This window comes from Buttiauxella ferragutiae, from assembly GCF_022637515.1.
Taxonomy (GTDB): Bacteria; Pseudomonadota; Gammaproteobacteria; order Enterobacterales; family Enterobacteriaceae; genus Buttiauxella; species Buttiauxella ferragutiae.
Genome location: NZ_CP093332.1, coordinates 5185552 through 5241436, shown reverse-complemented (window position 1 = coordinate 5241436; position 55885 = coordinate 5185552). Strand labels below are relative to the sequence as shown.

The window sequence follows — 55885 nt, the reverse complement described above, 5'->3', positions numbered from 1 at the left end:
GGGGCAACATTCGGCAGCATGCCCATCGCCCAGGCCAGCGCATAACCCACTGCCATGGCGATAACCAGAGAAGCCACGCGCAAGTAAGCGTTGCGCTGGCGGTTTAGCAGAATGATGACCAGCAGCACAGCACCTGCCAGCAGCAGGTTTTTCGGTGCGCCAAAGGTATGGTCGCTCATCGCGGCATAGCCACCGCCGATAGACGTCAGGCCAACCTGAATAAGAGAAAGGCCGATAATCATCACCACCACACCTGAAACCAGCGGGGTGATGATGCGGCGAGCCAGATGCAGGAAGCGCGATAACAGCATTTCGGTGCAGCTTGCGAGCATTAATGTGCCAAACAGGGCGGCCATCATGGTCGGAACATCGGCCCCGCCATTTTTCAATGCCATACCGCCCATAATTAACGGTGAAACAAAGTTAAAACTGGTGCCCTGAATAGACAGAAGCCCAGAACCCACCGGGCCCCAGGCTTTAATCTGAATAATCGATGCCACGCCGGAGGCGAACAACGACATACTGATAATATGTTGGGTATCTTCGGCTGGAAGTCCCAGAGCCTGGCAAATCAACATCGCCGGTGTGATCACCGCAACAAACATCGCTAATAAGTGCTGACCGGCAGCAAAAAGAGTCTGTGGGAGAGGGGGTCTGTCCTCGAGGCGGTAAATCAATTCACTGGAACGAGCCTGAGCAACCGATTGCGCACCTTCAGACTCAACAGCATTAACAGACATCAGAAATTATCCCTTGCCGAAAAAACGGTGATTTTAACGGACTGGATGGTAAAAGCAAACGTTTGCTAACAATGTTTCTTAAGATAAAAATCACATATACCGAGCTTTTTATATAACTTTCGACTCTTTTTTGGTTAAAATCCGGCTACTGATTTTTCTAGAACCTGAAATTCCAGTGAAGGATAAATTAAAGCGTCTGTGAGAAATATGCGCAAACAGGAGCAATTCTATGTTTTATCTCGACACCCTTTCTACCCTTGTTGCTGCGACTCTCGTGTTGTTACTGGGCCGAAAAATGGTCCATACCATACCGCTATTAAAAAAATACACTATCCCTGAACCTGTAGCGGGTGGGTTGTTAATCGCCCTGGCCTTACTGGTGCTCAAAAAAAGCGTCGGCTGGGAATTTGAATTTGATATGAGTCTGAAAGACCCATTGATGCTGGCTTTCTTTGCCACCATCGGTCTGAATGCCAACCTTTCCAGCTTGCGTGCAGGCGGCAAAGTTGTCGGTATTTTCCTGATCGTGGTAGTAGGTTTGCTGGTGATGCAAAACGCCATCGGTATTGGTATGGCGAGCCTGTTAGGTCTTGACCCGTTAATGGGCTTACTGGCAGGTTCCATTACCCTGTCTGGTGGCCACGGTACCGGTGCGGCGTGGAGTAAATTATTTAGCGAGCGTTATGGTTTCCAGAACGCCACCGAAGTTGCGATGGCTTGCGCAACATTTGGTTTGGTACTGGGTGGTTTGATTGGCGGGCCGGTGGCGCGTTACCTGGTCAAACACTCATCCACACCTGATGGCACGCCAGAAGATAGCGTAGATCCAACGGCCTTCGAAAAACCTGCGGTTGGGCGCATGATCACCTCTATGGTGCTGATTGAAACTATCGCGATGATTGCTATCTGCCTTACTACTGGCAAGTTTGTAGCGCATCTTATTCAAGGCACCAGCTTTGAATTACCGACGTTCGTTTGTGTGCTATTTATTGGGGTTATCCTAAGCAATACACTCTCACTGCTCGGCTTCTATCGGGTATTTGAACGCGCGGTTTCCGTGCTGGGGAACGTTTGTTTGTCTCTGTTCCTCGCTATGGCGCTGATGAGCCTGAAGCTGTGGGAACTGGCGTCACTGGCGTTGCCAATGTTGGCAATTCTGACGGTGCAAACCATCTTTATGGCGCTATATGCGATTTTCGTGACGTATCGCTTGATGGGTAAAAACTATGATGCAGCGGTACTTGCCGCGGGCCATTGTGGTTTTGGCCTTGGGGCAACACCAACGGCTATCGCCAATATGCAGGCGATTACCGAGCGTTTTGGCCCGTCACACATGGCGTTTCTGGTGGTTCCGATGGTTGGCGCGTTCTTTATTGATATCGTCAACGCGATAGTCATCAAGCTGTACCTGATGCTGCCAATCTTTGGCTAAGCAATCAGGCGTTTGAATAGCGTTCCGTTTCAGGCATCCAGCGTTCGATGAGCGCGGTTGCCTGTTGCGGATAGCGTTCATGGATATGGCGTGCAAGGCGCTGCACTTCAGGAATCATCGCCTGGTCGCGCAGTAAATCTGCCACTTTAAACTCGGCATTCCCTGTCTGACGCGTACCGAGTAATTCCCCCGGCCCACGAATTTCCAAATCTTTTTGTGCAATCACAAAACCATCGTTGCTGTCGCGCAGCACCTGTAAACGCAGTTGCGCAGTTTTTGACAGCGGCGATTTGTACAGCAACACACAATGGGATGCAACGGCCCCACGTCCCACACGGCCGCGCAGTTGGTGGAGTTGTGCAAGCCCGAGGCGCTCAGGGTTTTCGATAATCATCAGGCTGGCATTTGGGACATCAACGCCCACTTCAATGACCGTTGTAGCGACTAAAAGATGAATCGACCCTTCTTTGAAAGCCTGCATAACGGCCTGCTTTTCTTGCGGCTTCATGCGCCCATGGACCAGGCCAATATTCAGATTCGGCAGGGCAGTTTTTAGCTCGTCCCATGTCACTTCTGCAGCCTGTGCTTCCAGTAATTCCGACTCTTCAATCAGCGTACAAACCCAGTATGCCTGTCGGCCTTCATCACTACATGCCCCACGTACACGGTCGATAATATCGTTGCGGCGCGAGTCAGGAATGGCAACCGTGGTGACTGGCGTACGGCCTGGTGGCAGTTCGTCGATTGTCGACGTGTCCAGATCGGCATAGGCTGTCATCGCGAGAGTTCGTGGGATTGGTGTCGCAGTCATAATGAGTTGATGCGGATGGAATCCCTGGATCTGGCCTTTTTCCCACAGCGCCAGGCGCTGATGGACGCCAAAGCGATGCTGTTCATCAATGATGACCAGTGCGAGTTGAGAGAATTGCACCTGTTCCTGGAAAATTGCATGCGTTCCCACCACCATCGACACTTGTCCGCTGGCGATGGCATCTTGTTGGGCGATTCGTGCTTTACCTTTTTGCTTACCGGCAAGCCAGCCCACCTCAATACCCAATGGCGCAAACCACAGGCGGAAATTATTGGCGTGCTGCTCGGCGAGCAATTCCGTTGGTGCCATCAAGCCAACTTGTTTGCCATGCGCAATCGCCCGCAATGCGACAAGTGCTGCAACCAGCGTTTTGCCCGAACCCACATCGCCTTGCACCAGACGCATCATCGGCACATCCAGCGCCATATCATGTTCAATTTCTGCCACCACTCGTTCTTGCGCACCCGTTGGTTTAAACGGAAGGGCAGCCAGCAGTTGGTTTTTTAATTCATCATGATTATGCAGGGGCAATGCATGATAACGCTGAGCACCCGCACGGAGTGCGAGCATGCTGAGGTTATGCGCCAGTAATTCTTCAAGGATTAAGCGCTGCTGAGCAGGGTGCTTCCCGGTTTCCAGATCGGCTAACTGCATGGTCGGTGGCGGGCGATGCAAAGTACGCAATGCTTCCGGGAGGCTCATCATCCCCTTGCTCAAATCCGCCGGGAGTAATTCGGTGATAGCGCAGGTATCCAGCAACTCCAGTGCCTGGTCGGTCAGTTTGCGCAGAGTCGCCTGGCGAATGCCTTCCGTCGTGGGGTAAACCGGCGTCAGAGTTTCCTGCAATTCAGGGGTACTGAGATCGCCCTGAACGCGGTATTCAGGATGAATCATCTCCGCGCCGTGCGTCCCGCGCTTTGCTTCGCCATAAGCGAGCACACGTTTACCGGTTGCGAGGCTGTTTTTCATCGCTGCATTGAAGTTGAAAAACCGCATGGTCAGGATGCCGGTGCCGTCAGAAATCTGGCAGGTCATCATGCGGCGGCGACCAAAACTGATATTGCAGTTCAGCACTTCACCTTCCACCGTGGCATGAGTGCCCGGCATCAGGTCATTTATGGGGTAGAGATGCGTGCGGTCTTCGTAACGAAGCGGCAGGTGGAGCAGGAGATCTTGAATGGTGTACAGGCCAATTTTGGCCAGTTTGCCGCTCTGGCTGGCACCCACTCCGGCAAGCGTACTTAACGGTATGGCATCCAGCAAACGGCCTTTCATCCTGCTACTCCGCAGATTGCATTGTGGCCCACCATGCGGCATCAGCTTCTATCTCACCTTGCTGATTCACATGCGGGTAGGGCAAACCTTTACGGCGGGAAACGCGCGCCAGTACAGGATAGCCGCCTTCAAACAGCAGGCGCTGTTGTTCGGATTCTGGCAGCGTGCTGTTTTCGCGCTGATACATTCCGGCGTTCTGACGCTGGCGCTGCGCTTCATAAAGAATGAGCGCGGAGGCCACGGAAACGTTGAGCGATTGCACCATTCCGGTCATCGGAATAATGATGTCCTGGTCTGCCAACGCTAATGCTTCCTGAGTAATACCGGTTTTTTCCTGCCCCATCAAAATGCAGGTTGGGCGGGTGTAATCAATTTCACGGAAATCGACGGCTTTATCAGAAAGGTTGGTGGCGAGGATTTGCATTCCGCTGCTTTTTAGCTGGGCAACGGCATCGCCAATATTGCGGTGCGTTTTGACTTCAACCCAGGAGTTGCTTCCCGCGGCGGAAGAGGCCATGGTGCGCATGCGGTTACCCGGCCAGACCGCGTGAACTTCATGTACACCAACGGCATCAGCGGTGCGAATAATCGCCGAGACGTTATGAGGTTTATGGACCTGCTCCATGCAGACGGTCAGATCAGGCTGACGCCTGGCGAGCATCTCGCAAATACGCGCATAACGTTGAGGATTCATAACACTAGTTTCGGTTGCGGGTGACTTTAATCACATCCGGCATCACGCGGATTTTACGCATGAGATTTGCCAGATGGATACGGTCGCGTGCAGTCAGACGAATGAACGCACTGTATACGCGGCCATCTTTCTCTTCGGTGTTCAGGCTTTGAATATTGGAGCCTGCATTATTGAGCGCAGCCGTCAGGTTTGCCAGCGCACCCTGATGGTTAAACATATCCACCTTGATCTCGGTGGTAAACTCTTGTTCTGTCTCTTTATCCCATTCCACTGCCATAAATTTCTCTGGCTCTTTTTGATAGCCTCGGATGTTACGGCAAGATTCATGGTGGATAACCAGCCCTTTGCCTGGGCTTACGTGCGCAATAATTGGGTCACCAGGGATTGGACGGCAACACTTAGCAAAGGTAATCAGCACACCATCAGCGCCTTTAATCGGCAGATGACTGTGAGTCGTTGAGTGGCCTTGCTGTACCACTGACGATTCACCTTGCAGGTTCTTCGCGACAACCACACTCATGGCGTTACCAAGGCCGATTTCAGCCAGCAAATCATCAAGCGTAGCGAGCTTCATGCGCTCAAGCTCACGTTGAATATTTTCTGGTGGGACTTCGGCTAATTTACGGCTGCCACCTAAAGCGTGGTTTAGCAAACGGCGACCAAGACTAACGGAGTCGTCACGTTTGAGGTTTTTCAGCATCTGGCGGATTTTGGCACGGGCTTTAGAGCTCACGACAAAGTTCAGCCAAGCGGCGTTCGGGCGTGCACCTGGCGCCGTAATGATTTCGATAGTCTGGCCGCTGCTTAGCGACTGAGACAGCGGATAGGGTTGCCTGTCGACACGAGCACCGACGCAAGCATGGCCGATGTCGGTATGCACGGCATAGGCGAAATCGACAGGTGTCGCGCCCGCAGGCAATTCGACAATGCGCCCTTCCGGGGTGAAAACGTAAATCTCATCCGGGAACAGATCGGATTTTACGCTCTCGATAAATTCAAATGAGCTGCCCGCACTTTGCTGTAATTCCAGCAGGCTTTGCATCCAGCGCTGAGCGCGGATTTGTGCGGTTGTGCCACTTTCACCCTGCTCTTTATAAGCCCAGTGAGCGGCAACACCCATCTCTGCCATCTGATCCATATCTTCGGTACGGATTTGCACTTCAACCGGCACACCGTGTGGGCCAATCATTGAAGTATGCAGGGACTGATATCCGTTGGCCTTTGGAATGGCGATATAGTCCTTAACCCGCCCAGGACGCGGCTTGTAGAGGCTATGCATCTGCCCAAGAACGCGGTAACAGGTATCCATGTCATGGACGATTACGCGGAAAGCGTAGATATCCATAATCGAATGGAAACGCTGCTCTTTGAGCGTCATTTTGCAGTAGATGGAGTAAAGGTGTTTTTCGCGACCACTGACACGGCAAGGAATGCCTGCTTCTTGCAAACGCCCGTCGATTTCAGAGAGGATTTTTTGAATCATCTCTTTGCGGTTACCACGCGCCGCTTTTACCACTTCTTTAATCACGCGGTAGCGGTTCGGGTAAAGCGCTTCAAAGCCCAGCTCTTCTAACTCGGTTTTCAGGTGATGAATACCAAGACGGTGTGCCAGAGGGCTATAAATTTCGAGGGTTTCGCGAGCAATGCGGCGGCGCTTATCCGGGCGTAAAGACCCGAGCGTGCGCATGTTATGTGTGCGGTCGGCGAGTTTGATCAGAATGACGCGAATGTCTTGCACCATCGCCATGATCATTTTGCGGAAGTTTTCAGCCTGAGCTTCTTTCTTATCGCGGAATTTCAGTTTGTCTAGCTTAGATACCCCTTCCACCAGTTCGGCAACGCTTTTGCCAAACAGTTGTTCCATATCCTGGTAGGTGGCAGGGGTGTCTTCGATCACATCATGCAGTAGTGCTGCCATCAGTGTTTCATAGTCGAGTTTCATCTCGGCCAGAATGCAGGCAACCGCTACGGGATGGGTGATATAGGGTTCACCACTTGAACGTGCTTGTCCCTCGTGAGCATCACGCGCAACAAGGTATGCTTGCCGAAGTCGCTTTATCTGCTCCTCGGGCAAGTATTGTTGAATCAGTTGATTCAGGCTTTCAAACAGATACAAGGGCTACCCGCAGGCTAATTAACGACGACCTTCAGCAATAGCGGTTACGGCCTGCAGTTCTGCGGCTTCCTGCTCTTGCTGTTCCTGACGATCACGAACATCGAGAATCTGGTTGGTGATCAACCCTTCTTCGATTTCGCGCAGTGCGATTACAGTCGTTTTATCGTTTTCTTCAGGTACTAGTGGATCTTTACCACCAGTTTGCATCTGACGAGCGCGACGTGCGGCGACCAGAACCAGGTCAAAACGGTTACCAATTTTCTCAACAGCGTCCTGAACAGTTACGCGTGCCATAATTAAAATGCTCCACAGATGAAGAAATGACTGGGCATGATACTGAAACTGGGCTCAGTCTGCCAATAGTTTGCTGATTAAAGCGTCATGTCGCGCTTTTTGGCGACCCATTCGTAGACGCTCGGCACGAATGATAATTTTTAAATCTGACAGTGCAGTGTCGAAATCGTCGTTGACGATTAAATAGTCATACTCGGCATAATGGCTCATTTCTGCAACAGCCTGCTCCATTCGCTTCGTAATAACTTCTTCACTGTCTTGCCCACGGCCACGAAGGCGGCGGTCCAGTTCTACTTTTGATGGCGGCAGAATAAAAATACTGCGGGCTTGCGGCATTTTCTGACGAATCTGCTGCGCACCTTGCCAGTCAATATCCAGAAAAACATCCACGCCGGTTGCCAGAACTTGTTCAATGGCATGGCGTGAGGTGCCGTAGTAATTGCCAAACACTTCAGCGTGTTCCAGGAATGCGTCTTCAGCAATCATCTGCTTAAACTCTTCCTTTTCCACAAAGAAATAGTGCTCGCCGTGGTTCTCTCCCGGACGAATACCACGAGTGGTATGGGAAATAGAAACCTGCGTGTCGTACAGCGGTTGTGTCTTCAACAAAGCCTGGATGAGGCTGGATTTCCCCGCGCCACTTGGGGCGGAAACGATATAAAGCGTGCCTTGAGCCATGAGTTCTAACTTATCGGTAAGCATAAAAAGAAGTGCGTATACGGGCCTATTATACACGCCGTCTCCGTGTCTCGTAGAATTTGTCGTGTTCCCCGGCAAGATTTCTACCAATTTGCGTAATGTTTTCCAAAAAAACCCTCGTGTTACTGAAACAAGTTAAATATGTCTGAAATCTCCTCGCATCCTTTTTAGAACCTATTAGTACGGCTTGTTTCCTGGCGTTATATCTCTCTTTGCTTCTACACGGAGGGAATTATGAAGTGGATTACAAAATTTATCGGTTTTCTGGGACTGATGAGCGCAATGGCGTCGGCGACATGTCCGGCTTGGTCATCGGGGCAAGTCCAGCAGGAGATGTCTGGATTGAATGAAAAGCTTAGTCAGTGGGATCAATCTTATTACCAACAGGGCGTTAGTGAGGTCAGTGATGCGACATACGATGGTCTACGCAGGCAATACAATGAATGGCAGCGCTGCTTTCATCCCTCGGAAAAACCACAACCACCGCAGTTGGCGACACAGGGGAAAGCGTTGCACCCGGTTGCTCATACAGGCTTAAAAAAACTGCCAGATAGTGCAGCAGTTGCTCAATGGGCCAAAGGCAAAACCGATCTCTGGGTGCAACCTAAAGTCGATGGTGTGGCGGTGACCCTGGTTTATCAGCAAGGACGCCTGGCTAAACTCCTTAGCCGCGGGGACGGAGAGAAAGGGCAAGACTGGACAGAGAAGGCCAAAATGATTCCCGCTATCCCCGTAACCCTTTCAGGCCGGCTTGCTAATAGCGTGTTGCAAGGGGAGGTTTTCTGGAAAAGAGATAATCACATACAGAAAACGATGGGTGGCATAAATGCCAGAGGAAAAGTGGCTGGTGCCATGATGAGCCAAAGCGACTCAGCCTTGCTCAATGAATTGGGGATATTTATTTGGGCGTGGCCAGATGGGCCTGCTGATATGAATCTGAAATTAGACACGCTCGCACAGGCTGGTTTTCCGCTAACTAAAATTTGGTCAACGCCTGTTAGCTCACTGGAAACAATCGCGATGTTACGGGAGTCCTTGTTTACGACCCCTCTTCCCTTTGTGACCGACGGTATTGTGGTTCGTGAGGCAATAGAGCCTGCGGGGCAATATTGGCTACCAGGCAAAGCAACGTGGGTGATGGCATGGAAATTTCCACCAGCCCAGCAAATTGCAGAGGTAAAGGGCATTCAATTTACGGTCGGGCGCACAGGAAAAGTTGCTGTTGTTCTAAGACTCAATCCCCTGCAGATAGATGATAAACAGGTCAAACGAGTGAACATCGGTTCAGTCAAACGTTGGCAAGCTCTGGATATTGCTTTGGGTGATCAGGTGATGGTGAGTCTTGCAGGGCAGGGGATTCCGCGCGTCGATGAAGTGGTATGGCGGGTAAGCCAGCGCAATAAACCGCCGCTGCCAACAGATAAAATGGTTACTCCATTGAGCTGTCTGTTTTTTGAAGTTTGGTGTCGCGAGCAGTTTATTGCGCGGTTGGCCTGGATTAGCTCTCCAGAAGTATTGAACATCAATGGAGTGAGCGTACGCACCTGGCAGCAGATCCAACAGAATCTTAATCTGAGGCATATATTTTCTTGGGTAACCGTCAGTCAGGAAGAACTGTTGAAAATTAGCGGGATTTCTTCAGCCAGAGCGGCCCATCTTTGGCAGCAATTCTCGCAAGTCAGGCAACAGCCCTTTAAGCAGTGGTTAATCGCTTTTGGTTTACCGCTCCCCCGAGCTGTGTTTACCACTCTGCCCGATTCTCAATGGTCGCAGTTAGTTGCGCGAGATGAGCTTAGTTGGCAAAAACTGCCGGGCATTGGTGCTGGCCGGGCTAAAAAGTTGGTGGAGTTTGTCAATCATCCCCAAATTGCTGCATTAGTAGTTTTTCTTGCAGAGCAGGGAATCCTGGGATTTACCGGTCAGTGATCCGCGTGTTTGTAATGAAACACAGGTAATCCCAGGCGCAGTCGTAACGCGAGTAAGCGGGTGGTGAATCCGAACAGGAGCGTGGAAATAATCACCACATCCTGGTTCGAAACATAGTGTTCCAGAACGATGTAAAGCACCGCTGAGGCGAAAGCGATGCCAGCATAGAGCTCTTTCTGGAATACCAGCGGGATACGCTTACAAAACATATCACGTAAAACACCGCCAAATACGCCCGTTATAACGGCGGCAATGATAGCGATAATTGGCCCTTCGCCCATATCCAACGCTATTTGCGCACCGATGATAGAAAACACCACAAGTCCAAGGGCATCGAGCACTAAGAAAAGGCGGCGCAGATGAGGCATTACGGGGGCAAATACGGTGGTAAGCACAGCGGCGATGGCGACAATCACGACATATTCTGGATGTTTCACCCAACCTAATGGGTAGTGGCCAAGAAGGATATCGCGTACTGAACCACCACCAAGCGCTGTGGCTGTTGCAATGATTATCACACCGAAAGTATCCATGCGGCGGCGGCCTGCCGCTAACGCGCCAGTCATGGCTTCAGCAGTAATCCCGACCAAATAAAGAATATGTAGCAGCATTGGAACCCCCAGTGGAAACGCGGAGAGGGTAACGTTTTGTGAATGGTGTCACGATTGAGTTTTTCTAAGTCAAAATGATTTGGATTAGTTTTTTTAATGTTTAATTTTTTTCTAAGTACGATGTGTAAGGATTCTAATGGCAATGTTGTTTTATTAAGGATTAATTTATTTGGTGATAATTGAAAGGGGTCACAGTGATGAGTACTTCAATGATTTTGAGGGCTCTGGCAAACGGTGTTAACCCAGATACAGGAGAGTTACTGAATCGTTCCTCTTTCAATGACAACCAGTACGAAAAGGCCCGCAAAACACGGGCCTTAGAACACATGACGGACAATTACTCGATGTTCTGAATCTGTTCGCGCATTTGCTCAATCAGCACTTTCAATTCGATAGCTGAATTGGTGACATCTGAGTTAATAGATTTTGATGCCAGGGTATTCGACTCGCGGTTGAACTCCTGCATCATAAAGTCGAGACGACGGCCAACCGCTTCTTTTTTCTTCAGAATGTTGTATGTCTCTTTAACGTGAGCTTCCAGGCGATCCAGCTCTTCGGCAACATCAACACGTTGTGCCATTAGTACCAGTTCTTGCTCGAGGCGGTTATTTTCAAGCTGAACTTGTGCATCTTCGAGTTTGGCAACCAGGCGCTCACGTTGCCATTTCAGGACTTCCGGCATGTGCGCGCGGACTTTCACGACTTCGGCGCTGACACCTTCAAGGCGCTGTTCGAGCAGTAATTTCAATGCCTGGCCTTCGGTTTCACGGGCAACAATAAAGTCGTCCAGCGCACCATCAAGGGCGGCAAGAATTTCAGCTGTGATGGCATCAAGGTCTTGTTCCTGAGCAGACATCACACCAGGCCAGCGTAAAATATCAACTGGATTGATTTCGCCTTCGTCGCTCTGCATTTTTACCCAATTCGCTGCTTCAACCAGCTGTTTAGCCAGTTTTTCATTGAGCAGCAAAGAACTTTGAGCACGAGTATCAGGTTCGAAACGTAGGTTACATTCGATTTTCCCGCGAGTTAAGCGGGTGCGAATACGCTCGCGAGCCACAGGTTCGAGGCTACGGAACTGCTCTGGCATACGGATGTAGGTTTCAAGATAACGCTGGTTTACCGAACGTAACTCCCAGGTGGCGCTGCCCCATTCGCCTTTTACTTCACGTCGGGCATAGGCGGTCATACTGCGGATCATATTTCGTAACCGTATTCTGTAATAGATGTGGGGGATTATAGCCATGCCTGTCGTGGCAGGATAGGAATAAGCGAACGAAGTCCGTATAATGCGCAGCCACATTCGTTTTAGCCGGAGATAACCCCATGCGTCCATCAGGTCGTAGCGCCAATCAAGTGCGCCCAGTCACCCTGACCCGTAATTACACCAAACACGCAGAAGGCTCCGTGCTGGTCGAGTTCGGCGATACTAAAGTACTTTGTACCGCCACCGTTGAAGAAGGTGTTCCGCGCTTTCTGAAAGGCCAGGGCCAGGGTTGGATCACCGCTGAATATGGTATGTTGCCGCGTGCGACCCATAGCCGTAATGCTCGTGAAGCAGCAAAAGGTAAGCAGGGTGGCCGTACTCTTGAGATTCAGCGCCTGATTGCGCGTTCTCTGCGTGCAGCCGTTGATTTGAAAGTCCTTGGCGAATACACCATTACACTGGACTGCGATGTTCTGCAGGCAGACGGCGGCACTCGTACCGCATCTATTACTGGCGCATGTGTTGCGCTGGCGGATGCGCTGAACAAACTGGTCGCAGCCGGTAAGATGAAAACCAATCCAATGAAAGGGATGGTTGCGGCGGTATCTGTCGGTATCGTTAAAGGCGAGGCTCTGTGCGATCTTGAATATGTTGAAGATTCTGCCGCAGAAACTGACATGAACGTCGTGATGATGGAAGATGGCCGCATGATTGAGGTCCAGGGCACCGCGGAAGGCGAGCCGTTCACCCATGAAGAGTTGTTGGCGCTACTGGCGCTGGCACGAGGGGGAATTGAATCTATCGTAACGGCGCAGAAGGCGGCGTTAGAGAATTAATTTTAGGCGACTCTGAGAGTCGCCTTTTTTTTGTCGCAATAATCGAGGAGCAAATCCATGAAACCGTATCAGCGCCAGTTTATTGAGTTTGCGCTTAACAAGCAGGTACTTAAGTTTGGCGAATTCACGCTGAAATCCGGGCGTACCAGCCCTTATTTCTTCAACGCAGGGTTGTTTAATACCGGGCGTGATCTGGCACTGTTAGGCCGTTTTTATGCCGCCGCGTTAGTGGATTCCGGGATTGAGTTTGATTTGCTGTTTGGGCCGGCTTACAAAGGGATTCCTATCGCGACTACTACAGCGGTTGCGTTGGCAGAGCATCATGAACGTGATGTGCCATATTGCTTCAACCGCAAAGAAGCAAAAGATCACGGTGAAGGTGGCAACCTGGTCGGTAGTGCCCTTCAAGGGCGAGTGATGTTGGTGGATGACGTTATTACTGCGGGTACCGCAATCCGTGAATCAATGGAAATTATTGCTGCCAACAATGCATCACTGGCTGGCGTGTTAATTTCTCTGGACCGCCAGGAGCGTGGTCGTGGTGAAATCTCTGCAATTCAGGAAGTTGAGTGCGATTACCAGTGCCAGGTGATTTCGATCATCACGCTGAAAGACCTGGTTGAATACCTGGAAGAAAAACCTGAAATGGCCGTGCATCTAGCGGCTGTACAGGAATACCGTACTCAGTACGGCGTGTAAGAAAAAGGGCCTTTTGAAGGCCCTTTCTATTTAACGAAGTTGTGCGGCAATCAGCGGCCAACGGGTATCAAAATCACCGGTAGGCAGATAGCGGAATTCGCTACGCACAAAACGCGATAGTGTCCCTTCACAAAATGCCAGCAGCAAGCTTGCCAGTAACGATTCATCAGTAATGTAGCCTTCACCTTCACGCATCTTCTTTTCACGCATGACCTGGCGCAATTGCACTTCTATACGCTCAAAAAGCTGATTGATACGGCCTTGCAGACGGTCTTGTTCAAACATCAGCGCGTGGCCGGTGAGAATTCGTGTTAGGCCAGGGTTGCGCTCGCCAAACCCAAGAATCAGTAAAACAATCAAGCGTAACCGGGCGTGGGTGTCTTTCTCATCTTTCAGGATGAGATTGATACGGGTAATCAGACTATCTTCAATAAACTCGATAAGGCTATCGAACATCTTCGTTTTGCTGGGAAAATGTCGATAAAGTGCAGCTTCGGAAACACCAACAGTCGCGGCGAGTTTGGCAGTCGTAATGCGTTGGCTGCCATCGCTGGACTCAAGCATTTGGGCCAAAGACTGAAGTATTTCTTCGCGACGATTCCGTTTCGCAACTTGCTTTTCTGCCATGTTCTAAAATACCCCTGAAATAACGCACTTGTCAGGCAGGTAACCACACCGCGCTCGCAAACTTGAAGTTTGCGGTTTTTTCACATTTTTTACGCTGTGGGGTTACGTTTTTAAATGAAGTTACTGGCGTCCTGAATGGCCGAAACCACCTTCGCCACGGTCACTAGAATCGAAATCCTCAACCAGATTGAATTCGGCCTGAACGACTGGCACAAACACCATTTGAGCAATGCGCTCACCCGGTTCGATAGTGAAGTGATCTTGTCCACGGTTCCAGACGGAAACCATTAACTGACCCTGGTAATCGGAGTCTATCAGCCCAACAAGGTTGCCTAAAACAACGCCATGCTTATGACCAAGACCTGAACGAGGCAGAATGACAGCCGCAAGAGTTGGGTCGGCGATATGGATAGCCAGCCCGGTTGGAATCAGTTTGGTGATACCTGGAGCAAGCTCTACGGCTTCATCCAGACAGGCGCGCAGGTCAAGACCCGCAGAGCCGGAAGTAGCATAAGTCGGCAGGGGGAACTGTTGGCCAACGCGTGGGTCCAGAATCTTAACGTCGATTTTTTTCATCATAACGGGTAACTATCTCGTTCAGTAAAAGATGGCCAAGGAGTTCTTTACGCTCAAGAGGTAAGACTTTATCTCCTTCCTGCCAGAAAATGTGCAGTGCATTGTTGTCGCTATTAAATCCCTGGCCTGCTTGTGAGACATCATTCGCACAAATCAGATCGAGATTTTTACTCATACGTTTTTGCCGGGCGTATTCTTCCACATTATTTGTTTCGGCGGCAAACCCAACAACATAAGGTCGGTGCGCCAAAAGTGCTGCGACACCGGCGACGATGTCCGGGTTTTTTATCATTTTTATTGTAATTTCATCGCCTTGCTTTTTGATTTTCTCATCAGCTACAGCGGCTGCACGATAATCCGCAACTGCGGCACAGCCCACAAAAATTTGCTGTTCCTGAACATGTTGCTGAACAGCAGCTTCCATTTCCAACGCTGTGGTGACATCAATACGCTTCACCCATGGTGGTGTTGGCAAAGATACAGGGCCAGAAATTAACGTCACATTCGCGCCACGCGATGCCGCCGCCGCCGCGATGGCATAACCCATTTTCCCTGAACTATCGTTAGTGATATAGCGCACCGGGTCCAGACGCTCGCGGGTTGGGCCAGCGGTAATCATGATATTAAGATGTTGCAGATCTTTGGTGACAGTAAAATGCTGTGCCGCCATTTCGACTATGGTTAGCGGGTCAAGCATTCGACCTGGGCCAACATCGCCACAGGCTTGGCTGCCGCTATCCGGCCCCCACATCAACAAGCCGCGTGAAGAGAGAACTTCAAGGTTGTGTTGAGTTGCAGTGGCTCGGTACATCTGTTGGTTCATGGCAGGGACAACGGCAACCGGTGCCGGTGTGGCGAGACAAATTGTGCTCACAAGGTCATTTGCCATGCCTGCAGTAATGCGGGCAATTAAGTCGGCCGTGGCGGGGGCAAGGATAACTAAATCAGCCCATTTGCCTAATTCTATATGGCCCATTGCGGCTTCTGCTGCGGGATCTAACAAGCTGTCTGAAACCGGATAACCTGATACGGCTTGTAAACTCAGTGGCGTAATAAAGGCTTTGGCGGCCTCAGTCATTACCACTCTTACTTCTGCCCCGCGTTCACGCAGACGGCGCACCAGTTCTGGTGTTTTATAGGCAGCGATACCACCGCTCACACCCAGAACAATTTTTTTGCCAGAAAGCCCCATCATGATTTTTCCACCACAAGTCACAGTCATCTGGCTATTTTACCACACTCATTAGGTATCGACTTTTTTGCAGTTTGCGAGACATCCCGCATGCGGAATATCTGCCTGTCGTTTGTGCTTCTCGAGTTGTGCACAATAGCGGAAATGAAGGGCAAGGAGGTTCTGATGGATGTGATCATGGGGCTGGATAAAGCGAGTATGCCGCGCGAAAAACTGCTGAAATTTGGGGCCAGTTCTTTATCTGATGTGGAGTTACTGGCGCTTTTTTTACGCACTGGCAGCAGAAACATGAATGTCCTGACATTTGCGCAAACCTTACTGCATCAGTTTGGCTCGTTAAGCCGGCTGTTGTCAGCGGACTATTCGCAGTTCAACGATGTTAAGGGTATTGGTGAGGCTAAATACACGCAGTTAAACGCCATAGCTGAACTAGCGCGGCGTTATTACTATTCTCGAGGCGTTGAAGAATTGACTTTAAAAGGGCCTGATTCAGTCAGGGAATTTATCCAAAGCCAGCTAACGACTGAAGAACGCGAGGTTTTCATGGTTATTTTTCTGGATAATCAGCATCGGGTGATTAAACATTGTCCGATGTTTTCTGGAACATTGAACCATGTAGAGGTCCATCCGAGAGAAATTGTGCGTGAAGCGATGAAATCAAATGCAGCGGCGTTAATACTCGCGCATAATCACCCGTCTGGTCGAGCAGAACCGAGTAAAGCCGATCGCGTTATTACCGAACGCATCGTAAAAGCTTGCCTGTTTATGGAAATTCGAGTGCTCGATCATCTTGTTATCGGCCGTGGAGAGTACGTTTCTTTTGCAGAACGTGGGTGGATTTAGGCCGAATTGCGCGATCCTTGGGGATCTTTGTCTGTTCGGGACTTGAGCACATGCGTTAGGCAGCGTATACTACGCCACCTTTGAGAATCTCGGGTTTTGGCATTATGCGCCTGGAACTGTGGTTCACATGGAACCGCCAGGGACCAGGCTTGCGGCCTGACGAGGCGCCATAACCCTATACGAAGCTCGAGCTAATTTGATTTTTGGAGAATAGACATGTCCCGAGTCTGCCAAGTTACTGGCAAGCGTCCGGTGACCGGTAATAACCGTTCCCACGCAATGAACGCGACCAAACGCCGTTTCCTGCCGAACCTGCACTCTCACCGTTTTTGGGTTGAGAGCGAGAAGCGTTTTGTCACACTGCGCGTATCTGCTAAAGGTATGCGTGTAATTGATAAGAAGGGTATCGAAACGGTCTTGGCCGATATGCGTACCCGTGGCGAGAAGTACTAAGAGGAATTAAGTCATGGCTAAAGGTGTTCGCGAGAAGATCAAGCTGGTTTCTTCTGCTGGTACTGGTCACTTCTATACCACCACGAAGAACAAGCGTACTAAGCCGGAAAAACTGGAACTGAAAAAATTCGATCCAGTTGTCCGTCAACACGTACTGTACAAAGAAGCTAAAATTAAATAATTTTAGTGTCTTTGATGAAAACCTCGCTTCGGCGGGGTTTTTTCGTTTTAGGCTTTTGAGTCTGGAGGAGAGATGCCTGAATTGCCGGAAGTAGAAACCAGTCGCCGTGGTATTGAACCACATCTGGTCGGGGAAACTATTCTTCACGCCGTGGTGCGTAACGGTCGCTTGCGTTGGCCTGTCTCCGATGAAATCCATGCTCTAAGCGACAAACCTGTTTTAAGCGTGCAACGCCGCGCTAAGTATCTGCTGCTCGAACTCCCTGATGGCTGGATTATTATCCATCTTGGCATGTCAGGTAGCCTGCGTATCCTTCCTGAAGATTATCCTGCCCAAAAGCATGACCATGTCGACCTGGTGATGAGTAACGGTAAAGTGTTGCGTTATACCGATCCGCGCCGTTTTGGTGCCTGGTTATGGGCTAAAGAGTTGGAGGGCAGCAATGTGCTGGCTCATCTGGGGCCGGAACCATTGAGCGACGTATTTTCGGCAGACTATTTGCGTGAAAAATCTGCGAAAAAGAAACTCGCGATTAAACCCTGGCTGATGGATAACAAGCTGGTGGTGGGCGTGGGTAATATTTATGCCAGTGAATCGCTGTTTGCTGCGGGCATCCATCCGGATCGTACTGCGCAGTCGTTATCACAAACTGAGTGTGAATTACTGGTCAAAACCATTAAAGCGGTACTACTGCGTTCTATTGAACAAGGTGGGACGACGCTAAAAGATTTCCTGCAATCGGATGGTAAACCGGGGTATTTCGCTCAGGAGTTACAAGTTTATGGGCGTGCAGAAGAACCGTGTCGGGTATGTGGAGCGCCTATTCTCATCAGCAAGCATGGGCAACGCAGCACGTTTTATTGCCGCCATTGCCAGCACTAGCTCTTTATTCAGCTGTCTCCTGCTTGAGTCTTTCCAGTAACGCTTTGCATACTGGCTCAGGCAGGAAGTGGGCAACATCGCCATGATGACGCGCGACTTCTTTAACTAGCGATGAAGAGACAAAAGACCACTCTTTTGATGGCATCAGGAACACGCTTTCGAGCTCTGGCATTAAGTGGCGGTTCATATGAGCCAGCTGCATCTCATACTCAAAATCTGCCGCCGTGCGTAGCCCTCTGACTAAAACGTTAGCTTGTTGAGTTTTAGCAAAATTCGCCATCAAATCACTAAAACCGACAACCTCAACATTAGGCAAATGTGCAGTAACACCTTTCGCGAGCTGGACTCTTTCTTCCAGCGTGAACAAGGTCTTCTTGTGCGGGCTATTCGCAATCGCCAGTATCAGGGTATCAAACATCATCGCAGCACGCGTCACGATGTCCAGATGACCGTTGGTAATGGGATCAAACGTGCCAGGATAAATCGCTCGGGTGGTCATAGAGTTTTGTTTTCCGTATAGCCTTGATTCAGCGCCCAGAGTTCAGCGTATTTGTTAAACGTGTACTGTGCGTTGACGACAGCAAGTAGCCAACCTTGTTTCCCATCAAGAAAACCAGCTCGTAGCAACAGCGTTTTACAGAATGCCCCAAATGTGTGACCGAAAATACCGGCAATCGAGACTCGCTTGCCACGTTGATGACGCTCCTGCGCCCAGGCGGTCGCATAATTTAACTGTTTACGCTGGAAGCTGGCGAAATCACGGCAGGTAAGATGGAGCAAATCCCCTTTGAGTGGGATAACTTTCGCCCCTGGAGCTTCGAGAGACTCATGAACCTGATTATCATTATAATGGTAGAACGCTCGAGCGTATAGGCGGGTTACGCGGTCCGGATACCAACCGCTGTGGCGCATAAAACGCCCAAGGAACAGATTGCGGCGCGCGATACTGTAAACAGCATCTGTCTGCGGATTTTCTAAAACCGCTTTTAGCGTACTGGCCAGTTCTGGCGTGACACGCTCATCGGTATCGATCATCAAAACATAATCGTGGCTGGCGTAGCTCTGTGCGAGCTGGCGTTGTTTGCCAAAGCCTTGCCACTCTTCATTAATGAAAACTTTCGCACCAGTCTGAAGAGCTATCTCGACAGTAGAATCGGTACTGCCTGAATCCAGCAAAACAATTTCATCAGCCCAGGCCACTGAAGCCAGACATTCTGGCAATACGTCCGCTGCATTTTTAGCGATCATCACCACAGACAAGCGATTGGGCATTAATGGCTCCGTTGCGGCAGGTACGGTTGCAGTAATTGTAGCAAGCGTTGCAATGCGCCCTGATTCTGATGAAGGACTTCCACGGCATGGCGACCGTAATAAAGGCGATAGTCTTCGTCGGTTAGCAGGGTGGTGATTTCGTTAACTAGTGAAGCCGCGTCCGTAACGGTAATCAGCCCGTCGGCACTCTGCAATTTGGCGCAAATATCTTTGAAATTGAAGGTGTGTGGGCCCATCAGTACCGGAATCGCATGAGCGGAAGGTTCCAGCGGGTTATGGCCTCCTCGTTCAACAAGGCTGCCGCCCACAAAGGCCAGATCGGCAATTCCGTACAGCATCATCAACTCGCCCATAGTATCGCCAATCACCACCTGGGTGCTGTTGGATGGCTTTTCACCACTGCTGCGCATGATGTAGCTGAAACCAGCCTTCTGAGCCATATCACGCGCATCTTTGAAGCGTTCCGGGTGGCGCGGGACAAGAATTAACAGTAAATCAGGGAATTTGGCCAGTAACTGGCGGTGTGCATCCAGAATAATACTTTCTTCGCCATCATGGGTGCTGGTGGCAATCCACACTTTACGATGTGGAGCCCATTGGCGGCGTAGCGTAATTGCGCGTGCGGCAAGTTCTGGAGTCACTGAAATATCAAATTTCAGGCTACCGGTAACGGTTAATTGAGAGCGTTTCAGACCAAGCTCGATGAAACGACCACCATCTTCTTCATTCTGTGCGGCGATCAGGGTGATTTTGCTCATCAGGCGGCGCGTGAAATTACCCAGCTTTTTATACCCTTTTGCCGAGCGGGCAGAAAGACGGGCATTGGCAATGACCAAAGGGATTTTGCGTTGGTGTAATTCGTTGATCATGTTTGGCCACAACTCGGTTTCCATCACGATAACCAGTTTGGGACGCACGGTATTGAAAAAGCGCTTCATGGCGCAAGGGAGATCGTAAGGCAAATAAACATGATGCACATTTTGCCCAAAAGCCGACAGCGCACGTTCCGAACCTGTTGGAGTCATGGTGGTGACGGTAATCGGAATCGTCGGGTAGCGATGGCGCAGGGCGCGAACTAACGGAATTGCCGCCAGGGTTTCACCTACGGAAACTGAATGCAGAAGAATACCATCGGGCTCCACTTTTCCACGGCAATAGCCGTAGCGTTCCGCCCAGCGTTTGCGATACGCGGGAGCTTTACGGCTACGGAGTAACAGTCGCAGCCACACAAAAGGCTGAATAAGATAGAACAGAGCGGTATACAACGATTCCAAGCGAATTTTCCGTATTTTCATTATCGGCGGGCAAATTCTAAGCATTCGGGAAGCTTAAAGCTATTGTTTTGGTAACTTCGCGAAGGCATTGCTTAGTATTCAGATGGGTTAGTGCTTGAGGGACAGAAGTCGCGGGCGGCATGCATCCACCCGCTTAGAGGCAGTACCTCAGCCCGGAACTCGGGTCGCTTTCTTCAATTTTAGATAACGACGACCCAGACGCCAGCGCAGGCGGAATCCACGGGCATTTTTCCAAATCAGACGCCAGATACCGCGATCAAAAAACTCCTGAATGATCATCTTCTTCTTGTGCGGATCTTTCATGTTATTGAAAGTATGCAATATCCCCAGACCTTCTTTCGCGATTTGCCAGTTACAGGCTGGAATATTCTTTACCGCTTCCGGATAACGCTGGTTAATGGCATCTAACATTTCCAGTATTTTCATATAATGACGTGCTGAGCGGATCAGGGTGTCATCCGTGTCTGGTTTATGGGATACCGAGGCCGAATGGATGTAGTAATCGTAGTATTGAGCGTCAGTGTACTGAACGCGCTGCGCGGCGAGTAACACCTCCGTTGTCCACGGAATATCCTGGTGACGTAAGCCGGGTTCGAAGGTAAAGCCATGTTCGCGAATAAAATCGTGGCGATAAAGGTTTAGCCAGGTCACGTGCAGAAACTTACGCGAATCGAGCGCACGTTTAAGCCACTGGGGACCACTCAGTACGTCGGTAGACTGAAGCTTGTCTTGCGGAAAAATTGGCCGTGAAGGTTTTTTGTTGTTTTCGTAAACGTAATTACCATTGCACGTCACTACATCAAGGTCATTTTTTAAGGCTAAATCAAGAAGATGCTGGTACATGCCGGGCTTAAAGTCATCATCAATGTCCGGGAAGGAGAGGTACTGACCTGTGGCTACAGCAAGCCCGGTATTACGCGCAATCGAAACGCCCTGATTTTCCTGTTCGATTATTTTCATACCAGGAAACTTGCTGCGCCAGGCATTAATAATCGCCATGGAGCCATCGGTTGAACCATCGTTAACCATAATGACTTCCATGCTGTCGATGTTCTGAGCTTCAAGACAGGCAAAGAATTTAGCTAAAAAAAGCTCGCCGTTATAAACAGCAGCAACAACGCTAAGGAGTGGACGTAGGCTCTGTGGCATAAAATTACCCGAAAATATTGTTATCTTTCTTCTGTCGCCAGAGACAAATACTGCTGGCAGATGGCACCAATGCTATATGACTCAATCGTTGCGATATCAATAACCGGTGGGGTGTTGTAAATATCCAGCATAGTGTCAGCAAGTTCCTGAGCGCTCATGCCGGAAAGACCGCGAGACAGTTCTCCGGTCAAAATTTCCGCAGGCCCGCCAGGGCAATTTGTACTGACGGCTGGTGTCTGGCAAATTAGTGCTTCGACCAGAACGTTGCCAAATCCTTCACAATCTGAGCTAAGCAGCAGCATACGTGCATTGGCAATCCATGGATAAGGGTTTGGTGCGAAGGATTTTATAATCACACGCTCGCCAACACCAGCGGCTGTGGCCATCGCTTTTAACTCGGCAATACGCTCATTGCTGCCGTTACCCATCAGAACCAACGGAGCTTGAATTCCACTGAGAGCATAAGCGCTGATCAGCCGGTCATGGCGTTTATGTTCATGGAAGCGACCCACATGGATTAAATAATCCTGCCCGGCCATTTCACACGACTCTTTTGCTTTTAAATGTATTCCGTCGATATCGAATGGGTTATGAATGACGGTGCCCCCGGACAGCGTAATATCGAAATTTGTCGTAATATCGTGCAAAACTGCCTGAGAAACAGCGACGACATTACTATTCTGATAAACGCTTTGAATTTTCTTACGTTTTATCCAGCGTGAGAAACCCTGACGATGCTGAAGATATGAATAAGAATACATGCCGTGGACACAGTACCAGAGCTTCTCACGCGCAATGGATTTAGTGTGGGCAACAATGCGATCGGTTTTATGCAGGTGAGATAAAACGAGGTCGAAATTCCCTTTTTTCTGCGCTTGTTCTACTGCGCTATCCAGCAGAGCGGCACGGCGGGACAATTCAGTCAGCTTACGCCACGGTTTTTTACAAGTATCCAGAATCACTTGATAATCAACGTCTTCCGGAATCTCATAATCACAGACGCGACGCAGTGAGAAAACGGAAACCTGATGACCCATTGCGACCAAACCTTTCGATAAGGTAAGCACGGTTTTTTCAGCACCGCCGCCAGGTAAACCATCAATAATCATTAGGATACGCATCGTCTAATCCAGTATATTTTGATACAGCGAAATAAGTTGCTGTGAAAGTTTTTCCGGTGTCGCATCCCTGACTCGCTCGCGAGCATATTCCCCCATTTTCTCATCCACAAAGCGTGAAGATATTGCCATTACCGCTTCTGAAAGTTGTGGGATATTGAGTGCATCACAAACGTATCCGTTTTGTCCGATTGTTATAAACTCAGCTCCACCACAGGTAGCCGAGGTAATAACCGGTAAACCACATGCCATTGCTTCAAGAATCACATTTGGAAATGGATCATATAGTGTTGGCAGTAATAGTCCATCAGCTACCTGATAGAAAGGCAGCGTATTTTTCTGCATTCCCATAAACCGTATGCGATTCAGGCACCCCAGAGATTGTGCCAGTTCTCGATAACTTTTCTCGACTTTATCTTGCCCAACGATCACAAGATAGCGGTCGGTATTAGCAATGGCCTTAATTGCACTGGCTAACCCTTTACGCTCGAATCCGGAACCGACAAAGACCAATGTTACTGCGCTTTGCGGGATAGATAATTCATCTCGTAGTTTCGTGCGTAGCTCATCATTTGCCGGAACGAAGCGGGAAGAGTCAATAGCATTATAGATGACATGTATCTTATTAGCAGGTATAGAGAAATCTTCGATAATCTCTCTTTTAACCATTTCGGCATTGCAGATGACGGCTTTTAGTTCGGGAGCCTGATACATCGCCTTCTCAGCCTGCATCACATAACGATGGTATCTATCGAGAAATAGCCACTTTCCGCGCCAGGCGGGTAAAATTCTTGCACGCTGCATCAGCCAACGGCGGTGAACACCATCACCTGCGCGATAAATATCGCAACCCGCTATACGTTCATGACTTTGAACAATATCGAAATTCTCACGTTGCCATAGCGTTCTTGCCGCATCGGCAAAACCTTTTTCACGGCTGATTCGACCTAGTTTCATCGGATCGCAAATATGAATATGCCAGTTATCCTGGCGCTCACCCTGCCATTGCCGAGTGATAACGTTGAGTTCCATATCGTGGGCGCTTAACGCCTCAAGTGCGCGTGAAACGAAACGTTCAGCGCCTCCATCCGGGCGGTATTTTTGGCGGACAATAGCCAGACGGCAGCGCTTCATAACAACTGTTTCCTTGCAGCGGCGACAACAATATCGACCGGGATGGCATCGAGATAACGTTCTTTCGTGTTGGTATCAATTTTGTCAGGGTCTGGCAAATCACCATAGTTTCCTGCCCAAATGACTTCACCGACAACGTCCCACGGGCTCCAGAATGTTAGTTTTGAAGGGCCAAATAGCGCGATACATGGCGTTTTCAATGCAGCAGCCATATGCATCGGTACTGAATCCACACCGATAAACAGTTGGGCGTGGTCGATCAGTGCCGCTAATTGGCGCAGAGTTAGCTCACCCGCCAGGGAATGGATTCGCTCTGATGGGCATAACGCACGGATTTTTTCAATCATCGCTTTTTCGTTTTTATCCGGCCCGGAGGTCAATACCAGGGAATGCCCATCTTTTTGCAAAGCAGTGATGGTTTCAGCCATTTTGCCCTCATCCCAGCATTTGAAAAACCAGCGGGAGGTGGGCTGCACCACAATATAGGAACCTTCAACCCCATTGCTTTGCAGCTTACTTTGCACGGATTGCCAGTCTCCAGGCTGATAGCTCATCGTAACATCCCTGACTGGAGCAATATTCAACGGGGCAATAATGGAGAGGTTTTGCTCTACAGTGTGCAGGGTCTGATGACCTGACACTGAAGCAAGTTGAGTATGGCAATGTTGCCAGATCCAGCCGCGGCGCTTATTGAAATCAAAACCGATACGCGAAGGAGCACCAGTGAAGCGAGTGACCACGGCGCTACGCCACTGATCGGCCAGATTGATAACCAGACTATATTTTTGCTCGCGCAATGTTTTAAGTAATTGCCACTCTTTGCATAAATGCTGGCGGGTACCGAGTTTGCGCCATTTACGGTCAATTCCATAAATACGATGAATGAATGGATGTGCCGCCAGCATGTCTCTCGTTTCTTCATAGAGCAGAACATCGATTTTTGCGTGTGGCCAGGCTTGATGTAATGCATTGATCACCGGAGTGGTGAGCAACATGTCACCATGATGGCGCAACTTTATCAGTAAAATACGGGTAGGTGGCATGGCTGCAAGAGCATTCAAAGCGTTACTCATTATCATCTTTAGAAGATTAACCAAAGGGTGATTCTAATAGACCTTGAGTGTGGTTGCTACATTTGTGCTCAGGAGTTAGAAATTTGATCGTATGCGGTTTGCCCTTATCTGGCAGGCTGAGTAACATGATGTGAACATCTTTATTTCAGAGACGGAAATGACCAAACCTGCATTCATTATCACCATTGATACCGAAGGCGATAATCTCTGGCAAAACCATCGACAAATCAAAACTGAGAATGCTCGGTTCTTACCTCGTTTTCAGTCTTTATGTGAAAAATATGGTTTTAAGCCGGTTTGGCTTACGAACTATGAGATGGCTGTCGATCCGGTTTTTATCGAGTTTGCCAAAGATGTTATTGCTCGTGGTCAGGGCGAAGTTGGCATGCACTTACACGCATGGAATAGCCCACCAGATCACGATTTAACGGGCGATGACTGGCGCTGGCAGCCCTATCTCATTGAGTACAGTGATGAGATCATGCGGGAGAAAGTGGTTTATATGACCACGTTGCTGGAAGAAACATTTGGCACAAAAATGATTAGTCATCGTGCCGGACGTTGGTCATTTGATAGTCGCTATGCCAAATTACTGGTGGAGTTGGGCTATAAGGTGGATTGCTCTGTGACGCCGAGAGTTAACTGGCGAAATGCGAAGGGGGTTCCTACTGGTAATGGCGGAACGGATTATCAACATTTCCCGACCCAGGCTTATTTTATGGATCTGGAAAATATTGACCAGTCTGGTAACTCCGCATTACTCGAAGTCCCGATGAGTATTCAATATAAGCATAGCAATCTGATGAATAGCTTCAAGCAAGGCTATGACCAGATGCGCGGGAAATATCGTAGTCCTTCAGTAAATTGGTTGCGCCCATCAGGTGGCAATGCTGCACAAATGATAACTGTTGCAGAAAAAACCTTATCCCAAGGCAACGATTACGTAGAGTTTATGCTTCATTCATCAGAATTTATGCCCGGTGGTAGTCCAACGTTCAAAGATGAAGCTGATATTGAAAGGCTATATCAGGATTTGAATACATTATTTTCCTGGCTCGCAGAGCGAACCAGGGGAATGACATTGGCTGAGTATTATGAGCTGAAAGAAAAACAAGAGCAGTAAACTGCTCTTGTTTTTACATTATCATGAAGTTGTCGATTTTATTGGTGTACTTAGAATTACAGCCAATGGGAACCAAAACAGGAACCAAAACTCCTGAGGGTTCCCTATGATAAACATTCCTTGAGTCATATAGTAAATCAAAGCAAAGATAAAGATGGATGCTTCTGTTTTTTGCTGTACACGTATATGTTTGCGCAGTTGCAACAATCCATAGCCAATGACACTCATAAGTAATATAAAGCCAACGATACCGCCTTTTAAAAATGAAGACAGGTAAATAGTATGGGTTGTGGAAATGTTTTGGCCAATGCTGTTTACGAAGACCAGGCTTTTATCATAGCCCCATCCAAAAATTGGCTTTTCCTTCGCTATTTCTAAAGTATTTTCCCATATGCCGAAACGAATGAAGCTTTGTTGATACGTACTTTCTAAACGATCGATAAAAATATGATGGAAACTGGTAAGAAATACCAGCGCCATAATAGTAACAATAATCGCCACCCCATAAAGGACATGCTTTATCTTATAGCTAGGATTTACTATGAATAACAACACAAATGCTGCTGTAAAGGCAATTAGCGGGCCACGACTTTGTGTCAAAAGAAGTGATGCAAGTAAAATAGGGAAAAGTAAATAGAGCCAATTCTTCCCTGTTTCTCGAATAAATATTATGCCACAAAACATTCCAATGGCCATATAACCACCCAGATCAATGACATTATCTGGTGCCCATGGGAAGCTATTGTCCAGCCTGCTTTGTAGAATAATTGTTTTATCGACCATTATTAATGTTAGTACAGACAATAAACTCATACCAAGAAACACTGCACCCATAACATATTTTTTATAACCTAATGTTTCCACCTGGCGGAAAAGGCAAATGAATATTAATAAGTATAGCATTTGCTTTAAGGTTGAGCTGATGTTTACAGGGTTTTGTGACCATAAGTTAGATAGAGAGAAATAAAATAAAAATAGCAGAGGGAGAATCAAACTCTTCAAGAATGCCTTATCTTGTAGAAATTTTTCTCGAGATGCCTGGGATAACACAAGTGTAGAAATAAAAAGAATTAGTGATGTATGAAAAAGAAGATTTACTTTTGATACATTACAGAATATAGCACTGAAGAACATAAACGCTACAAAAAAAAGAGAGTATGTCTTTTCAATGCGTAAGTGATTAGTTAAAAGCATCACGGTAATCCATTTTGGGGAAAATATTAGAAGGGACTGCACTGTCTAATGATAAGTTGATCACCTCAACATTTTTATTATCCAGCGCATGTCTGGCAAGTTGGAATGCTGGGATGATGGTGTCGTGTAACTTATCATCAAGAAATGATGGTAACATATCGTCTGGACTCTCATAAAATCGCGGACTAGAAAAATTATTCATATCTAAACCAGCAATATAAATTATATTAAATCCTAAATAAGCAAGGATTTGAAGTGACCAATAGACTACAGTTCCGGCATCAAAAACCCCACTCCTAATGTCATAATTAAATGCAATATTTTGTTTTTCTTGCGAAAAAATTATTTTAGTTTGAGCCTTGAAAGTTGAATGAATAGCATTAGATGAGACTTTTGGTTTGTAAACCTGGAAGCATTTATCTTCTATTATAGCTAATTTGCACTTTATATTTATCAATGCAAGCTTATCAATTAACTTCACTACACCATGCATGGTGGTAAATAAGATTAAATCTTCTTTGCTTACAATTTTTTTAATCAGGTCTATTCTGCTATCAATAAATAACATATCGACTATAATGTAAATACCGAAATCAACATGTTCATTAAGATGCCATGCTCCATTAACACCAATTGCTGTTATATTTGGAATGGTTGAAAAATCTATTTTTTTTATCGATGGGCCAGTTGCGGTTAATAGTACGCTGCCATCAAAACTATCTTTAAGTATAGATAAGTTTTGTAATGGAATTTCGTTGTTCTTATAGTTTAGCTTTGATATGGAACCAAATTTATCTCGTTGGATTTTGACATAGGGCCATAAATTTTCATTATGACGCATACTTCTCGGGTGCGTATAGCGATATATTTGTTTCGTCAAAGTACTCATAAGACGCTCATCTTATCCTATTATCCATTGTTTTCATCATTAGCAATAAATTGATAAATGGCAGATAAATTATCCTCAGTTAATGCAAACATCTCTTCTCTTGTACGGTCGAAATAATAAGGCGCTTCGAAGATGTATGACTTTTCATACACTTTGCTGCCAATCAGTAACACATTCCCCAGAGGACGTTGCTCCGCAATACAGCATGGCCCATAAATAAGAACAATCGGGACTCCTACTGCATCGGCTATGTAAACATTTCCCGAGTCTGACGCGATATAGAAATCCATTTTACTGATAGCGAAAGGGACATCTTCTAAAGGAAGGTCGCCAACCAGGCTAACAATATCCTCACGCATCCCGACTTCACGATGTAGATCATCTAACCAGACTTGTTCGCTTTGAGGGCCAAAAACATAATAAATACAATTTAGCCCCTGTAATGCATCAAAAATTTTCTTCCAGACTTCTGAAGGGATAGTTTTTGATTTGTTTCCTGCAGAAATGCTCAGACCTATTTTGATCACGTTTTGTTTATCAAGTGATGCAGGGTAGGTCTGCGGTTTTCTTAATGGCAAAGTCGCATGCTTCGGAGAGTCTCGCCAGGTCAGGTTACGATCCGCAAGTTTAAGGTAATCATCTACGGTTAATTGGTCTTTGCGATGTTCTACAACGCCATTTGCCGTCAGATAAAACAACGCATGATACCAACGGCGGGTATAGGTAGATAAAAACTGCTTATTGGCGGCATTACAGACTGAAGCGAAGAAAAGATTAGTGCTGTTAGGTTGTAGCAAGTAGATATTTTCATATCGATTTAACAACTTAACAGCGAGGCGAAATTTGCGCCACAGACTCTTTTTATGCTCTTCGATCAGAAAAATAGTATTAATAGTTTCATCATATTTGGCCAACGGAAGAACAGTTTTGCTGATTAAAACATCGCTATGTTTCAGGTGGGCGAGTACAGGGGTGACATTGACGAAGTCACCTATTTTTGCCGTTTGAATCAGCAAGTTTCGGCCTGTTTTTTTATAAAACAGTTTCCCGAACAACTTGAACGGGAGAAAGAGTATGAAGAGGAATAGATAGCTCATTAATGGTTATTCTGCTGCTATGTGGCTAATTTTCTGGAGTGCGGTAAACGTATCTGCAGCGGTAATGTTAGCCATGTTTTTGTCTGCGCCTCGTATTTCGTTCTGATTTTCACCGTAACCACCAATCAAACCCGGATCGGTAGGGCCATACAACGTTATGTTCGGCCGATTTAGTGCTGCTGTCAGGTGGCTAAGCCCTGTATCAACTGAAACAACAGCTCTGGCTCCGGCAAGTTGTTTGGCGACTTGCTCAAGCGATAAGCGCGGCAACACCTCAACATTATCAAATCCGTCAGCTAAACGGATTGCTCGTTTGTGCTCGTGCTCCGCACCCCACGGGAGTTTAATACGTAAGCCCTTTTTGTGCATTAATTGAATAAGATTTCGCCAGTGTGATTCCGGCCAGTGCTTTTCATCGCGAGTCGTTGCGTGAAGGAAAATGAAATATTCCCCCACATCGGAGGAGGCTGTCGCCTGAAAGTGCTTCGCGATGGCGTAATCGCCCTGAGCAGCTGGTTTCTGGTAACCCAGACTTTTGGCGAACAACTCACGTGTGCGTTCAACCGCATGTTGTTGCTTCGCGATGGCGTGACGACGATTGTAGAACAAGCTGGCCAGCGGTTCACGGGCGCTGTTCCAGTCCATGCCGTGTTTTTCCCCTCTGGCTTTTCTGGTAACCAGGGCGGCACTCTTTATCAGCCCCTGAGCATCAATGACAGCGTCGTAGTTTTCAGTTCGCAGTGCCTGGTAGAACGCTGCTCGCTCAGTTTTTACTGGGGCCGAAAACCAGCTTTTACGCCAGCGACGAATTGCGACTGAGAGAACTTTATCGACAGCAGGGTGCCAGCCCGGGATTTGTGCGAAACCTTCTTCTACAACCCAGTCGAAGCGGATGCCGGGAATGGCCTGCATGGCATCCGTAAGTGCAGGCAACGTATGCAGGACATCACCCATTGATGATGTTTTGACGATCAATACCCGCATTACGTTTCCTTCTCCGCCAGTAACAGTGCGGTTAGCTCATCCATCACGCGCTCGGGCGTAATATCAATCAAGCTCTGATGATAGCCTTCTGCGGCGTCGCCTTTACGGACTTTGTGATAGCCACTAATAAGACGAATAACTCGCGCTTTATGCGACAACGGTGGAGTAAAGTCGGGGCTACTTGGGCCATATAATGCCACAAGCGGGCGATTGAGCGCGGCTGCAACGTGCATCAGACCTGAATCATTGGACACCACAGCCTGACAAGCCGCAATTAAAATAACGGCTTGCTCAAGCGCCGTGTCACCCGCCAGATTGCGGCAATGAGCCTGCTGCTGTGTGGTTAACGCGGCGACGATATCATTTCCGGCTTCTTTATCTTTTGCTGAACCAAACAACACAACCTGATAACCGTCATCAATGAGTTTGGCTGCCAGGGTTGCGTAGTGATAGTGCGGCCAGCGTTTAGCTGGGCCAAATTCGGCGCCAGGGCAAAAGCCGATAATCGGCCGAAGTGCATCGAGATTAAAGACCTGACAAGTCTGCATTTTTTCCCCATCGTTAACCTGTAGTTGAGGCCACAGTAACGGTTGGGGAAGATCTTTCGCGGACTGCATTTTGCCTTTGTCATAAGCCAGCGCAATGTAGCGCTCGACCATTAATGGCCAGGCTTGTTTGTCCAAAACGCGGGCGTCGTTGAGTAGCCCATAGCGCATTTCCCCACGCCAGCCCGTGCGGTGTGGGATGTTGGCAAAGAATGGAACAAGTGCTGACTTAAATGAATTTGGCAGCACATACGCCTGATCGTAACGTTTAGCACGCAGGGAGTGCCCAAGACGACGACGTTCTCCAATTTCCAAAGCACCATGCCCCAATGGCATTGATAGTGCTTCGTTAATTTCCGGCATACGTGATAGTAATGGACGGCACCATGCCGGTGCCATCACATCAATGATTGCCTGGGGATAGCGCGCTTTGAGCGTGCGATAGAGACTTTGCGACATCATCATGTCGCCCACCCATGACGGGCCAATCACCAGTATTTTCATGCGTCAGGCTACCTGCTTATGCGTCACGGTTCAGCCAGGCCATATATTCTGTTACGCCTTCGGCAACAGTTTTGAATGGCTTGTCGTAACCTGCGGCACGCAGATTGGTTAAGTCGGCCTGAGTAAACGCCTGATAGCGGCCTTTGAGTTTTTCCGGGAACGGAATGTACTCAATGCTGCCTTTTTTATGGAAAGCGAGAGCGGCATCAGCAATAGCCTGGAATGATTCTGCACGACCGGTACCGCAGTTATAAATACCGGATACGCCGTTTTGCCAGAACCACAGGTTCACTGCGGCGACATCGCCTACATAGATGAAGTCGCGTTTAAAGCTATCGCTACCTTCGAACAGTTTTGGATTTTCGCCGTTGTTCAACTGGGTATTCAGATGGAACGCAACGCTTGCCATACTGCCTTTGTGCCCTTCGCGCGGCCCGTAGACGTTGAAGTAACGGAAACCAGTAATCTGTGAGCTTGCTTCAGGCAAGATTTGACGTACATATTCATCGAACAGGAATTTTGAATAACCGTAAACATTCAGAGGCTGCTCGAATTCACGTGACTCGATAAAATCGCTGTTGCGGCCACCGTAGGTTGCAGCGGATGAGGCATACAGGAACGGAATTTCGCGCTCCAGGCAGTAATGCAGAACTTCTTTTGAGTACTGATAGTTATTATCCATCATGTACTTACCGTCCCACTCGGTGGTGGAAGAGCATGCACCTTCATGGAAGATTGCTTCAATCTCGCCTAATTCTTCGCCGGCCATAATCTGGATTAAGAAGTCTTCTTTATCCATGTAATCGGCAATATTTAAATCCACAAGGTTAGCGAACTTAGTGCCATCCTTCAGATTGTCTACAACCAGGATATCCGTAAGACCGATATCATTCAGTGATTTGATGATGTTGCTGCCGATAAATCCGGCACCACCGGTGACAATGATCATAAGCGTAACCTTAACAAATTAGGGGGCAATGAGGCCCAATACCTCACGCGTTAATGACTCCTATCATACCATCACCCGAATTGTCTTTCCTAATAACCCGAATCTGGAAAGCACCTCGTGATTTATGCTGAAAATTCCAATTTCATTGAAACGTCATCTCGTCTCCTGGTATAGGTTTGGGTAATATGTTCCGAAATTAGCCATGCCTGGAGAATCACAATGCGCGGAGATTTTTACCAACAGTTAACATCCCAACTTGAAACCGCACGCGCGGAAGGGTTGTTTAAAGAAGAACGTATCATTACTTCAGCCCAGCAGGCTGATATCACTGTTGCTGATGGCAGCCACGTTATTAACTTCTGCGCCAATAACTACCTGGGGCTTGCTAACCACCCGCAACTGATTGATGCCGCGAAGCAGGGCATGGATAAACATGGTTTTGGGATGGCTTCCGTTCGTTTCATTTGTGGAACACAAGACAGCCACAAAGAGCTAGAAGGCAAGCTTGCCAGCTTCCTGGGAATGGAAGATGCGATTCTTTATTCTTCCTGCTTTGATGCCAACGGCGGTCTGTTTGAAACTCTCCTCGGCCCAGAAGATGCGATTATTTCTGATGCGCTGAACCACGCTTCTATTATTGATGGTGTGCGTCTGTGTAAGGCTCAGCGTTATCGTTATGCCAACAACGACATGCAGGAACTTGAAACTCGCCTGAAAGAAGCGCGTGCGGCAGGTGCTCGCCATATCATGATCGCCACCGATGGTGTGTTCTCTATGGATGGTGTGATTGCTAACCTGAATGGGGTTTGCGATTTAGCCGATAAATATGACGCGCTGGTCATGGTTGATGATTCTCATGCGGTCGGTTTCGTGGGTGAAAACGGTCGTGGTACGCATGAATATTGCGATGTGATGGATCGTGTAGACATTATCACCGGCACGTTGGGCAAGGCTCTGGGCGGCGCTTCCGGTGGTTACACTGCGGGTCGTAAAGAAGTGATTGAGTGGCTGCGTCAGCGTTCTCGTCCTTATCTTTTCTCCAACTCTCTGGCTCCAGCTATTGTTTCTGCATCCATCAAAGTGTTGGAAATGCTGGAAACTGGCGCTGAGATGCGCAATCGCTTATGGGCGAATGCCAGCCTGTTCCGCGAGAAAATGTCCGCGGCTGGTTTTATTTTGGCCGGTGCCGATCACGCCATCATCCCGGTGATGTTAGGCGAAGCGGTTGTGGCACAGAATTTTGCTCGTGAGCTGCAAAAAGAAGGCATTTATGTCACTGGGTTCTTCTACCCGGTAGTACCAAAAGGTCAGGCGCGTATCCGTACTCAGATGTCTGCGGCTCATACCACAGAGCAAATTGAACGTGCGGTTGACGCATTTACGCGTATCGGTAAACAGTTGGGCGTTATTGCCTGAGGGAGCGGTCATGAAAGCATTAGCGAAACTGAAAGCAGAAGAAGGCATCTGGATGACAGATGCGCCTAAGCCAGAAATGGGTCATAACGATCTGCTGATCAAAATCCGTAAAACTGCGATTTGCGGCACCGATGTGCATATCTATAACTGGGATGAATGGTCACAAAAGACTATTCCGGTTCCAATGGTTGTCGGTCACGAATATGTTGGTGAAGTGGTCGGCATCGGCCAGGAAGTTAAAGGCTTTAAAATTGGCGATCGTGTTTCCGGTGAAGGCCATATTACCTGTGGTCACTGTCGTAATTGCCGTGCGGGCCGTACGCACCTGTGCCGTAATACGACTGGCATCGGTGTAAACCGCCCTGGATGTTTTGCAGAATATTTAGTGCTGCCTGCTTTTAATGCTTTCAAAATCCCGGACAACATTTCTGACGATCTGGCTTCTATCTTTGACCCGTTCGGTAACGCTGTTCACACCGCTCTGTCATTCGATCTGGTTGGTGAAGATGTTCTGGTTTCTGGTGCCGGCCCGATTGGTATTATGGCGGCGGCTGTCGCTAAACATGTTGGTGCGCGTAATGTCGTGATCACCGATGTGAACGAATACCGTCTGGAGTTGGCGCGTGAAATGGGCGTGACCCGTGCGGTCAACGTCAGCAAAGAAAATCTGACCGACGTAATGAAAGAGTTGGGCATGACCGAAGGTTTTGATGTGGGTCTTGAGATGTCCGGTGCTCCACCGGCGTTCCGTACCATGCTCGATACTATGAACCACGGTGGTCGTATTGCGATGCTGGGTATTCCGCCATCAGATATGTCTATCGACTGGACGAAAGTCATCTTCAAAGGTTTGTTCATCAAAGGTATTTACGGGCGTGAAATGTTCGAAACCTGGTACAAAATGGCGGCACTGATCCAGTCTGGCCTGGATTTGTCACCGATTATCACTCACCGTTTTGGAATCGATGATTTCCAGAAAGGGTTTGATGCCATGCGTTCCGGGCAGTCTGGCAAAGTCATTCTTAGCTGGGATTAATCGCGCGACGATAAGTTAGAAAAGGCCGGGAAACCGGCCTTTTTCACATCTTTATTCGCTTGCAGTCTGCTTTTCTGCATCCGTCAGGTAACGCACTTTTCGCGTGTAATCTTGCCCTTTAAACAGCAATTCACTCTCTGGTGAGACAAGATACTTTTGCCATTCTGAAAGTGGGAAGCCGCCATGTGCACCGATGACTTCTTTTGGGATCACCGCCGGGGTACCACCGATGCGTTTTGAGACAGGCCAGTTCACCCAGTCACCTAAATTTACGGTTTTGAAATCCAGCAAGTCGAGAAGTGCAGCTAAAGGCAACTGATCTGTTGGGGGTTGCGAATCATCCATCAGTTCCCAGGTATCCTGGAACAGAGCCAACCAAAGTGGGCATAACCGGTGCCAGGTGCTGTGTGTTGCAGCAAGAAAGGCGCTATTTACGTGATCCTGGAGAGTGGGGCGAATCGTCCCTTGATAATAGGCTGGTGCTTTTCCTGCTGGAGCATTTGCCAGTTTAGCGATCATTTTCCCCTGGCGAAAACTGGAATACAGCGTGTTTTCTTCGACTTCAAGCTTCGGCATCTGCAAAAGATTAAGATCGGAATCAATGATCAACGAGCCTTCTGTGCTGGCATATAGCGGAGCCTGAATCTTTATCAGGCGGCTACGATAAATTTGTTTGAAGCGATAGCTGTCATCTCTTTCTGGAACGTTCAACGTAACAACCCGGGCTTTACCTGGCAAATCGGTAAAGGCACTGGCTGGTTGATCGGAGACGATGACAATTTCTTCAAGTTGCGGCGCGAAACGGTCAGCAAAAACCGCAGAAAGCGTACCTTCTTCAATATAATCTTTGCCAACGCATGGGATCACAACGGAGGTTACTGGGACGGTTTTAGCCCCGCTAACCGCCTGAGCCAAAGGAATATTATGTCGCGCCGTAATATGGCGATATTTTGGATTCAGAAATTTAAACATTTTCATTCCGGGTTGGTTTTACTGCGCCAAGTACGGCTTCGACACCGGCAACATAGTGCTCGATCGCATAATTATTAATCACGCGCCGCCAGGCCTGCTGAGTTAAGGCATCACGTAACGCGCTATCTTGCCACACTTGCTGAAGTTGTGAAGCGAGCTTAATGGTATCGCCATAAGGGTAGAGCAGGCCAGTGCGGCCTGAGTCGATTAACTCCGCAGTCCCCGTCACATTTGAACCGATAACTACCGTTTTAAGCAACATGGATTCGAGAATGACGCGCGGTAACCCTTCGCTTTTTGATGCAAGAATAAAGGCATCAAATGCGGCCAAATAATCCAGCGGGTTATTACGAAAGCCAGTAAAGATGACGCGATCGGCAAATCCGTAGTCAGCGGCCTGGCGCTTTAACTTTTCGCGATCGCTCCCTTCACCTACCAGGACAAATTTCCATTTTGCTTCGGGATGTTGCAGTTGAAAACGATGCAATGCTTCAAGCGTATGGTGGCAGGATTTTCTTGGAATCAACGACCCAATACTACCAAATAAAAATGTGCCATCTTCAATGCCTAGTGACCGACGTATTGCTATACCTGATGGGAGTGGCTGGTGAATATCAATGGCGTTTGGGACCGTAACACAGAGTGATTTCTTCACGCCATGATTGAGCAGCACACTCTCTACGCCATGAGAAACAGCAATCACGGCATCGCCGACACGGTTTACCACTCTGGTTATCGACTGACTCATCACCGGCTCAATGCGACAGTGTTGAACGACTGCAACATCCAGAGGCTCCGCTGCCAAATAACCTTCCAAATTGGAACCAGGCTGGTTATTCATGTACAGAATTTCGTAGCCATCTTTTTGCAATCGCTGGCGCAAAGCCGTGGCATTCGGTTTGATTCGCCATTGTTTATCAATATATGCCGTGATCTTTTTACGCCCAGACTTGCTGAAAAACAAAAATGCTCGCGCGACTTCTTTGCTGATTTTTGCCCAGCCAGGTTGTTTGCGTTGAGGAATGAAAATGACAGGAATCTGAATGCTGCTCAGCACGCTCTCAATGGTTTCACCTTCACCACGCGCATAGTTGTAGTAAAAGCAGCACGTGATATCAAACCGTTGGCGGTCAATACGTTTGAGCAGTTCCAACATACTATTGGTACCGCCTCCCCACTCTTTACCGTTATCCAGTAAGAGAATCTTATGCCGCTGTTGCGTCATCGTCGACCAGCTCCTGTAGCATTATTCAACGCGGCATTATAAAGGCAGTATTGAGTGATAACTAACGCTTTTGATGACTCTTTTACGGGAGGAATTAATAATATAAAAATTCGAATCCGGATTTCGAATTCGCAGCTACAATTATTCACCATGATATAATTGATTTTTTGTTATGGCATAATGGCTATGTTTAAAATATCAGTTTGTTTACTGACTTATAACTCTGCACGTCTGCTTCACGAAGTATTGCAGCCATTAATATCAATTGCAGATGAAATCATTATTGTGGATTCGGGAAGTAGTGATGAAACTATTAATATTTCTCGTGGTTATGGTATTGAACCTATATATCACCCATTTAACACGCACGGTGAACAAATGAACCATGCTACCGGGCTTGCGAGCTATGACTGGGTGTTATGTATGGATAGTGATGAAATTCTTGATGAGCAGACAACCGCTTTTATCCTTAAGCTCAAGCAGGGTGAAGAACCTGAACAAGGGCAGGCATGGCGTTTTTCGCGCTACTGGTATGTACTCGGAGAACAGGTGCGAACCATTTATCCCATATCCTCACCGGACTTCCCGGTGCGTTTGTATAACCGTCGGCAGACGCGATTTAACGATCGTCCGGTAGATGATCAAGCCGAAGGGTTTATTAACTCATCTGTTATTCCTGGTTTTGTTCGCCATGATACCTTTTATACTATTCATGAGGTTTTCAATAAATTAAACACTTATACGACTCGCCTGGTCATAAATAAAAAAATCAAGCCCTCATTGCTGAGGGGCATAATAAGTGCCATCGGTGCATTTTTTAAATGGTATTTGTTCAGTGGGGCGTGGAGGAAAGGGCGAGTGGGGCTTGTTACAGGTTTGTATGCCACTTTCTATAGTTTTCTAAAATACTTCAAGGCCTGGTATTGGGACGGAAAATTAAACAGCAATGCGTGCAGAGAAAATCCTTCCTCTGCACGCCCACAAAATCAGGATTGAGTAGCCTTTAACGATTTATCCCAGCCTTGCCACTGGTGTTGCATGTACTTCAACAACTGGCTTTGGCTGATGCTTTCGCCGATCACGCTAAAGAATGTCGTTGCGTAGACGGGTTGCAAAGGCTGTTTAGGCTTACATAAATTCACACCTTTGAACGGATTACGCGGTTGTTCAGCTGGTTTGCCTGGCGCTACAGGACGCGTGTTATTTGGTCTTGAGGTATCCACCTGAGGCTCATTGAGCAAGCTGCTCGGGCGCACCAGCGTGATATCTGCCGGTAAGCTATAGACCATCTGTTGCAGAACACGCACGGTCGACGGATGAGGATGACCAATGGCAATCGCTGAGCCATTTCGACGGGCCAACTCCACCGCACGATTAAACTGAAAACGAATATCGGCTTCGTTTTGCGTGTCATCCAGGAACACTTTACGTTTGATCACTTTGACGTTAGTACCGGCCGCCGCCCGCATCGACTGGCTATTTCCTATCGTCATACTGTCAAGAAAATAGAGATTGTATTGCCCTAATGCCTGCATCACTTTCTGCATGCCGAACAGGCTGGATGTCATCGCGCTACCCATATGGTTATTCAACCCCACGGCATAGGGAACATCATTGACAGCTTCGCGGATGATACGCTCGATTTCGCCGCTGCCCATATCCGGGCGCAACGTGTCTTTTTCCAGCGGCTGTTTACTCAGGGGGGCCATCGGCAAATGAATCAGGACTTCATGCCCGGCATTATGCGCTTTAGTGGCCATTTCACGGGCGTGAGGAGCATTGGGTAAAACTGCGACGGAAATGTTGGCAGGCAGGGCGATAACTTTGTTTTCTTGCGCGGGGCGATAACCGAAGTCATCTATTACAATTGCCAGCTTTCCAGCGTAAACGGGGGTTGTCAGCATGAGTGTGCTGACGAGAGAGAAAAACACACGACGGAATTGAAGCAAAACTTATCTTCCCAACCACGGTTGTGGATTGACGGCCTGGCCCTGGCGACGAATTTCGAAATAAAGTGACGGGCGGCCCTGACCGCCACTGTTGCCTACCAGTGCAATAGCCTGGCCGGCGCGAACTTGTGTTCCAACATTAACCAGTGCGCTCTGGTTATAACCATACAAACTCATATCGCCTTTACCGTGTTCAACGACAACCACGAGGCCGTATCCCTGTAGCCAATCGGCAAGGATTACACGCCCATCAGCAATAGCTTTAACTTCAGTGCCTTCACCTGCGGAGATAACAATCCCTTTCCAACGTAGCTCACCTTGAAGCTGTTCGCCATAGCGATGCAGGATTGAACCGCGAACCGGCCAGAAGGCTTGTCCACGCGGTGCACCCAGGCCACCAGTGCGCGAGATCAAAGAACGTTCGCTTTCTGTTGGTTTATAGGTACTGCCTTTGCTGGTTGCTTCCTTTTGGCGAGTTTTAACTTGCTCAGCTTCACGGGCTTCTTTTTCCGCTCTCGCTTTGGCAGCGGCTTCTGCACGGGCAATTTGCCCCTGAAGGCGCGCCTGGTTCTGGCGCATTTCGCTCAGCTTTTGCTGATCTTGTTGCAAAGAGGATTCGAGAGTGGAGAGCGTTTTTTTACGTTCGTTACGCGCACCTTCAAGCTTGCTTTGTTGAGCTTGCTGTTCGTAAAGCAGCGTCTGTTGTTCGGTTTGCTTAGACTCCAGACTGGCTTTTTGCTCATCAACTTCCGCTTTAGTCTGCTTAAGCTGTTCAATAGTTTCCTGACGCGCGGCGTTCAGGTAGCCGAAGTATGCCTGCAAGCGTTGCCCGCGCTGGCTTTCTTCACCGCTTAAAATCAGCTGGATGCCAGTATGTTGCCCCTGGCGGAATGCGGCGTCGAGTTGAGCGGCCAGATTACGTTCCTGCGATGCCTGCTGTTTTTGCAGTTTCGCGAGGGAAGCATTCATGGTGGTAATTTGGCGATTCAGATCGGCAAGCGTGTTTTGCGTTTCGCGCAGTTTACGGCTGGCTTCGGCAATCGCTTTTTCTTGTGCCTGAAGTTGAGCAAGCAAGGCGGAACGTTGCTGCTGTTGCTGGCGTACTGCGCGTTCTTTCGTTGCAATATCCTGCTGGATAGATTTCAAATCGGCGCGATCGTCTGCATGGCTGGGAAACGGGCATAACAATACGCCAGCGCTTAGAACGCTGGCGTAAATCATAGGCCTGACTGAAAACGCTTTCGGTTTCACGGCCCATGTTATTGAAAAAATCGCCTTTCCCCTCATGGGGAGGGATTATTCCACGATGAACAGCGGCTTGCCAGTCATCTCTTGCGGGATTTCCATGCCCATGAGGTTCAACATAGTTGGTGCGATATCAGAAAGCTTGCCGCCTTCAACCGCTTTCACACTACGGGAACCTACATAAATCAATGGAACTGGCAGGCTGGTATGCGCGGTATGCGCCTGACCAGTTGCCGGGTCAGCCATCTGTTCTGCATTACCGTGGTCAGCGGTGATCAGCAACTGCCCACCGACGTTTTCTACTGCAGAAACCACCTGAGCAATACAGTTATCCAGTGCTTCGATTGCAGCAACAGCCGCTTCGAAAACGCCGGTATGCCCGACCATGTCACCATTTGGATAGTTACAAATGATGGTGTCGTATTTGCCGCTGTTGATAGCTGCCAGCAGTTTTTCAGTCAATTCTACTGAACTCATTTCTGGTTGCAGATCGTAAGTAGCAACTTTCGGGGAGTTGATCAGAATACGGTCTTCGCCAGCAAACGGTTCTTCAACGCCGCCGTTATAGAAGAAGGTAACGTGAGCATATTTTTCAGTTTCGGAGATACGTAACTGAGTTTTGTCGTGCTTCGCCATCCACTCACCAAAGGTATTGGTCAGTGACGCTGGTGGGTAAGCGCAAGCGGCTTTAATGTCTGCTGCGTATTCAGTCAGCATCACGAAATCACCGAAGTTAACCACTTTCTTACGGGCAAAACCGTCGAAGTCAGCGTTAACAAAAGTACGGGTGATTTGACGCGCGCGGTCTGCACGGAAGTTCATGAAGATCAGCGCGTCGCCATCGTTCATGGCAGCGTCTGCTTCGCCTTCTGCACGAATCACAGTTGGTTTAACGAATTCATCGTTTTCATCACGAGCATATGCAGCTTCCAGACCCGCAACAGCGGTTTCTGCCTGGTATTCGCCTTTAGCCTGAGTCAGCAGATCGTAAGCCAGTTCAACGCGATCCCAGCGGTTATCGCGATCCATTGCGTAGTAACGGCCAATCAGCGAAGCAACGCGTCCTTTGCCCAGTGCAGCAAACTTATCGGCAAATTTCTTCAGAGAAGATTCTGCGCTGCGTGGCGGTGTATCGCGGCCATCAAGGAACGCGTGCAGGTAAATGGCTTCAGCACCTCGTTCAGCGGCCAGTTCAATCATCGCCAGAATGTGTTCTTCGTGGCTGTGAACGCCACCGGCTGAAGCCAGGCCCATGATGTGCACTGCTTTGCCAGCAGCAACAGCTTTGTCTACAGCTGCAGTCAGCGTTGGGTTAGCGAAGAAAGTACGTTCTTTAATTTCAACGTCCAGACGAGTCAGATCCTGGTAAACGATGCGGCCAGCACCAAGGTTTACGTGACCGACTTCGGAGTTACCCATTTGGCCATCTGGCAGACCGACTTCCATACCTGATGCGTTGATTAAAGTATGTGGACGCTGTGCCCACAGGTTATCCATAACCGGGGTTTTAGCATTCAGAATAGCGTTATCCTGCTGCTCTTCGCGGTGACCATAGCCATCCAGAATCACCAGAACCATAGGTTTTTTAGTAACTGACATTGCGATAACCTCTAAGTCAAAGACAAAATTTGCGTAATTTTACTACAGGCCACGGGGTAAATAGCCGCAGAAGATCAAAGAAACGGGTTGGATTGTGATCGGTTTTACGTCGTTAAGGTAATTTTTTTCGTAACAGTCCGCAGAATCAACATAACCTAACGCAGACTGGCTGTATTTGGCACAACGCAAATGTATACTCCTCACTTGGTTTTTTCATATTACTTAGTCGGGAGCTACACCCCCCCATGCAAGAAATTATGCAATTCATTGGTCGTCATCCCATACTTAGTTTGGCGTGGGTTGGCTTGTTTGCCGCCGTACTTTTCATGACTTTTAAAGGTTTGACCTCTAAGGTTAAGGTGATCACCCGTGGTGAAGCGACACGCCTCATCAACAAAGAAGATGCCGTTGTTGTTGATGTGCGTTCTCGTGATGATTACCGCAAGGGCCATATTGCTAACTCACTGAATGTACTGCCAGCTGATATTAAAAGTGGTAACTTCGGTGAGCTGGAAAAACATAAATCACAGCCTGTAATCGTGGTTTGTGGCAATGGCGTTTCCTCTCAAGATTCAGCCGCACTGCTGACAAAAGCCGGTTTCGAAAAAGTGACCTTACTGAAAGAAGGGATTGCTGGCTGGAGCGGGGAAAACCTGCCATTAGTTCGCGGTAAATAAATTGATACGCACACTGGGGTAAAACCATGGCGAATATTGAAATCTACACTAAAGCAACCTGTCCGTTTTGCCATCGTGCAAAAGACCTCTTGCAAAGCAAAGGGGTCGAGTTTCAGGAGTTAGCGATTGATGGCGACGCTGTTAAGCGCGAAGAGATGATTAAACGCAGTGGGCGAACCACAGTGCCGCAGATTTTTATTGACGCACAGCACATTGGTGGTTGCGATGACTTGTACGCACTCGATGCTCGTGGTGGACTCGATCCCCTGCTGCGCTAGTGCAGTTCCTTTGTCGCTTACTGCCGTTTAAAGGACGTATTAATTTTTTAAGGGTTTAACAATGTCAGAACAAAACAACACAGAAATGGCTTTCCAGATTCAGCGTGTCTACACCAAGGACATCTCTTTCGAAGCGCCAAATGCACCACACGTATTCCAGAAAGACTGGCAGCCGGAAGTGAAGCTGGATCTCGATACCGCTTCAAGCCAACTGGCAGACGATGTTTATGAAGTTGTGTTGCGTGTAACCGTGACCGCAACACTGGGCGAAGACACTGCGTTCCTGTGTGAAGTTCAGCAGGCGGGTATCTTCTCCATCGGTGGGATCGAAGGTCCGCAGATGGCACATTGCCTGGGTGCGTACTGCCCGAACATTCTGTTCCCTTATGCACGTGAAGCAATCACTAGCCTGGTTTCTCGTGGCACCTTCCCGCAGCTGAACCTTGCACCGGTTAACTTCGATGCGCTGTTCATGAGCTACCTGCAGCAGCAATCTGGCGAAGGCGAAGGTGCTGAAAACCATCAGGATGCCTGATGAACAGCCTTAATGCTTCAATGACTGTGATCGGTGCCGGCTCGTACGGCACCGCTCTTGCCATCACACTGGCGCGTAATGGTCACCACGTTGTACTGTGGGGCCATGACCCTAAACACCTTGCTGTATTGCAGGCCGATCGCTGCAATGCGGCGTTTCTTCCTGACGTACCTTTCCCTGATACTCTTCACCTTGAAAGCGACTTAGCGAAAGCTTTGGCGGCCAGTCGTAATATTCTGGTAGTCGTGCCGAGCCATGTATTTGGCGAAGTGCTGCGTCAAATTAAACCGCTGATGCGCGCTGATGCTCGTATCGTCTGGGCGACTAAAGGTCTGGAAGCGGAAACCGGTCGTCTGTTGCAAGACGTGGCGCGTGAAGCGTTAGGGGATGATATTCCTCTGGCGGTGATTTCCGGCCCGACGTTTGCCAAAGAGCTGGCCGCTGGTTTACCAACGGCAATTGCGCTGGCAGCAACTGACGAAACCTTCGCTCAGGATCTCCAGCAATTGCTGCACTGCGGCAAAAGCTTCCGTGTTTACAGTAACCCGGATTTCATCGGCGTGCAGTTGGGCGGCGCGGTGAAAAACGTGATTGCGATTGGCGCGGGCATGTCTGACGGGATTGGCTTCGGTGCGAATGCTCGTACGGCGCTAATCACTCGCGGTCTTGCGGAAATGACACGTCTTGGCACTGCTTTAGGCGCTGATCCTGAAACGTTTATGGGAATGGCTGGCCTGGGCGACCTGGTACTGACGTGTACCGATAACCAATCACGTAACCGTCGCTTCGGCATGGCGCTGGGGCAGGGTGCGGACGTGGATTCGGCACAGCAGAAAATCGGCCAGGTGGTTGAAGGTTACCGTAATACCAAAGAAGTTCGGGAGTTGGCGGCGCGTTTTGGCGTTGAAATGCCAATAACCGAGGAAATTTATCAGGTATTGTATTGCGGAAAAAACGCTCGCGAGGCAGCATTGACTTTGCTTGGTCGTACTCGCAAGGATGAGCGGAGCGGCAACTAGTTCAGTTGCAATAGATGGAACAACACAACCGCAATAACTGAAGCGTTCCGGTACTTTGTGCCGGGCGCTGTTTTTCTGTCTGGAGAGAGCAATGTCGTCTGAAGAACTGGATCTGGTGTGGAACAACATTAAAGCCGAAGCACGAGCGCTTGCCGATTGTGAACCAATGTTGGCCAGTTTTTACCACGCAACTCTCCTCAAGCACGAAAACCTCGGCAGCGCGCTGAGCTACATGCTCGCCAATAAGCTAGCTTCGCCGATTATGCCTGCCATTGCGATTCGTGAAGTTGTCGAAGAGGCATACGCGGCAGAACCACAAATGATTGCTTCCGCTGCCTGCGATATTCAGGCCGTGCGCACCCGTGACCCGGCAGTCGATAAATATTCCACTCCGCTGTTATACCTGAAAGGTTTTCATGCGTTGCAGTCCTACCGTATCGGCCATTGGCTGTGGAAAGAGGGACGCAGAGCTCTGGCGATATTCCTGCAAAATCAGGTTTCGGTTTCATTTCAGGTAGATATTCACCCGGCGGCGAAAATTGGCTGTGGGATCATGCTCGATCACGCCACCGGCATTGTGATCGGTGAAACCGCTATCGTTGAAAACGACGTGTCGATTTTGCAGTCTGTTACCCTGGGCGGTACGGGCAAAACCAGCGGTGACCGCCACCCGAAAATTCGTGAAGGCGTGATGATTGGTGCCGGGGCGAAAATCCTCGGCAACATTGAAATTGGGCGTGGGGCAAAAATTGGCGCAGGTTCTGTAGTGTTACAGCCAGTGCCGCCTCATACCACAGCGGCTGGCGTTCCGGCGCGAATTGTTGGCAAGCCTGAAAGCGATATGCCTGCCATTGATATGGATCAGCACTTTAACGGTGCTAACAATGGTTTCGAGTACGGCGACGGAATCTAGCTTCTCAGCACGGCGCCGGGGTACCCAAGCTGGCGCCACGCTTCATATACCACCACCGATACTGCGTTCGACAAATTCATGCTGCGGCTGTCCGGCATCATTGGAATACGGATTTTTTGCTCAGCAGGCAAAGCATCAAGAATCGTTGCTGGCAGGCCACGTGTTTCCGGGCCAAACACCAAATAATCCCCATCCTGATAGCTCACTGCGCTGTGCGCAGGCGTTCCCTTTGTGGTCAGCGCAAAGATTCGCTGCGGGTTTTCAGCCGCCAAAAATGCATCGTAGTTATGATGGCGATTCACGGCTGCGAACTCATGATAATCCAGACCTGCACGGCGCAGGCGCTTATCATCCCAGCCAAAACCTGTTGGCTCGATGATGTGCAACCGGAAGCCGGTATTGGCGCATAAACGGATAATATTCCCGGTATTGGGTGGGATTTCTGGTTCAAACAAAACGATATTTAGCATACTGCCCCCATAAGACCTGGCGCGCAGAATATCAATTTATGGCAGGAAGGAAAACAGGCCCCGAAGGACCTGTTCTTTATGGCGAAAAATTAACGATGATAAAGCGGCAGCCAAAGCACTAACCGCAATCCGCCCAACGGGCTGTCATCGGCTTTCACCCAACCACGATGTTGCTGAACAGCAGTTTCAACAATCGCTAACCCCAACCCAGTCCCGCCAGATTCACGATCGCGCGCTTCGTCTGTACGATAGAAAGGACGGAATATTTGCTCACGATCATCCGGGCTGACGCCTGGGCCATCATCATCGACGGTGATAGTAATACCTTGATTATCAACGGAGAAATTGACGGCAATTTTTGTGTGCGAATAGCGTAATGCGTTACGGACAATATTTTCCAGCGCACTTTCCAGTGAGTTGGGATTACCGTACATCAACCATGGACCTGGTGGATAAGTCACCTCCAGCGATTTGCCCATTTGTTCAGCTTCGAAGGCGGCGTTATCCAGCACTTCTGACCAAATTTGATTGGCTTTCATGGTTTCGCTCGCCAGCGCATTTTTTTGCTGGTTGCGCGACATCACCAACAGGTCGTTGATCATACCGTCCAGACGCTGAGCTTCCGTTTCAATGCGCTCCAGTTCCTTGCTTTCACCTGTTTTACGGCGCAGCAACGCTGTGCCTAATTGCAAACGAGTGAGCGGAGTACGCAGTTCATGCGAAATGTCAGACAACAGCCTTTGCTGGGTTGTCATCATCCTTTCCAGCGCGGTAATCATCTGGTTAAAACTGGCACCGGCTGCGAGGAATTCTTGCGGCCCGGATTCGAGTTCAGGGTGCTGACGCAAATTCCCCTGAGCCACTTCATCAGCAGCATTTTTCAACTTACGCGCCGGTTTTGCCAGGCTCCACGCCAGCCATAACAGCAGCGGTGAACTGACCAGCATCGTGACAATGAGTAATAGTAAAGGTCTATCAAACAGCAGGTTAATAAAATCAGATTGGGAATTACTTGCAGGGCGGATCAGGTAAAGTTGGTAATTATCTTCACCATCGCGTACCGAAAACGGCCCCACTAATTCAACGCGGCCATACTTTTTCTTTTGCGGATGATCGGAGTTATCAGACTGGCCGATAAAGTTACGAATAATCTGCATTTCATTGCGCTGGGCGCCAATAACTCGCCCTTCGCTGGTCACGAGCAACAAACGCTGTCCCGGTGGTGCCCATTTATCAATGGCCCGGAACAAACGACGCCACCACATCAGGTCGTTTGGTGGATCGTTTTCAAGTTCCGCTTCGACATGCTGTTCAATCATGATGCCTTGACGTTGCTCATTCTCCATCAATTCGGTCATTTGACGCGAATCCAGTTTAGGCAGCATCAGCACTAGCATCAGCACTAACGCCAGCGTCAACCAGAAGATGGCAAAAATACGCGCGGTAAGGCTACTTATCATGAAGCAGACACCATCAGGTAGCCGCGGCCACGTAATGTTTTAAACCACGGATGACCATCTTTACGGTCCGGCAACTTACGACGCAAATTGGAAATATGCATGTCGATTGCACGGTCGAAAGGTGTCAGGCGTTTGCCCAGAACTTCCTGGCTTAAGTGTTCGCGTGAAACCACCTGTCCCAAATGCTGAGCCAACAAATAGAGCAGGGTGAATTCAGTGCCGGTCAAATCAAGCGCTTGCCCATCAAAACTTGCTTCCTGGCGACCAGGATTCAGGCTCAAACCGTCCACTTCGACCGTCGGAGAACCGCTGTCGCTGTTTTGCTGCTGCTCACTCCAATGTGAACGACGCAAAATAGCGCGTATACGGGCCACCAGTTCACGATCGTTGAATGGTTTAGGTAGATAGTCATCTGCACCCAGTTCAAGGCCGAGAACACGATCTAGCTCACTTCCTCGTGCTGTTAGCATAATGACTGGAGTCTGGTTTGACTGGCGCAACTCTTTCAAAGTATCAATGCCATTTTTCTTTGGCATCATTACGTCGAGCAATAAAAGGTCAATGGTGTCATCAAGAAGCTCCAACGCTTGTTCGCCATCATGGGCGACAATTACGTTAAAACCTTCCATGTCGAGCAGTTCCTTCAACAGGGAAGTAAGCTCTCGGTCATCATCAACTAGCAGAATTTTATTCATTGTTAAATTACCTCCGAGGCAGAAATTACGTCATCAAGGCGCGCTAATCTATGACTTTACGTTGTTTTACACCCCCTGACGCTAGTTTGCAGCGGGAATCGTAGACTGAATCTCGTTGAATCGCAGCACAGATGATTTCAGGAGCAAGTGATGCGCAATGTTACCGCTGCCGTCATGGCCTCTACATTGACTCTGATTACCCTGTCCAGTCAGGCAAGCGATAACTGGTACCAAGGCGGTGAAGGCTTAGTTAAGCGAAATAACCTTCAGAGCCATATGTTCGAAGGGATAAACCTGACCGAACAACAGCGCCAACAAATGCGCGATCTAATGCACCGGGCACGGCATGATAGCCCACCCGTGAATGTAAGCGAAATGGAGACCATGCATAATCTGGTCATCGCTGAAAATTTTGATGAAACGGCAGTGCGTGCCCAGGCTGAAAAAATGGCACAAGAACAAGTGGCTCGCCAGGTTGAAATGGCGAAAGTACGCAACCAAATGTACCGCTTGTTAAGCCCTGAACAGCAGGCCGTTTTAAACGACAAACACCAACAGCGCATGGATCAATTTCGTGAACTGGCGGATCTGCAACAGAAGTCTTCGTTGCAGGCACTGAGTAGTAGCAGTAAGCGTAGTAACCAGTAACAAACCCTGTTTTCCTTGCCATAGACACCATCCCTGTCTTCCCCGCCTTAACCGGCGGGTTTTTTTTGCCTGATGGTTCAGATGAATCCGCTATACTAGCCAGCAATCATTTGCTGGAGCCCCTATGAATCAACAATATGGGAAGCTGGTTAGCCGCGCAGCAATTGCTGCGACGGTAATGGCCTCACTGTTACTTTTGATTAAGATTTTCGCCTGGTGGTACACCGGTTCGGTCAGTATTCTGGCTGCATTGGTCGATTCGCTAGTGGACATTGCCGCGTCGCTAACTAACCTTCTTGTCGTACGTTATTCGCTACAACCCGCAGATGAAGAACACACCTTTGGTCATGGCAAAGCGGAATCGCTGGCAGCACTGGCACAAAGTATGTTTATTTCCGGTTCTGCACTGTTCCTGTTTTTGACTGGCATTCAGCATTTAGCTGAACCGTCACCAATGAAGCAGCCTTTAGTGGGTGTGGTGGTTACGGTCATTGCGTTGTTCAGCACGTTAATTCTGGTGACTTTTCAGCGCTGGGTGGTGCGGAAAACGCAAAGTCAGGCAGTTCGAGCAGATATGCTTCATTATCAGTCTGATGTTATGATGAATGGAGCAATTCTTGTTGCTCTTGCGTTGTCCTGGTATGGCTGGCATCGCGCAGATTCAATATTTGCGTTAGGGATTGGCGTCTATATTTTGTATAGCGCACTGCGCATGGGTTATGAAGCTGTGCAATCTCTTTTAGATCGTGCTTTACCAGATGATGAGCGACAGGTAATTATTGAGATCATCAATTCATGGCCCGGCGTTAAAGGGGCGCATGATCTACGAACGCGGCAGTCAGGGCCGACCCGCTTTATTCAAGTCCATATCGAAATGGAAGACAACCTGCCACTGGTTCAGGCGCATGTGATTGCCGACCAGGTTGAACAGGCGATTTTGCGTCGTTTCCCTGGGTCAGATGTGATTATTCACCAGGACCCCTGCTCGGTTGTCCCGACGCAGCAGCAAGGGCATTTTGAGCTTTAATATTTCGTTGTAAAGTCAGACAGAGTCGATATTTTTTGGATAGAATACCGATAAATGGCCTGACCTGAATCAATTCAGCAAGAAGCGGTTGTTATACTATTTGTAGCAGAGTCGATGCCTCGGCATGCCGAAGGCCGTTTCCGGCAACAGGATTAATTTGCATTCAAAAGTTCAGAGGTAGTCATGATCAAAAAAATTGGTGTGTTGACGAGTGGCGGTGATGCTCCGGGCATGAACGCTGCGATTCGTGGTGTGGTGCGGGCGGCATTGTCGGAAGGTCTGGAAGTCGCGGGCATTTATGATGGCTATCTGGGATTGTATGAAGACCGCATGGTTAACCTGGACCGATACAGCGTGTCCGATATGATCAACCGTGGCGGTACTTTCCTGGGCTCAGCTCGTTTCCCGGAATTCCGGGACGAGAAAGTCCGTGAAGTGGCTATCGAGAATTTGAAAAATCGCGGTATTGATGCACTGGTTGTTATCGGCGGTGATGGTTCCTATATGGGTGCTAAGCGCCTGACCGAAATGGGTTTCCCATGCATCGGCCTGCCAGGTACCATTGATAACGATATCAAAGGCACCGATTACACTATCGGTTTCTTCACCGCTCTGGAAACAGTCGTGGAAGCAATCGACCGCCTGCGTGACACCTCTTCCTCCCACCAGCGTATTTCTATCGTGGAAGTGATGGGCCGTTACTGTGGCGATCTGACCTTAGCTGCATCCATCGCTGGTGGCTGTGAGTTTGTTGTCTTGCCAGAAGTTGAGTTTAATCGCGAAGACCTGGTTGAAGAAATCAAAGCGGGTATCGCTAAAGGTAAAAAGCACGCTATCGTGGCTATCACTGAGCACATCTGTGACATCGACGAACTGGCCCGATATATCGAGACGGAAACCAAACGCGAAACCCGCGCAACGGTTCTGGGCCACATTCAGCGTGGTGGTTCACCGGTTGCTTACGATCGCATTCTGGCTTCCCGCATGGGCGCTTACTCCATCGAACTGCTGCTGCAAGGTCACGGCGGTCGTTGCGTAGGTATTCAGAATGAGAAGCTGGTTCACCATGACATCATCGACGCTATCGAAAACATGAAGCGTCCGTTCAAAGGTGACTGGCTGGATTGCGCTAAGAAACTGTACTAATTCACTTTCTGTGAAAATTGAAGCCGGGGAAACCCGGCTTTTTGTTGTTTGTTATATGCTCAATAGTTATAGCAAATCTTTTTTTATTCTTTAATGAATGGATAACTTTCTGGCAGGCTGCTTTTATCAAATCTGATTAAAGAGAGCGAAAAATGAATAAGTGGGGAGTTGGACTTACATTACTGTTGGCGTCTGGCAGTGTGCTGGCGAAAGATATTCAGTTACTTAATGTCTCTTATGATCCCACTCGCGAACTTTATGACGAGTACAACAAAGCCTTCAGCGCTCACTGGAAGCAACAAACCGGCGACAACGTAGTTATTCGGCAGTCGCATGGTGGTTCTGGCAAACAAGCGACCTCTGTTATCAACGGCATTGAAGCTGATGTGGTGACACTGGCGTTGGCATACGATGTGGATGCGATTGCTGAGCGTGGCCGTATCGACAAAAACTGGATCAAACGCCTGCCAGAAAACTCTGCGCCTTACACTTCGACCATCGTTTTCCTGGTGCGTAAAGGCAACCCGAAACAAATTCATGACTGGAATGACCTGATTAAACCAGGCGTTTCTGTTATTACTCCGAATCCAAAAAGCTCTGGCGGAGCGCGCTGGAACTATCTGGCGGCCTGGGGTTATGCCCTACATCACAACAACAACGATCAAGCCAAAGCGCAGGATTTCGTGAAGGCGTTGTATAAGAACGTTGAAGTGCTCGATTCTGGCGCGCGTGGTTCAACCAGTACTTTCGTTGAGCGTGGAATTGGCGACGTGTTGATTGCCTGGGAAAACGAAGCGTTACTGGCAACCAACGAATTGGGCAAAGACAAGTTTGAGGTTGTCACGCCAAGTGAATCTATTCTCGCCGAACCTACCGTATCGGTGGTGGATAAAGTCGTCGACAAGAAAGGGACTCGGGAAGTCTCAGAAGCTTACCTGAAATACCTCTACTCGCCAGAAGGCCAGGAGATTGCGGCGAAAAACCACTATCGCCCACGTGACGCAGCGGTCGCGAAGAAGTATGAGAATGCCTTCCCGAAAATTAAATTGTTCACTATTGATGAAGAGTTTGGCGGCTGGACAAAAGCGCAGAAAGAACACTTCTCGAACGGTGGAACCTTCGACCAAATTAGTCAGCGTTAATCGTATTCACGGCCCTGAAAAGGGCCGTTTTGCTTTTGGGATTTCAGAGTTTGCGTTACGCTGAGCGACCCTCTTATGGTTTCTGAGGTTTCAATGCAGTGGTGTCAACGCAAGTTAGTTCTCCTTCTCCTGTTGTTGGCCATTGCTGTGGTGATCGGCTTCAGTCTCCGGCAATACCTGCATCATCCTGATGCGCTGTGGCGTATTGTCAGCCAGCAATGTGTTCCCAATCAGCGTGACAATCAGAACCCTGAGCCATGTGCCAAAGTAGATTTGCCATCGGGATACGTGCTGCTAAAAGATATCAATGGCCCGCTGCAATATCTGCTGTTGCCAATAGCAAAAATAAGCGGCATGGAAAGCCCGGAATTGTTGCAGCCAAAAACTGCTAATTTCTTCTGGCTAGCCTGGCAACAGCGCACTATTTTGAGTCTGCGCCGGGGATCTCAGATTCCTGACGATATTATTTCACTCACTATTAACTCTGCGACAGGTCGCTCGCAAAATCAGCTTCATATCCACATTTCTTGTTTACGCGCTGATGTGCGCGGGGAATTGGATCGGTATGCGAAAACGTTAAATAACGAATGGCAGGCGTTCCCGGTAGATCTGGCTGGAAACTCATACATCGCCAGAAAAGTCGGCGCAGCTGAATTTTCACAACGTAGCCCATTCATGATGTTGGCGACTCAGGTTCCACAGGCTCGGGAGCATATGGGGCGTTATAGTCTGGCGATGGCTAAACTGGCCGATGGGGAATGGGTAGCGTTGGCGACGGAGCGGAATTTACTGCGTTTGAATCTGGCTTCTTCTGAGCAACTACAAGATCACGACTGTGGGTTACTGAAATAAAAAAGCCCTGCCATTGCTGGCAGGGCCTGTATATGTTTAAGCGAGAGACTTACGCTTTTTTCGCTTCAGCCGCAGCTTTAACGATAACGGCAAACGCGTCTGCTTTCAGAGATGCACCGCCAACCAGCGCGCCGTCGATGTCCGGCTGAGCAAACAACTCTGCTGCGTTCTTATCGTTTACGGAACCGCCGTACTGGATGATCACTTGCTCTGCTACTTTCGCATCAGCTTTAGCAATGTGGTCACGAATGAATTTGTGAACAGCCTGAGCTTGAGCAGGAGTGGCTGATTTGCCAGTACCGATTGCCCATACTGGTTCGTAAGCGATAACCACACCTTCGAAAGCTGCTGCGCCCTGAGTTTTCAGCACTGCATCAATCTGGCGTGCGCAAACTTCTTCAGTTTTGCCAGCTTCGTTTTCTGCTTCAGTTTCACCGATGCAAAGAACTGGGATCAGACCAACTTCTTTCAGAATTGCGAATTTTTTAGCAATCAGTTCATCAGACTCTGCGTGGTAAGTACGACGCTCGGAGTGACCGATGATGATGTACTTAGCGCCAACATCTTTCAGCATTTCTGCAGAAACTTCACCAGTGAAAGCACCGGACAGGTTCAGGTCTACGTTCTGAGCACCAAGAATGATGTGGCTACCAGATGCAGCGTGTTTAGCCAGATCCAGATACATAGTTGGAGGAGCGATAGCAACGCCACATCCAGCAACGCCAGCCAGCTCTTTGCGTAAGCCAGCAATCAGCTCGTGTACCATGTGCTTGCTGCCGTTCAGTTTCCAGTTACCCATCACCAAAGGATGTCGCATCTTAATTCTCCACAAGGTCAAACTAATAAAAGAATCGCTGCCAGTCAGGGCAGCATGGTCTGTGAAACAGTATAGAGACTCAGCAAGCGAAAGGCTTTGCTTTTTGTCATATATACCCGTCATCATTCAAGTCACAGGGGTGTTGGCTGCACTCACTTACCCGAATCACTTACTGAAGTAAGCTCATCGGCATAAGCTCCCTGGCCGCCTACCTGCGACTGGAATGCTAACGGGTATGTTTAGTTGGTGTTCAGTGTCTCAGATAGCGTTAGCTTAATCGGTTCAACAGCGAAGGTCAGCCCCTTTTCACCGTTGTCTGCGACAACATAGCGGATCGCGCCATCGGTTTGTGTGTAGTAACGTTTGTTCTTTCCGTTACTGAGCAACCTGGTGAGTTTTGCTACGCTTTGTGGCTTTGAAAGCGAGGGCGTAAAGGTACGAATCAGCGCGGCCATGTACTCTGTCGCTTTTGCTCGCGCCACTTTTTGCTCAGGCCCTTGAATCGGCAACCACGTTATCTGGATAGATTTTATTTTCAGAGTGCCGTGTTCTAACGCAGTTGATGTGTAGAGGTTTTCGTTGATTTTGCTGGCGGCACGCATCAGGTTCACTTCATCGGAATTGGAGTCGATGGCACGGAACTCATTGATGGGCAAAGACGGGTTTGCAGTCGTGAATTTTTCCCGAAACTGCGTAATGTTCATGTCGAACGTTGGGGCGCCTGCCAATAAATAGGGAGCAACTTGTAGCGTTGAGGTGGAATCTGAAGGCGGATCAGCCCACACCACCGTAACGGGTAGTATCAGCAAAGCCAGACCTGCAACCAGATGTCTCATCGACAAATTCTCCTGTGAATTCTGCTTTCCGATTAAATCGGCATTCCGTTGGCTTGTCAAAACCCATCATAGCTGGGGTACACTACGGCGCTAAACAATAAAATGGACCTTACCATGACCATACAGCAATGGCTGTTCTCTTTTAACGGACGTATTGGACGTCGTGACTTCTGGATTTGGATTGGCGTCTGGCTAATTGCGCTGATCATTCTCTTCACCCTCGCGGGTGCTGAAATTATGCCTTACTCCACTGCCGGCTTCTTTCTTTCGGGTTCGTTGATTCCGACTGCCGCCGTGATCGTCAAACGTCTTCATGACCGCAATAAAAAAGGCTGGTGGGCGCTGCTGTTTATTCCTGCGTGGTTGTTGCTTGCAGGTAACTGGGAAACTTTCGGAACGTTAGCGCAGTGGGGGCTTGGCCGTTTTATCCCAACGCTGATTTTGGTGATGGTTATTATGGACCTGGGCGCGTTTGTTGGCACCCAGGGTGAAAACCGCTTTGGCAAAGACACCAGCGAAGTGAAGTACCGCTAGCATTACCCATAAAGTTACCAATAGTGTTCTGCAGTCATATGGCCCGGTCGGCGGCGTAAATGTTTGGTCATCTGCCGGGTATCTTTCAGCAACTGCTGTGTATCTCGTACCATCTGCGGGTTTCCGCATAACATCACATGACTGGTCTCAATGTTCATTGGCAGGCCAACAGCCGCTTCCAGTTCGCCGCTTTCGATAAGTGCAGGCACGCGGCCGGTTAACGAACCAGGAATTGATTCCCGACTAACGACCGTCTGAATGCGTAATTTCCCTTCATATTGCTGCTGGAGTTTTTGCATCAATGGCAAATAACTCAAATCCTGCGCATAACGTACGGCATGAAGCAAAACGATGTTATCGAAGCGCTCAAGGCCTTTACCTTCCTGCAAAATCGAAAGATACGGGCCGAGTGCTGTTCCCGTTGCCAGCATCCATAATGTCTGGCAATCAGGGATTTCATCCAGCACAAAGAATCCAGCCGCTTCGCTCACCAGCATAATTTCATCCCCAGGCTGCAGAGCATGCAGACGTGGGCTGAGCTTGCCTTCAGGCACGGTGACCAGATAAAACTCGAGGTTCGGATCGCTGGGTGCATTGACGTAGGAATAAGCGCGTTGTACGCGGTCGCCGTCAATTTCCATCCCAAGTTTAGTGAATTGCCCGGCGGTGAAAGGGGCGACAGGCGCATGAACAGTGAGACTAAAAAGAGCGTCAGTCCAGTTTTCAATCTGGACAACTTTACCTTTGACCCATTCCGCCATGATGTTCATTCCCCTGTGTTGTGTTTTTCCTATCTTCACCAGAAAAGTGAGAGATTTCCAGCTGGTTAAAGCTGGAAAGCTCAATCAGACAAACGATGGGCTTACAGAATATGGGTCTGTACTTCCTGGTCTTTACGGTCAAGGTAGTGAATAGATTTGATGCGACGAATGGTGCGTGATTTACCACGAATCAGCAGAGTTTCAGTGGTCGCC

The 55885-nt window shown here is 48.8% G+C and carries 59 protein-coding genes (2 of these 59 running past the window's edge); 23 read left to right on the top strand and 36 right to left on the bottom strand.

Translation table 11 applies throughout. The features are described 5' to 3' along the window. Window positions 1-740, bottom strand: the 5' portion of a protein-coding gene (locus MNO13_RS24115) for a nucleobase:cation symporter-2 family protein (protein ID WP_133523071.1). Its footprint begins 652 nt before the window's first position; 740 of the gene's 1392 nt are visible here — the first part of the coding sequence; the start codon lies at window positions 738-740; its stop codon lies beyond the left edge, outside the window. Window positions 741-969: 229 nt separating this feature from the next. On the opposite strand from MNO13_RS24115, the gene gltS reads away from it, so the two are divergent. Continuing rightward, entirely contained in the window at window positions 970-2172 is a 1203-nt protein-coding gene (gene gltS, locus MNO13_RS24110; RefSeq protein WP_064541849.1) for a sodium/glutamate symporter, read from the top strand. Window positions 2173-2176: 4 nt separating this feature from the next. On the opposite strand, the gene recG is transcribed toward gltS, so the two are convergent. Genes recG through gmk form a run of 5 tightly spaced genes read right to left on the bottom strand, consistent with a single transcriptional unit; the run spans window position 2177 to window position 8040 of the window. Continuing rightward, on the bottom strand, window positions 2177-4258 hold the full coding sequence (recG, locus tag MNO13_RS24105; RefSeq protein WP_121814633.1) for an ATP-dependent DNA helicase RecG: 2082 nt from the start codon (window positions 4256-4258) through the stop codon (window positions 2177-2179). Between the two features lie 4 nt (window positions 4259-4262). Then, window positions 4263-4952 carry a tRNA (guanosine(18)-2'-O)-methyltransferase TrmH gene (gene trmH, locus MNO13_RS24100; protein ID WP_064541839.1) on the bottom strand — a complete coding sequence of 230 codons (690 nt, stop codon included), beginning with the start codon at window positions 4950-4952 and terminating at the stop codon, window positions 4263-4265. Between the two features lie 4 nt (window positions 4953-4956). After that, entirely contained in the window at window positions 4957-7068 is a 2112-nt protein-coding gene (gene spoT / locus MNO13_RS24095) for a bifunctional GTP diphosphokinase/guanosine-3',5'-bis pyrophosphate 3'-pyrophosphohydrolase (protein WP_121814631.1), read from the bottom strand. 18 nt (window positions 7069-7086) lie between these two features. After that, window positions 7087-7362 (bottom strand): DNA-directed RNA polymerase subunit omega, encoded by a 276-nt coding sequence (gene rpoZ / locus MNO13_RS24090; protein ID WP_034461476.1) that lies wholly within the window; start codon window positions 7360-7362, stop codon window positions 7087-7089. Between the two features lie 54 nt (window positions 7363-7416). Next, entirely contained in the window at window positions 7417-8040 is a 624-nt protein-coding gene (gmk, locus tag MNO13_RS24085) for a guanylate kinase (RefSeq protein WP_064541918.1), read from the bottom strand. Between the two features lie 255 nt (window positions 8041-8295). Between gmk and ligB the strand changes: the two genes are divergently transcribed. Continuing rightward, window positions 8296-9987: an NAD-dependent DNA ligase LigB gene (gene ligB, locus MNO13_RS24080; protein ID WP_241939391.1), complete on the top strand. Its 1692-nt coding sequence runs from the start codon at window positions 8296-8298 to the stop codon at window positions 9985-9987. On the opposite strand, the gene MNO13_RS24075 is transcribed toward ligB, so the two are convergent. Both MNO13_RS24075 and MNO13_RS24070 read right to left on the bottom strand, forming a co-directional pair. Continuing rightward, on the bottom strand, window positions 9981-10598 hold the full coding sequence (locus MNO13_RS24075) for a trimeric intracellular cation channel family protein (protein ID WP_064541835.1): 618 nt from the start codon (window positions 10596-10598) through the stop codon (window positions 9981-9983). The genes ligB and MNO13_RS24075 overlap by 7 nt on opposite strands. Window positions 10599-10935: 337 nt before the next feature. Beyond that, window positions 10936-11799: a YicC/YloC family endoribonuclease gene (locus MNO13_RS24070; protein WP_064541832.1), complete on the bottom strand. Its 864-nt coding sequence runs from the start codon at window positions 11797-11799 to the stop codon at window positions 10936-10938. A gap of 125 nt (window positions 11800-11924) precedes the next feature. Here MNO13_RS24070 and rph point away from each other — a divergent pair, with 125 nt between their 5' ends. Both rph and pyrE read left to right on the top strand, forming a co-directional pair. After that, window positions 11925-12641, top strand: coding sequence for a ribonuclease PH (rph, locus tag MNO13_RS24065; RefSeq protein WP_121814628.1), 717 nt, complete (start codon window positions 11925-11927; stop codon window positions 12639-12641). Between the two features lie 57 nt (window positions 12642-12698). Further along, entirely contained in the window at window positions 12699-13340 is a 642-nt protein-coding gene (pyrE, locus tag MNO13_RS24060) for an orotate phosphoribosyltransferase (protein WP_241939390.1), read from the top strand. Between the two features lie 30 nt (window positions 13341-13370). Here the strand turns inward: pyrE and slmA are convergent, their stop codons facing one another. The 3 genes from slmA to coaBC form a co-directional block, all read right to left on the bottom strand. Further along, a complete protein-coding gene (slmA, locus tag MNO13_RS24055) occupies window positions 13371-13967 on the bottom strand; it encodes a nucleoid occlusion factor SlmA (protein ID WP_064541822.1) in 597 nt (198 codons plus the stop codon). Window positions 13968-14087: 120 nt separating this feature from the next. Further along, window positions 14088-14546, bottom strand: a complete 459-nt coding sequence (gene dut, locus MNO13_RS24050) for a dUTP diphosphatase (RefSeq protein WP_064541819.1) — start codon at window positions 14544-14546, stop codon at window positions 14088-14090. Then, the gene (gene coaBC / locus MNO13_RS24045; protein ID WP_232887164.1) at window positions 14524-15735 is read right to left on the bottom strand and encodes a bifunctional phosphopantothenoylcysteine decarboxylase/phosphopantothenate--cysteine ligase CoaBC; all 1212 of its coding nucleotides are present in this window, start codon (window positions 15733-15735) and stop codon (window positions 14524-14526) included. The genes dut and coaBC overlap by 23 nt, the downstream gene beginning before the upstream one ends. A gap of 177 nt (window positions 15736-15912) precedes the next feature. Between coaBC and radC the strand changes: the two genes are divergently transcribed. The 4 genes from radC (at window position 15913) to mutM (ending at window position 18094) form a co-directional block, all read left to right on the top strand. Next, complete coding sequence (gene radC / locus MNO13_RS24040; protein ID WP_232887163.1) at window positions 15913-16578, top strand: RadC family protein; 666 nt, start codon at window positions 15913-15915, stop codon at window positions 16576-16578. A 216-nt stretch (window positions 16579-16794) separates the two neighbouring features. Then, window positions 16795-17031, top strand: a complete 237-nt coding sequence (gene rpmB / locus MNO13_RS24035) for a 50S ribosomal protein L28 (RefSeq protein ID WP_034461465.1) — start codon at window positions 16795-16797, stop codon at window positions 17029-17031. A gap of 13 nt (window positions 17032-17044) precedes the next feature. Continuing rightward, window positions 17045-17212, top strand: a complete 168-nt coding sequence (gene rpmG, locus MNO13_RS24030; protein ID WP_002208990.1) for a 50S ribosomal protein L33 — start codon at window positions 17045-17047, stop codon at window positions 17210-17212. A 72-nt stretch (window positions 17213-17284) separates the two neighbouring features. Continuing rightward, window positions 17285-18094, top strand: coding sequence for a bifunctional DNA-formamidopyrimidine glycosylase/DNA-(apurinic or apyrimidinic site) lyase (mutM, locus tag MNO13_RS24025; protein ID WP_241939389.1), 810 nt, complete (start codon window positions 17285-17287; stop codon window positions 18092-18094). Window positions 18095-18098: 4 nt separating this feature from the next. On the opposite strand, the gene coaD is transcribed toward mutM, so the two are convergent. The 7 genes from coaD to rfaQ all read right to left on the bottom strand — a co-directional run bounded on the left by coaD (window position 18099) and on the right by rfaQ (window position 25135). Beyond that, on the bottom strand, window positions 18099-18593 hold the full coding sequence (coaD, locus tag MNO13_RS24020) for a pantetheine-phosphate adenylyltransferase (RefSeq protein ID WP_064541812.1): 495 nt from the start codon (window positions 18591-18593) through the stop codon (window positions 18099-18101). Beyond that, on the bottom strand, window positions 18590-19366 hold the full coding sequence (locus tag MNO13_RS24015; RefSeq protein ID WP_064541809.1) for a glycosyltransferase family 2 protein: 777 nt from the start codon (window positions 19364-19366) through the stop codon (window positions 18590-18592). Before MNO13_RS24015 ends, coaD begins: the two co-directional genes overlap by 4 nt. Then, window positions 19366-20640, bottom strand: a complete 1275-nt coding sequence (gene waaA / locus MNO13_RS24010; RefSeq protein ID WP_064541806.1) for a lipid IV(A) 3-deoxy-D-manno-octulosonic acid transferase — start codon at window positions 20638-20640, stop codon at window positions 19366-19368. The genes MNO13_RS24015 and waaA overlap by 1 nt, the downstream gene beginning before the upstream one ends. Before the next feature lie 168 nt (window positions 20641-20808). Then, complete coding sequence (locus tag MNO13_RS24005; RefSeq protein ID WP_232887156.1) at window positions 20809-21810, bottom strand: glycosyltransferase; 1002 nt, start codon at window positions 21808-21810, stop codon at window positions 20809-20811. Between the two features lie 20 nt (window positions 21811-21830). Next, a complete protein-coding gene (locus tag MNO13_RS24000; RefSeq protein WP_241939388.1) occupies window positions 21831-22931 on the bottom strand; it encodes a glycosyltransferase in 1101 nt (366 codons plus the stop codon). Window positions 22932-22934: 3 nt separating this feature from the next. Next, window positions 22935-24062 carry a glycosyltransferase family 4 protein gene (locus MNO13_RS23995; RefSeq protein WP_064541796.1) on the bottom strand — a complete coding sequence of 376 codons (1128 nt, stop codon included), beginning with the start codon at window positions 24060-24062 and terminating at the stop codon, window positions 22935-22937. After that, complete coding sequence (gene rfaQ, locus MNO13_RS23990; protein ID WP_370918801.1) at window positions 24059-25135, bottom strand: putative lipopolysaccharide heptosyltransferase III; 1077 nt, start codon at window positions 25133-25135, stop codon at window positions 24059-24061. The genes MNO13_RS23995 and rfaQ overlap by 4 nt, the downstream gene beginning before the upstream one ends. 157 nt (window positions 25136-25292) lie before the next feature. Here rfaQ and MNO13_RS23985 point away from each other — a divergent pair, with 157 nt between their 5' ends. Continuing rightward, entirely contained in the window at window positions 25293-26258 is a 966-nt protein-coding gene (locus tag MNO13_RS23985) for a polysaccharide deacetylase family protein (RefSeq protein ID WP_241939387.1), read from the top strand. Window positions 26259-26279: 21 nt separating this feature from the next. Here MNO13_RS23985 and MNO13_RS23980 read toward each other — a convergent pair whose 3' ends face one another. From MNO13_RS23980 to rfaD, 6 genes are read right to left on the bottom strand one after another with little or no spacing between them, the layout of a single operon-like run. Then, on the bottom strand, window positions 26280-27452 hold the full coding sequence (locus MNO13_RS23980; protein WP_241939386.1) for an O-antigen ligase family protein: 1173 nt from the start codon (window positions 27450-27452) through the stop codon (window positions 26280-26282). Then, entirely contained in the window at window positions 27439-28341 is a 903-nt protein-coding gene (locus MNO13_RS23975; protein WP_241939385.1) for a sugar glycosyltransferase, read from the bottom strand. Before MNO13_RS23975 ends, MNO13_RS23980 begins: the two co-directional genes overlap by 14 nt. Before the next feature lie 20 nt (window positions 28342-28361). After that, a complete protein-coding gene (locus MNO13_RS23970) occupies window positions 28362-29438 on the bottom strand; it encodes a glycosyltransferase family 9 protein (RefSeq protein WP_241939384.1) in 1077 nt (358 codons plus the stop codon). Window positions 29439-29444: 6 nt separating this feature from the next. Beyond that, window positions 29445-30422 carry a lipopolysaccharide heptosyltransferase RfaC gene (rfaC, locus tag MNO13_RS23965; RefSeq protein ID WP_241939383.1) on the bottom strand — a complete coding sequence of 326 codons (978 nt, stop codon included), beginning with the start codon at window positions 30420-30422 and terminating at the stop codon, window positions 29445-29447. Next, on the bottom strand, window positions 30422-31471 hold the full coding sequence (rfaF, locus tag MNO13_RS23960; RefSeq protein WP_241939382.1) for an ADP-heptose--LPS heptosyltransferase RfaF: 1050 nt from the start codon (window positions 31469-31471) through the stop codon (window positions 30422-30424). Before rfaF ends, rfaC begins: the two co-directional genes overlap by 1 nt. 16 nt (window positions 31472-31487) lie before the next feature. Further along, window positions 31488-32420 (bottom strand): ADP-glyceromanno-heptose 6-epimerase, encoded by a 933-nt coding sequence (gene rfaD, locus MNO13_RS23955; RefSeq protein WP_121814615.1) that lies wholly within the window; start codon window positions 32418-32420, stop codon window positions 31488-31490. A 219-nt stretch (window positions 32421-32639) separates the two neighbouring features. Here rfaD and kbl point away from each other — a divergent pair, with 219 nt between their 5' ends. Then, on the top strand, window positions 32640-33836 hold the full coding sequence (gene kbl / locus MNO13_RS23950; protein WP_064541769.1) for a glycine C-acetyltransferase: 1197 nt from the start codon (window positions 32640-32642) through the stop codon (window positions 33834-33836). A 10-nt stretch (window positions 33837-33846) separates the two neighbouring features. Further along, complete coding sequence (tdh, locus tag MNO13_RS23945) at window positions 33847-34872, top strand: L-threonine 3-dehydrogenase (protein WP_064541766.1); 1026 nt, start codon at window positions 33847-33849, stop codon at window positions 34870-34872. Between the two features lie 51 nt (window positions 34873-34923). Here tdh and MNO13_RS23940 read toward each other — a convergent pair whose 3' ends face one another. Then, window positions 34924-35844: a hypothetical protein gene (locus MNO13_RS23940; protein WP_121814612.1), complete on the bottom strand. Its 921-nt coding sequence runs from the start codon at window positions 35842-35844 to the stop codon at window positions 34924-34926. Next, window positions 35837-37069 (bottom strand): glycosyltransferase, encoded by a 1233-nt coding sequence (locus tag MNO13_RS23935; protein WP_121814611.1) that lies wholly within the window; start codon window positions 37067-37069, stop codon window positions 35837-35839. Before MNO13_RS23935 ends, MNO13_RS23940 begins: the two co-directional genes overlap by 8 nt. A 186-nt stretch (window positions 37070-37255) precedes the next feature. Between MNO13_RS23935 and MNO13_RS23930 the strand changes: the two genes are divergently transcribed. Beyond that, the gene (locus MNO13_RS23930; RefSeq protein ID WP_241939381.1) at window positions 37256-38065 is read left to right on the top strand and encodes a glycosyltransferase family 2 protein; all 810 of its coding nucleotides are present in this window, start codon (window positions 37256-37258) and stop codon (window positions 38063-38065) included. Here MNO13_RS23930 and MNO13_RS23925 read toward each other — a convergent pair. From MNO13_RS23925 to gpmM, 3 genes are read right to left on the bottom strand one after another with little or no spacing between them, the layout of a single operon-like run. Continuing rightward, on the bottom strand, window positions 38056-39018 hold the full coding sequence (locus MNO13_RS23925) for a divergent polysaccharide deacetylase family protein (RefSeq protein ID WP_370090677.1): 963 nt from the start codon (window positions 39016-39018) through the stop codon (window positions 38056-38058). The genes MNO13_RS23930 and MNO13_RS23925 overlap by 10 nt on opposite strands. A gap of 3 nt (window positions 39019-39021) precedes the next feature. After that, complete coding sequence (gene envC / locus MNO13_RS23920) at window positions 39022-40305, bottom strand: murein hydrolase activator EnvC (RefSeq protein ID WP_241939380.1); 1284 nt, start codon at window positions 40303-40305, stop codon at window positions 39022-39024. Window positions 40306-40314: 9 nt separating this feature from the next. Continuing rightward, on the bottom strand, window positions 40315-41862 hold the full coding sequence (gene gpmM / locus MNO13_RS23915; protein WP_064541751.1) for a 2,3-bisphosphoglycerate-independent phosphoglycerate mutase: 1548 nt from the start codon (window positions 41860-41862) through the stop codon (window positions 40315-40317). A 245-nt stretch (window positions 41863-42107) separates the two neighbouring features. Between gpmM and MNO13_RS23910 the strand changes: the two genes are divergently transcribed. The 5 genes from MNO13_RS23910 to cysE all read left to right on the top strand — a co-directional run bounded on the left by MNO13_RS23910 (window position 42108) and on the right by cysE (window position 45284). After that, on the top strand, window positions 42108-42539 hold the full coding sequence (locus tag MNO13_RS23910; RefSeq protein ID WP_064541747.1) for a rhodanese-like domain-containing protein: 432 nt from the start codon (window positions 42108-42110) through the stop codon (window positions 42537-42539). 26 nt (window positions 42540-42565) lie between these two features. Further along, window positions 42566-42817 (top strand): glutaredoxin 3, encoded by a 252-nt coding sequence (grxC, locus tag MNO13_RS23905; RefSeq protein ID WP_064541744.1) that lies wholly within the window; start codon window positions 42566-42568, stop codon window positions 42815-42817. Window positions 42818-42878: 61 nt separating this feature from the next. Beyond that, a complete protein-coding gene (gene secB, locus MNO13_RS23900; RefSeq protein WP_034461441.1) occupies window positions 42879-43352 on the top strand; it encodes a protein-export chaperone SecB in 474 nt (157 codons plus the stop codon). Then, window positions 43352-44371 (top strand): NAD(P)H-dependent glycerol-3-phosphate dehydrogenase, encoded by a 1020-nt coding sequence (gene gpsA, locus MNO13_RS23895; RefSeq protein ID WP_241939379.1) that lies wholly within the window; start codon window positions 43352-43354, stop codon window positions 44369-44371. The genes secB and gpsA overlap by 1 nt, the downstream gene beginning before the upstream one ends. Before the next feature lie 91 nt (window positions 44372-44462). After that, on the top strand, window positions 44463-45284 hold the full coding sequence (gene cysE, locus MNO13_RS23890) for a serine O-acetyltransferase (RefSeq protein ID WP_034500031.1): 822 nt from the start codon (window positions 44463-44465) through the stop codon (window positions 45282-45284). On the opposite strand, the gene trmL is transcribed toward cysE, so the two are convergent. From trmL to cpxR, 3 genes are all read right to left on the bottom strand, one after another. Then, a complete protein-coding gene (trmL, locus tag MNO13_RS23885; RefSeq protein WP_064515046.1) occupies window positions 45281-45754 on the bottom strand; it encodes a tRNA (uridine(34)/cytosine(34)/5-carboxymethylaminomethyluridine(34)-2'-O)-methyltransferase TrmL in 474 nt (157 codons plus the stop codon). The two genes, cysE and trmL, sit on opposite strands and share 4 nt — an antisense overlap. Before the next feature lie 89 nt (window positions 45755-45843). Next, entirely contained in the window at window positions 45844-47214 is a 1371-nt protein-coding gene (cpxA, locus tag MNO13_RS23880; RefSeq protein WP_064541736.1) for an envelope stress sensor histidine kinase CpxA, read from the bottom strand. Further along, window positions 47211-47909: an envelope stress response regulator transcription factor CpxR gene (cpxR, locus tag MNO13_RS23875; protein WP_241939378.1), complete on the bottom strand. Its 699-nt coding sequence runs from the start codon at window positions 47907-47909 to the stop codon at window positions 47211-47213. Before cpxR ends, cpxA begins: the two co-directional genes overlap by 4 nt. Before the next feature lie 150 nt (window positions 47910-48059). Here cpxR and cpxP point away from each other — a divergent pair, with 150 nt between their 5' ends. From cpxP to MNO13_RS23850, 5 genes are all read left to right on the top strand, one after another. Continuing rightward, window positions 48060-48557, top strand: coding sequence for a cell-envelope stress modulator CpxP (cpxP, locus tag MNO13_RS23870; RefSeq protein ID WP_064541733.1), 498 nt, complete (start codon window positions 48060-48062; stop codon window positions 48555-48557). 124 nt (window positions 48558-48681) lie between these two features. Further along, the gene (gene fieF / locus MNO13_RS23865; protein ID WP_121814607.1) at window positions 48682-49584 is read left to right on the top strand and encodes a CDF family cation-efflux transporter FieF; all 903 of its coding nucleotides are present in this window, start codon (window positions 48682-48684) and stop codon (window positions 49582-49584) included. A gap of 183 nt (window positions 49585-49767) precedes the next feature. Beyond that, window positions 49768-50730, top strand: a complete 963-nt coding sequence (pfkA, locus tag MNO13_RS23860; RefSeq protein WP_064541727.1) for a 6-phosphofructokinase — start codon at window positions 49768-49770, stop codon at window positions 50728-50730. Between the two features lie 152 nt (window positions 50731-50882). Beyond that, a complete protein-coding gene (locus MNO13_RS23855; RefSeq protein ID WP_064541724.1) occupies window positions 50883-51872 on the top strand; it encodes a sulfate ABC transporter substrate-binding protein in 990 nt (329 codons plus the stop codon). A 93-nt stretch (window positions 51873-51965) separates the two neighbouring features. Further along, on the top strand, window positions 51966-52724 hold the full coding sequence (locus tag MNO13_RS23850; RefSeq protein WP_241939377.1) for a CDP-diacylglycerol diphosphatase: 759 nt from the start codon (window positions 51966-51968) through the stop codon (window positions 52722-52724). A gap of 49 nt (window positions 52725-52773) precedes the next feature. Here the strand turns inward: MNO13_RS23850 and tpiA are convergent, their stop codons facing one another. Continuing rightward, entirely contained in the window at window positions 52774-53541 is a 768-nt protein-coding gene (gene tpiA, locus MNO13_RS23845; protein ID WP_034461430.1) for a triose-phosphate isomerase, read from the bottom strand. Between the two features lie 239 nt (window positions 53542-53780). Continuing rightward, window positions 53781-54377, bottom strand: a complete 597-nt coding sequence (locus tag MNO13_RS23840; RefSeq protein ID WP_064541721.1) for a YiiQ family protein — start codon at window positions 54375-54377, stop codon at window positions 53781-53783. 114 nt (window positions 54378-54491) lie between these two features. Between MNO13_RS23840 and MNO13_RS23835 the strand changes: the two genes are divergently transcribed. Then, entirely contained in the window at window positions 54492-54911 is a 420-nt protein-coding gene (locus MNO13_RS23835) for a DUF805 domain-containing protein (RefSeq protein ID WP_034500043.1), read from the top strand. A gap of 14 nt (window positions 54912-54925) precedes the next feature. Here MNO13_RS23835 and fpr read toward each other — a convergent pair whose 3' ends face one another. Together fpr and glpX are read right to left on the bottom strand one after the other, a co-directional pair. Further along, window positions 54926-55672: a ferredoxin--NADP(+) reductase gene (fpr, locus tag MNO13_RS23830; protein ID WP_121814604.1), complete on the bottom strand. Its 747-nt coding sequence runs from the start codon at window positions 55670-55672 to the stop codon at window positions 54926-54928. A 101-nt stretch (window positions 55673-55773) separates the two neighbouring features. Continuing rightward, window positions 55774-55885: the 3' portion of a class II fructose-bisphosphatase gene (gene glpX / locus MNO13_RS23825; protein ID WP_064541715.1), read on the bottom strand. The gene runs 899 nt beyond the window's last position; 112 of the gene's 1011 nt are visible here — the last part of the coding sequence; the start codon falls outside the window, past its right edge; its stop codon occupies window positions 55774-55776.

What these genes read in the sequence shown, in the direction of transcription:
- MNO13_RS24005 (WP_232887156.1), bottom strand. Translation starts at nt 21,810, where the DNA reads ATGCCACAGAGCCTACGTCCACTCCTTAGCGTTGTTGCTGCTGTTTAT.
- radC (WP_232887163.1), top strand. Translation starts at nt 15,913, where the DNA reads ATGGGGCTGGATAAAGCGAGTATGCCGCGCGAAAAACTGCTGAAATTT.
- MNO13_RS23835 (WP_034500043.1), top strand. Translation starts at nt 54,492, where the DNA reads ATGACCATACAGCAATGGCTGTTCTCTTTTAACGGACGTATTGGACGT.
- secB (WP_034461441.1), top strand. Translation starts at nt 42,879, where the DNA reads ATGTCAGAACAAAACAACACAGAAATGGCTTTCCAGATTCAGCGTGTC.
- MNO13_RS23935 (WP_121814611.1), bottom strand. Translation starts at nt 37,069, where the DNA reads ATGACGCAACAGCGGCATAAGATTCTCTTACTGGATAACGGTAAAGAG.
- cysE (WP_034500031.1), top strand. Translation starts at nt 44,463, where the DNA reads ATGTCGTCTGAAGAACTGGATCTGGTGTGGAACAACATTAAAGCCGAA.
- mutM (WP_241939389.1), top strand. Translation starts at nt 17,285, where the DNA reads ATGCCTGAATTGCCGGAAGTAGAAACCAGTCGCCGTGGTATTGAACCA.
- rfaC (WP_241939383.1), bottom strand. Translation starts at nt 30,422, where the DNA reads ATGCGGGTATTGATCGTCAAAACATCATCAATGGGTGATGTCCTGCAT.
- recG (WP_121814633.1), bottom strand. Translation starts at nt 4,258, where the DNA reads ATGAAAGGCCGTTTGCTGGATGCCATACCGTTAAGTACGCTTGCCGGA.
- coaBC (WP_232887164.1), bottom strand. Translation starts at nt 15,735, where the DNA reads ATGGGGCTTTCTGGCAAAAAAATTGTTCTGGGTGTGAGCGGTGGTATC.
- MNO13_RS23850 (WP_241939377.1), top strand. Translation starts at nt 51,966, where the DNA reads ATGCAGTGGTGTCAACGCAAGTTAGTTCTCCTTCTCCTGTTGTTGGCC.
- MNO13_RS23855 (WP_064541724.1), top strand. Translation starts at nt 50,883, where the DNA reads ATGAATAAGTGGGGAGTTGGACTTACATTACTGTTGGCGTCTGGCAGT.
- fieF (WP_121814607.1), top strand. Translation starts at nt 48,682, where the DNA reads ATGAATCAACAATATGGGAAGCTGGTTAGCCGCGCAGCAATTGCTGCG.
- MNO13_RS24015 (WP_064541809.1), bottom strand. Translation starts at nt 19,366, where the DNA reads ATGCCCAATCGCTTGTCTGTGGTGATGATCGCTAAAAATGCAGCGGAC.
- pfkA (WP_064541727.1), top strand. Translation starts at nt 49,768, where the DNA reads ATGATCAAAAAAATTGGTGTGTTGACGAGTGGCGGTGATGCTCCGGGC.
- MNO13_RS23970 (WP_241939384.1), bottom strand. Translation starts at nt 29,438, where the DNA reads ATGAGCTATCTATTCCTCTTCATACTCTTTCTCCCGTTCAAGTTGTTC.
- MNO13_RS23995 (WP_064541796.1), bottom strand. Translation starts at nt 24,062, where the DNA reads ATGAAGCGCTGCCGTCTGGCTATTGTCCGCCAAAAATACCGCCCGGAT.
- tpiA (WP_034461430.1), bottom strand. Translation starts at nt 53,541, where the DNA reads ATGCGACATCCTTTGGTGATGGGTAACTGGAAACTGAACGGCAGCAAG.
- MNO13_RS23980 (WP_241939386.1), bottom strand. Translation starts at nt 27,452, where the DNA reads ATGCTTTTAACTAATCACTTACGCATTGAAAAGACATACTCTCTTTTT.
- gmk (WP_064541918.1), bottom strand. Translation starts at nt 8,040, where the DNA reads ATGGCTCAAGGCACGCTTTATATCGTTTCCGCCCCAAGTGGCGCGGGG.
- rpmG (WP_002208990.1), top strand. Translation starts at nt 17,045, where the DNA reads ATGGCTAAAGGTGTTCGCGAGAAGATCAAGCTGGTTTCTTCTGCTGGT.
- trmL (WP_064515046.1), bottom strand. Translation starts at nt 45,754, where the DNA reads ATGCTAAATATCGTTTTGTTTGAACCAGAAATCCCACCCAATACCGGG.
- cpxR (WP_241939378.1), bottom strand. Translation starts at nt 47,909, where the DNA reads ATGAATAAAATTCTGCTAGTTGATGATGACCGAGAGCTTACTTCCCTG.
- dut (WP_064541819.1), bottom strand. Translation starts at nt 14,546, where the DNA reads ATGATGAAAAAAATCGACGTTAAGATTCTGGACCCACGCGTTGGCCAA.
- MNO13_RS23975 (WP_241939385.1), bottom strand. Translation starts at nt 28,341, where the DNA reads ATGAGTACTTTGACGAAACAAATATATCGCTATACGCACCCGAGAAGT.
- fpr (WP_121814604.1), bottom strand. Translation starts at nt 55,672, where the DNA reads ATGGCGGAATGGGTCAAAGGTAAAGTTGTCCAGATTGAAAACTGGACT.
- pyrE (WP_241939390.1), top strand. Translation starts at nt 12,699, where the DNA reads ATGAAACCGTATCAGCGCCAGTTTATTGAGTTTGCGCTTAACAAGCAG.
- rpoZ (WP_034461476.1), bottom strand. Translation starts at nt 7,362, where the DNA reads ATGGCACGCGTAACTGTTCAGGACGCTGTTGAGAAAATTGGTAACCGT.
- coaD (WP_064541812.1), bottom strand. Translation starts at nt 18,593, where the DNA reads ATGACCACCCGAGCGATTTATCCTGGCACGTTTGATCCCATTACCAAC.
- cpxP (WP_064541733.1), top strand. Translation starts at nt 48,060, where the DNA reads ATGCGCAATGTTACCGCTGCCGTCATGGCCTCTACATTGACTCTGATT.
- MNO13_RS23840 (WP_064541721.1), bottom strand. Translation starts at nt 54,377, where the DNA reads ATGAGACATCTGGTTGCAGGTCTGGCTTTGCTGATACTACCCGTTACG.
- MNO13_RS24070 (WP_064541832.1), bottom strand. Translation starts at nt 11,799, where the DNA reads ATGATCCGCAGTATGACCGCCTATGCCCGACGTGAAGTAAAAGGCGAA.
- tdh (WP_064541766.1), top strand. Translation starts at nt 33,847, where the DNA reads ATGAAAGCATTAGCGAAACTGAAAGCAGAAGAAGGCATCTGGATGACA.
- trmH (WP_064541839.1), bottom strand. Translation starts at nt 4,952, where the DNA reads ATGAATCCTCAACGTTATGCGCGTATTTGCGAGATGCTCGCCAGGCGT.
- rfaF (WP_241939382.1), bottom strand. Translation starts at nt 31,471, where the DNA reads ATGAAAATACTGGTGATTGGCCCGTCATGGGTGGGCGACATGATGATG.
- MNO13_RS24000 (WP_241939388.1), bottom strand. Translation starts at nt 22,931, where the DNA reads ATGCGTATCCTAATGATTATTGATGGTTTACCTGGCGGCGGTGCTGAA.
- ligB (WP_241939391.1), top strand. Translation starts at nt 8,296, where the DNA reads ATGAAGTGGATTACAAAATTTATCGGTTTTCTGGGACTGATGAGCGCA.
- rfaD (WP_121814615.1), bottom strand. Translation starts at nt 32,420, where the DNA reads ATGATCATTGTCACCGGTGGTGCCGGATTTATCGGCAGCAACATCATC.
- gltS (WP_064541849.1), top strand. Translation starts at nt 970, where the DNA reads ATGTTTTATCTCGACACCCTTTCTACCCTTGTTGCTGCGACTCTCGTG.
- MNO13_RS23940 (WP_121814612.1), bottom strand. Translation starts at nt 35,844, where the DNA reads ATGTTTAAATTTCTGAATCCAAAATATCGCCATATTACGGCGCGACAT.
- cpxA (WP_064541736.1), bottom strand. Translation starts at nt 47,214, where the DNA reads ATGATAAGTAGCCTTACCGCGCGTATTTTTGCCATCTTCTGGTTGACG.
- MNO13_RS23985 (WP_241939387.1), top strand. Translation starts at nt 25,293, where the DNA reads ATGACCAAACCTGCATTCATTATCACCATTGATACCGAAGGCGATAAT.
- grxC (WP_064541744.1), top strand. Translation starts at nt 42,566, where the DNA reads ATGGCGAATATTGAAATCTACACTAAAGCAACCTGTCCGTTTTGCCAT.
- rph (WP_121814628.1), top strand. Translation starts at nt 11,925, where the DNA reads ATGCGTCCATCAGGTCGTAGCGCCAATCAAGTGCGCCCAGTCACCCTG.
- envC (WP_241939380.1), bottom strand. Translation starts at nt 40,305, where the DNA reads ATGAGGGGAAAGGCGATTTTTTCAATAACATGGGCCGTGAAACCGAAA.
- gpsA (WP_241939379.1), top strand. Translation starts at nt 43,352, where the DNA reads ATGAACAGCCTTAATGCTTCAATGACTGTGATCGGTGCCGGCTCGTAC.
- kbl (WP_064541769.1), top strand. Translation starts at nt 32,640, where the DNA reads ATGCGCGGAGATTTTTACCAACAGTTAACATCCCAACTTGAAACCGCA.
- gpmM (WP_064541751.1), bottom strand. Translation starts at nt 41,862, where the DNA reads ATGTCAGTTACTAAAAAACCTATGGTTCTGGTGATTCTGGATGGCTAT.
- rfaQ (WP_370918801.1), bottom strand. Translation starts at nt 25,135, where the DNA reads ATGAGTAACGCTTTGAATGCTCTTGCAGCCATGCCACCTACCCGTATT.
- slmA (WP_064541822.1), bottom strand. Translation starts at nt 13,967, where the DNA reads ATGGCAGAAAAGCAAGTTGCGAAACGGAATCGTCGCGAAGAAATACTT.
- rpmB (WP_034461465.1), top strand. Translation starts at nt 16,795, where the DNA reads ATGTCCCGAGTCTGCCAAGTTACTGGCAAGCGTCCGGTGACCGGTAAT.
- MNO13_RS23910 (WP_064541747.1), top strand. Translation starts at nt 42,108, where the DNA reads ATGCAAGAAATTATGCAATTCATTGGTCGTCATCCCATACTTAGTTTG.
- MNO13_RS24075 (WP_064541835.1), bottom strand. Translation starts at nt 10,598, where the DNA reads ATGCTGCTACATATTCTTTATTTGGTCGGGATTACTGCTGAAGCCATG.
- MNO13_RS23930 (WP_241939381.1), top strand. Translation starts at nt 37,256, where the DNA reads ATGTTTAAAATATCAGTTTGTTTACTGACTTATAACTCTGCACGTCTG.